This window comes from Burkholderia sp. Ac-20344 (assembly GCF_017104975.1).
Classification (GTDB): domain Bacteria; phylum Pseudomonadota; class Gammaproteobacteria; order Burkholderiales; family Burkholderiaceae; genus Burkholderia.
The window spans coordinates 1-56,536 of the sequence record NZ_JAAGPP010000024.1; the positions used below are offsets into that span (position 1 = coordinate 1).

Consider the following 56,536-nt stretch of genomic DNA (forward strand, 5'->3'; position numbering starts at 1 on the left):
CGCCCGTGACGCTGGCGGCCAGCACGCGTGCCGCGCCGGCCCATGGCCGCGCGGCCGTACGGCCCGGCGGCGCGCATCGCGAACCGCGAACCGCAACGCTGGCCGGCACGGGAAAGCGCATGGGCCTCGCGCCGAAGTCACCGTCGTACCGATCCGATCCGGCACGCATGCAGACGGCAGGCATCACGCACGCGGAACTGGAAAGTGCGCGTGCGCTGGCGAAGGCGCGCTCGTGCGCGGTGATCGACGAATGGAACTGTGTGGAGCAAAACGCGAGCCGGGCGCTCGCGATCGACCCGAAGAACAGCGAATCGCGTGCGTTGCTTGGGCAAGCGATCCGCAATCGCCTGTAGGCCGGCCCCGCATGGCCGGGCCTCGCCGCCCGGCCGCGCGACGAGCGGCGGCGTGCATCGTCGGGCATGCAACCGATGTGATCGTTACCGAGTGAGGACTCACCGTGGACAACAATCGCAAACAACAATGCACCACCGTCGCTCCGTCCAACCGGCGGATCCTCCTGCATGCACCGCTGGTGTTGCTGCTCGTCGCGTCCGGCCCCTGCTTCGCCGCCGAAGGCGAGTCGGAATCCGGCGGCGCCAGCGCAATCGCCGGGACCCACGGCGCGCCGGATGCGCCGCCGCGCGACATGCGGCCAATGGTCGTATCGATCCAGATTGCCCAAGCTGAAAGCGCCCCGCCCCCTCACGCGCCGACGCCGATCGCGCAGGCGTCGGATGCGTCGATGCAGGTCGCTCAGGCGTCGAACCCTCAGCAGCCGACCACGATCGTGGTGGAACCGGAGGCGCCGCAATCGGGCAACCCGGTGCCGGGTGCACGATCGCCTGATACGCCGGCACCGGTCGCGCAGGCGCCGGATGCGCCGATGCTGCTTGCGCAGGCCACGAACGTCCAACCGCCCGATGCGCCGGCACGGCCGGCCTCGACGATGTCCGACACGGCTGCATCCCCTTCGCCCGCGCCGGTCGTGCCGACTTCGGACACCCCGCCGGGGGGCGGGCAAGCCCCCCCCACCGCGCCGCCGAATGCGCCGACGCAGACCGCGCAGGCATCCGGCACCCCGATGCCGAACTCGCCTGCGCCCGTTACCCAGATGCCTGGCGCGCAAGCACCTTCGTCCCCGGCGCCGAACGCGCAGACGCCCGGCGCCCAGCTACCCGGCGAACCGACACAACGATCGCCTGGCCCCGACGTCGAAACGCCGAATGCCCAGGCACCGAACCTCCGGACCGCCGACGTCGAGACCGTGCGCAACGACGTGTTCGGCCTCGCGGCGAGCGGTGGCGCGATCAAGGCGCTCGAAGAAGCGAAAGCGCGGCCCGATGCGTTCTCCGCCGTCGACATCGCGCAACTCGAAGAACTGTCGATTCGCCAGCAGGTGCGCGGCGGACGCGACAAGTCGCGTTCGATGACGAGCACCGACCGCTTCGACGGGATCGACAGCGCGCTGCACGCGGCGGACGATCTCGACAAGCGGATGCCGGCCACGCCCGAATACACGCCGGTCAGAACGGCGCTCGCAGGCGACCGCACGGTCGCCTATGCGGCGCGCGGCGACATGAAGACGGCCGTCGCGACGTTCGAGACCATTCCGTCCAATGCGGAGATCTCGATCGATGCGCTGTCGGCCGTCGGCGACGCCTACCTGTACCTGAGCGAACCGGGCAAGGCCAACGCCGTATACCAGCGCGCGCTGAAGCAGGCGACCGCGTCGCCGACGGACCGCGCGACCCGTGGCTTCCAGTACGGTACACGCACGCGCCCGATCGAACTGCGTGAAGGGCTGTTCTGGTCGTACGTCGACCAGGCACGCGCGGCGGACGCGAAGCAGGTGCTCGATGACATGGGCAACTCGCTGCCGCCGGTCAAAGAGGTGCGAAACGTCGGCCCCGAGGAAAGCGACTATCTGCGCTACTACCGGCTGCGCGCGCAATACCTGATCTTCACGGGCCACGTCGACGAAGGGATCGCCGCGCTCGAAGAGCTCGAGAAGCAGGTGCCGTTCAACGCGGAAATCCGTGCCGCGCACGCCGACGCGGTGTCCGGCCAGTCGCATCCCCGCCAGGCGATCGCGATGTATCGCGCATCGCTGACCGACCACCCGGACAGCGTCGAGATGCTCGCGAGCCTCGGCCGCGCGTCGCTCACGGCAGACGACTACGCGAGCGCGAAGACCGTCGACCAGACCCTCGACAACACATTCCCGGACAGCGGTGCCGTGCGCACCTTCAAGCGCGACTACAAAGCGTACCGCAGCCCCGTGTTCACGACCGACCTGAGCTTCGAGCACGGCAACAGCGCACTGGCCGACAACAGCTTCACGTCGGACAGCTATATCTATTCGCAACCGTTCGGCGACAACTGGCGCGTCTTCTCGCATACGTTCTTCGGCCATGCGCAAACCGACGGCGGCAACGTCAGCCGCACGCGCACGGGCGTCGGCGGCGACTACCGGCACGGGCCGCTCACCGTGCAGGGCGAGGTCACGCGTTCCCTCGGCGGGGACGGCCGTACCGGCGGCCGCGGGTCGATCGCGTACGCGCTGAACGACTACTGGACGGTCAGCGGCGCGCTCGACACCAACGACAACTCGCTGCCGTGGAAGGCCTATGCCGCGCACATCTGGGGCCGTTCGGCGAACGTCTCGGTCGTGTATCGCCAGAACGACCGCCGCGAGGTGAAGCTGAGCTACGGCGTGAGCCGCTACAGCGACTCGAACCTGCACCAGGAGATCGCGGCGACCGCCACGCAGCGCGTGTATACGACCGCCAACCAGCTCGTCAACGTATCGCTGGATCTCGGCACCGACAGCAACACGCGCCGGGACGCGCCCTACTTCAGCCCGGGCCGCGACTACGCGGCCGCGGCGACCGTCATGCACCAGCTGACGCTGTGGAAGAAGGGCGACATGGGGCTGCGGCAGCGCGTATCGGTGTCAGGCGGCGTGTACAACGAGCGCGGCTTCGGCACCAGCCCGCTGTGGAGTGCGCGCCTCGAGCATGCGTGGACGTTCAAGCACGACATCACGCTGACCTATGGCGTCGAGGTCAGCAGCCATGCATACGACGGCCAGCGCGAGCGCTCCGAAACCGGCTTCATGTCGGTCAACCTGCCGTTCTAGCAAGGAGATCGCGAATGCAAACCAGACGGACCTTCATGTGCGGATGCCTCGGCACGTTTGCCGCCTGTTCGCTGTTCCCTGGCGTGACGAACGCCAAAATGATCGATCTGCTGCCGCCGTCCGACCCGGCCGACGGCAAGACGTTTCGCGTGATCTGCATGCACGACGTGCGCGACAACCTGATGGCGTCGTTTTCCTCGAAATCGGCGATGGTCGACCCGTTCGCGGTCGATACCGGCACGCTGACCGCGATCTTCTCGTGGCTGCAGACCAACAACTACCACACCGTCACGGTCAGGCAGATCGAGGAGTCGCGGCACGGCGGCAAGCCGCTGCCGCCGCGCGCGGTGCTCCTCACGTTCGACGACGGCTACCGCAGCCACTACACGAAAGTGCTGCCGCTGCTCGAGCGCTTCAAGTATCCGGCCGTGATGGGCATCGTGACCGCCTGGATCGATGCGCCGCCGGATGCGCCGATCCGCATCAGCGACAAGATCCAGGTGCCGCGCGACTACTTCATGTCGTGGGACGAGGTGAAAAAGGTCGGCCAGTCGCAGCTCGTCGAGCTCGGCTGCCACACGCACAACCTCCATCACGGCGCAGTCGCGAATCCGCAAGGCAACGAATTGCCGGCGACCACGTCGCACCTCTACCTTCAGGACGAGAAGCGCTATGAAACCGACGCCGAATTCGAAGCGCGCGTGCACAACGACCTGCAGACATGCGTGCGGCAGATCCGCGAACATACGGGCATCGTCGCACGCTCGATGGTGTGGCCATACGGTGCGGAAAACCAGCCCGTGCGCACGATATCGACGTCGCTCGGCATGGACGTCCAGTTCAGCCTCGACGCCGGCCCGAATACGCCGGACGTGCCGCTGGACCGGCTGCGGCGGATCCTGATGATGTACGACGTCGACATCGGCGGGTTCGAGCGCTCGATGCGCGAGCCGGCGTCGAACCGCGGCGACGTCGACGTGCCCGAGCGCATCGTGCAGGTCGATCTGGACCAGGTCTACGATCCGGATCCCGCGCGGCAGGAGGCGAATCTCGGCAAGCTGATCGAGCGCATCTACCGGATGCAGCCGAAATCGGTGTACCTGCAGGCGTACGCGGATCCGAAAGGCACGGGTGTGGCCGAATCCGTGTATTTCCCGAACCGGCACCTGCCGATGCGCGCCGACCTGTTCTCGCGCGCCGCGTGGCAGCTCAACACGCGCTCCAACGTGCAGGTGTACGCATGGATGCCGGTGCTCGCGTTCCGGCCGCCGGCCGACAAGCAGCGCGGGCTCGAGACCGTGAGTGCCTACGGCGGCGCGCCGGCCCGCGAGAACGGCACGCGCACGTTCCGGCTGAGCCCGTTCGATCCGGCTGCGCGGCTGATGATCCAGCAGATCTACGAGGATCTCAGCAAGCACGCGTCGTTCAGCGGCATCCTGTTCAGCGACGATGCGGTGCTCGACGACTACGAGGATGCGAGCCAGCATGCGCTGCGCACCTATTCGCAGTGGGGGCTGCCGGCCGACGTCGGCAAGATCCGCGAGAACCCCGACATGATGAAACGCTGGACCCGGCAGAAGTCGCGCTACCTGATCGACCTGACCCGCCAGCTCGAACAGATCGTGCTGGCCCACCAGAACGTGGGCGATGTGCTGACCGCGCGCAACATCTTCGCGTTGCCGGTGCTCAAGCCCGAATCGGAAGCGTGGTACGCACAGAACTACGACGATTTCCTCGCCACTTACGACTACGTCGCGCTGATGGCGATGCCGTACATGGAGCAGGCGAAGGATCCCGAAGGCTGGATGGACCAGCTCGTGCGGGCCGTCCGTGCGAAGCAGCGCGGGCTGCAGCGCACCGTGTTCGAACTGCAGTCGTACGACTGGCACGCCCGCAAGGACGTGCCCGCCAGCACGCTGCTCGCGCAGATGCGGCGGCTGCGCAGCGAGGGCGCGGTGAACTTCGGCTACTACCCGGACAACTTCCTGAACGGCCTGCCGGAACTCGACGCGATGCGCGACGTGATGTCGCTGAAGTCGCGCCTCGACCCGACCTCGATCAACGCACTGATGCAGATGCATAAAACACAGGGGGCGAAGACGCCATGACTAACCACGGCATCATCCAGCGGCTGCAGGATTTCGTCTTCTACTACCCGTTCTTCATGTCGTACCTGTGGATGATCGGCGGCGTCGTGCACTACGTCCTGCTCGAGGAAGGCCGCGAATTGTCCACGCGGACGATCGCGTCGAGCGGCATCCCGAAGATCTCGATCGTCGTGCCCTGCTTCAACGAAGCGTCGAACGCGCGCAGCGTGATCGGCCACCTGAACGGGATGCAGTATCCGAACTACGACATCATCGCAGTCAACGACGGCAGCCAGGATCGCACCGGCGAGATCCTCAACGCGCTGGCCGCCGAGATCCCGCGGCTGCTCGTGATCCATCACGCGCGCAACGAAGGCAAGGCGGTCGGGCTCACGACCGCGGCGGCCGTGTCGAACGCGGAATACCTGCTGTGCATCGACGGCGATTCGCTGCTCGCGCACGACGCGATCGGCTGGATGCTCGAGCACTTCCTGACCGACCCGGGCGTCGGCGCGGTGACCGGCAACCCGCGCATCCGCAACCGCACGTCGCTGCTCGGCCGCATGCAGGTCGGCGAATTCTCGTCGATCGTCGGGCTGATCAAGCGCACGCAGCAGGTGTATGGCCGCATCTTCACGGTGTCGGGCGTCGTCACGATGTTTCGCAAGACCGCGCTCGCCGACGTCGGCTACTGGAGCTCGGACATGCTCACCGAGGACATCGACATCAGCTGGAAGCTGCAGTGCCGCGACTGGCGCGTCGTGTACGAGCCGCACGCGCTGAGCTGGATCCTGATGCCCGAGACGCTGAAGGGCCTGTACCGGCAGCGGCTGCGCTGGGCAAAGGGCGGCATCCAGGTGCTGATGAAGTACGCGGGCACGCTCGCGCGGCCGACGCAGATGATGATGTGGCCGCTGTTCGCCGAGTACCTGATCGGCATCGCGTGGGCGTACTCGATGTCGTTCATCCTGCTGCTCGCGCTGATCGACATCGTGTACCCGCTGCCGCAAAGCTGGCACGTATCGGTCGTGCCGCACTGGCACGGCATGTTGCTGGTCGCCACCTGCATCCTGCAACTGATCATCGGCAGCATGATCGATCGTCGCTACGACGAAAAACTCCTGATGTATTTCCTGGACACCGTCTGGTATCCCGTCGCCTTCTGGGTGATCAGCATGATCACCACCGTCATCGCCCTGCCCGCCATCGCGCTGCGGGGCCGCGGCAAGCGGGCCGTATGGGTCAGCCCCGACCGAGGCATTCAACATGAAGAACGCGCCGATTATTGATCTCTCCCTGCGCGCACCGCGCGAAATGATCGCCGAACGCGGCCGTATCGCGGGGCTCGCGCTGGTCGCCTGGTTCCGCCTCGTGCGGCCCGCGCTGGTGGGCGCCGTGTGGGCGTCGATCTGCATCTACACGTACCGCTACCTGCTGCCGTTCAACCCGGCCGAGATGCCGATCGAACAGATGGTGTTCTACGCGACCAGCATCGCGATCATCGCGGGCACCATCGTCACGTGGCTGATCGCCGGACGCGTCGTGCATCCGCTGGCCTACCGGCTGCGCGCGTCGAAGATGCTGCGGCGCTCGGCCAGCGCGAAGGTGCGCTCGGTGCCGCCGACCGTGCTGGCCAGCGCCCGCCGGCGCGGCGCGCGGCGCACGACGCGCATTCTCGTCGCGTCGCACGACGCGAACGGCTCGATTTCCGGCATCGAATGGATTGCCCACGCGGGGCCGCAGCCCCGCGAGTAGGTCGGCGGAGCCGCGCCGCCGCGCACGGGGCTGCATCGGTGCCGCGCGGCGCCGCTCCTGACGCCGCGCTGCCGCGCTTGGCCGGCAGGCCGGCAACCTTTTGTGGACGAGGTGAATCATGTGCGGAATCGTCGGAGCAAGCGGCCTGAACAATCAGGTGCCGCAACTGGTCAACGCGCTGAGCCGGCTCGAATATCGCGGCTACGATTCGTGCGGCATCGCCGTGCAGGATGCCGGCCGCCTGCGCAGCGAACGTACGCTGCGGCGCGTGACCGACCTGCAGGCCCGCGTGCTGACGCTGGGCCTCGAAGCGCAGACCTGCATTGCGCATACGCGCTGGGCGACTCACGGCGCACCGTCGGAAATGAACGCACATCCGATCATGTCCGGCGATACGATCGCGGTCGTGCATAACGGCATCATCGAGAACCACGACGCGCTGCGCGCGGAGCTGCGGGAGCGCGGCTACACGTTTCGCGGCCAGACCGACACCGAGGTGATCGCGCACCTGATCCACAGCCTCTATCGCGACGACCTGTTCGACGCAGTGGTGCGTGCCGTCAAGCGGCTGCACGGCGCGTACGCGATCGCGGTGCTGAGCGCGCGCGAGCCGCAGCGCCTCGTCGCCGCGCGCGCGGGCTCGCCGCTCGTGATCGGCATTGGTGCCGAACAGAACTACCTCGCGTCGGACTGCGCGGCGCTCGGCGACCTGACCGACCGCTTCGTCTACCTGGAAGACGGCGACGTCGCGCTGATCACGCCGGACCGCATCGCCGTGGTCGACTCGGGCGGGCACGACGCCCAGCGCCCGCTGTGCCAGGTGAAGGCGCGCGACGGCGACGCCGCGCTCGGCCCGTACCAGCATTTCATGCAGAAGGAGATCTTCGAGCAGCCGAAGGCGATCGACAGCACGCTCGACGGCATCGACACGATCTCGCCGGCGCTGTTCGACGCGACCGACAGCACGCGCGCGCTGCTGTCGAGAGTCAGGAGCGTGCTGCTGCTCGGTTGCGGCACCAGTTATTACGCGGGGCTGACCGCGAAATACTGGCTCGAGGCCATCGCGGGCGTGCCCGCCCAGGTCGAGATCGCCAGCGAATTCCGCTACCGCGATACGGTGGCCGATCCGCGCACGCTCGTCGTCGGCATTTCGCAATCGGGTGAAACGGCCGATACGATCGGTGCGATCGAGCGGGCGCGCGACGTGGGTCAGGAACTGTCGATGGCGATCTGCAACGTGGCGACCAGCACGATCGCGCGCAACGCGCCGCTGCGCTTCCTGACGCGGGCCGGCATCGAGCTCGGCGTCGCGTCGACCAAGGCGTTCACGACGCAGCTCGTTGCGCTGTTCGTGCTGACGCTGACGCTCGCGCAGCTGCGCGGCCGGCTCGATGCGAAGCAGGCCGCGCTGCACCTGAAGCAGCTGCGCGCGCTCCCCGAGCGCATCGGCCATGCGCTCGCGCTCGAGACGCAGATCATGGGCTGGGCCGCGAAGTTCGCGCGCACCGAGAACGCGCTGTTCCTCGGGCGCGGCATTCATTTCCCGATCGCGATGGAAGGCGCGCTGAAGCTCAAGGAGGTGTCGTACATCCACGCGGAAGGCTATGCGGCCGGCGAACTGAAGCACGGCCCGCTCGCGCTCGTCACGAGCGCGATGCCGGTCGTCACGATCGCGCCGGACGACCGCCTGTTCCAGAAGCTGAAATCCAACATGGCCGAAGTGCGCGCGCGCGGCGGACGGCTCTACGTGCTGGCCGGCGATCAGCTCGCGATCGACGCCGACCGCGACACGCACCTGATCCGCGTACGCGAATCGGGCGACCTGCTGTCGCCGATCGTCAACGTGATCCCGCTGCAGCTGCTCGCGTATCACGTCGGCTGCGCGCGCGGCGCCGACGTCGACAAGCCGCGCAACCTCGCGAAATCGGTGACCGTCGAATGACGGGGCGAACGCGCCCGGCGCAGGCGGTCGCGCAGTGCGTCGCGGCCGCGCTGTACGGCGCATGCGGCATCGTCACGGTGCCGCCACCGGCCTTCGCCGCCACGCCGTCCGTGCATACGGTCGCCGTGCAGGACGCCCCGTCACCCCACCCGGCCACCGATCCGCGCAGCTTCATGCACGGCATCGGCGTGGCCGACGCCGGCAACGGCAAGCGCTGGGTGTTCTTCAGCAGCTCGGGCATCGTGCCGCGCGGCGCGCTGCGCAACGGCAACTGGCCGCACGACGTGTACGTCGGCGAATGGCTGCCCGGCAAGCCGCACCTGCTGCACGTCCATCCGTTCATCAGCCGCCCCGAGGCGCAGGAGCCCGTGTCGATCGCGCAGAACGCGCGCGGCGACATCTTCGTCACGTTCGAGGACGGCTGGAACGCGCCGCAGGAAGTCAGCCAGCGCTACGGCGTCTATCGCCGCGACCTGAAGCCGATCAAGCCGTACCCGAACGACGTCGAATCGGGCGGCCACTCGGGGCATGTCGCCACGGCGGCCGACCGCTTCGTCGTGTTCTATTCCGCCGACTGGATCGACGGCGGCGGCGTCGACAACCTCGGCACCGGCAACGGCGTCTACGTGAAGACCTACGACGCGGCCGGGCGCGTGCTGAACCAGGTCGCGGTCGCGCCGCACCGCCGCGAGTGGTGGCCCGTCGTCGCGGGCTCGCCGCATGCCGCGCTGCTCGTGTGGCAGAAATTCATCGAAGGCAGCACGGACGCGACGCTCGAATACGCGATGTTCGACCCGGTCACCGCGAAGCTCGACAGGCTGGGAACGCTGAACGACGCGATCCGGTACTACGTGTACTCGTCGGCTTATGTGCCGGAGATCGACCGCTTCATCGTCGTCACGACGACGGCGGACGATCGCGGCGTCGCGATGCTGATCGCGCCGGACGGCCGCCGCACGGCGACGCTCGACTGCCTGCCGCCATCGGTGCGCGAATCCGGCATCGGCGTGTCCGGCACGCATGCGTACGTGCCGATCCGCGACGGGCGGCTGCTGACGCTGGCGCTCGGGCCAGCGGACCTCGCGGTCAGCGGCGTGCAGCGTGTGTCGATTCCGTGGGGCACGACGGGTATCGCCGGCTTCGCGGCGCGCGGCACCGCGATGCATTTCGTGTCGCTGACGCCGTCGGGCGCACGCGAAGCCGATTTCGAACCGGAGCGTCAGACGCCGTTGCCGAAGAGCGAAGTGCGTTGTTCGAGTCATTGACGGCGGTCCTGGAGCGGGATGGCCGTCAACGCGCTGGGCCCGTGTGAGTGCGCCCCGGCCCGTTCGCCCCGCCGTGCGCAGACTGCGCCGCGCGACGCCGCATCCGTCCTGCACCCCGATCGCCAGGCACGCAGTGGCCACTCTGCCCCATCATGGCCGCCCCCTTCCCGCGCCGCAGTCGCCAGCGCCGCGCGTACCGGATAGACTGTCGCCCGATTCCTCCCATCGGCTGCGGCCCGCGCCTCCTGCCGCCGCCGGAACCGCCCCTTCCCGGAGAACGAATGCTGACGCGCCGGTGGTTTTCGCTTTTGCTGTTGACGGTTTGCCTGATCGGACAACGCGCGTCGGCCCAGTCCGCGCTTGAACTCGAGACCGACGGCACGGCCCGCGCCCTCACGCGGCAAACGCTGCTCGCACGCCCTGATGCCGCCGACATCCACGTGCCGCGCGACATCGCGTACGGCCGGCGGATGACGTTCCGCGCGGTGCCGTTCGCCGCGCTGCTCGGCGACACGCCGCTGCCGGCCGACGGCGTGCTCGAAACCCGCGCGGCCGACGGCTTCGCCGCGCAACTTCCGCTGGATCTCGTGCGCCGCCGCACGCCGGCCGGCGCCGTCCCGTGGCTCGCGATCGAGGATCCGGCGCATCCATGGCCGAAGCTGCCCGGCAAGCAGGTCAGCGCCGGGCCGTTCTACCTGGTCTGGCTCGGGCCGGACGCGTCGTCGGTGCGCGGCGAGCAGTGGCCGTACCAGATCGTGCGCGTCACGATCGAATCGTCGCCGCTCGCGCGCTGGCCGTCGCTCGCCGTCGATGCCGCGCTGCCCGCGGACGCCCCGGCGCGCGCGGGCCAGCACCTGTTCGTCACGCAATGCCTCGCTTGCCACCGCCTCGACGGTGCGGGCAGCAGCCATGCCGGCCCCGACCTGAACGCCCCGATGAATCCGGTCGACTACTTCCAGCCCGCCGCGCTGCGCCGCTATATCCGCAACCCGGCATCGGTGCGCGACTGGCCCGGCCGCAGCATGCCGGCGTTTCCGCCCGACCAGCTGAGCGACCGAGAACTCGACCAGATCGTCGCGTATCTCGCGTATAGGGCGCAGCGCAAGGCCGGCCAGTAACGCGCGGCTGAATCGAATCACTCAAGGACCGTTGATGACGACAGGCGACACGCTGTTCACCATCGCAACGATCGAGGCCGCGCAGACGCACCCGCTCCGGGCGATGATCCTGCTGAACGGCGATCAGAATGCATGCGAACTGGCCGGCGACCATGCGCCGACGACACTGCACGTTGGCGTACGCAACGCATCGGGCATCGTCGCCGTTGCGTCGCTGTGCGAGGAATCGCGCGAAGACGATCGTGCGCGGCCGGCGTGGCGGCTGCGCGGGATGGCCGTCCATCCGGCCGTACGCGGCATGGGCTTCGGGCGCGTGCTGGTGCAGGTCTGCGTGCGGCACGCGGAAGCACGCGGGGCCACGCTCGTGTGGTGCACGGCACGCGAAACCGCGTACCGGTTCTATGAAAAGCTCGGCTTCGCAGCCGATGTTGCGACGGTGGCGATACCGGGGCGCACCGATACGACGTTTCATGTGATGCGGCGATACCTCGATCGGCATTCGCCCTCCGCCTGAAACAGATCGCGCGCTGACGTTACCGGAACGAAACCGGCGCGGCCCGGCGAACGCCTATCCGCCGGACCGCCGCCGTCACACTCAGGCTCAGGCTTCCTGCGCACTCTGCAGCACCGCGCGCAACAGCACGTCGGCACCCGCCGCCGCCCACTCGGGCGTAATCGCTTCGGCCTCGTTGTGGCTCAGCCCGTCGACGCACGGCACGAAGATCATCCCCGTCGGCGCGACGCGCGCGACATAGCACGCGTCATGTCCCGCGCCGGACACGATATCCATGTGCGACAGCCCGAGCGCCCGGGCCGCGTCACGCACCGTGTCGATGCAGCGCGGCGCGAACGGGATCGGCGCATACTTGAAGATCTGCTCGATCTGCGCGCCGAGGCCCGTCTCGTCGGCCACGCGAGCAAGTTCCGCGCGCAGCGCCGCGTCCAGCTCGTCGAGCACCGCGTCGTCGGGGTGCCGAAACTCGACCGTGAAGAAGCAGCCGCCCGGCACCGTGTTGCGCGAGTTCGGCCGCGCCTCGATCATCCCGACCGTCGCACGCGCGTACGGCGCGTAACGGCGGCCGAGCACTTCGACGAACGAGATCATCCGCGCGGCGCCGACCAGCGCATCGCGGCGGAATTCCATCGGCGTCGTGCCCGCGTGCGCGTCGATACCGGTGAGCGTCACCTCGTACCAGCGCTGCCCTTGCCCGGCCGTCACGACGCCGATCGTCTTGCCGGCCCGTTCGAGAATCGCGCCCTGTTCGATATGCAGCTCGTACGCCGCATGCACCGGATAGCCGCCGACGGGCTCGGCGCCCGCGTAGCCGATCCGCGCCAGTTCCTCGCCGATCGTCCTGCCCGCGCCGTCAGTGCGCGACAGCCCGTATTCGAGCGTATAGACGCCCGAGAACACGCCGGCCGACACCATCGCCGGCGCGAAACGCGAGCCCTCCTCGTTGGTCCAGATCACGACGTCGATCGGGCGCTCGGTCTCGATGCCCGCATCGTTCAGTGCGCGCACGACCTCGAGCCCGCCGAGCACGCCGTAGATGCCGTCGTAGCGCCCGCCCGTCGGCTGCGAATCGGCGTGCGAGCCGGTCATGACCGGCGCGGCGCCGGGATTGCGGCCCGCACGGCGCGCGAACACGTTGCCCATCCGGTCCACGCGCACCGTGCAGCCGGCGTCTTGCGCCCATTGCACGAACAGGTCGCGCGACTCGCGATCGAGATCGGTCAGTGCAAGACGGCAGACGCCGCCCTTCGGTGTCGCGCCGATGTGCGCCATCCGGTCGAGCGACGCCCACAGGCGGTCACCGTCAACGCGCGGCGCGCTCAAGCTTTCCGCGCTTGCGTTGTCGTCACGCATCGCCGTTCTCCGGCGCGGCTTGCAGCGCGTAGCGGAAATCGCAGCGCTTGCCGCCCTGCATGATCGTGCTCGTACGCGTGAGCGCGATATCCGGCGCATAGCCCTGGATGAAATAGCTGTCGCGCGCGCAGCTCAGCAGGTGCCCGATCTCGCCGAGCCCCATTGCGTGATACATCTCCGCGTAGCTGCAGCGATGCACGTCGTAGTCGTAGTGCGCGTCGTCCGCGCGCCGCACCTCGACGTCGAGCGCATCGTCCTTCTCCCACAGCACCTGCAGCGCGATGAACGACTTCACGCTCGTGCCGTCAGGCTCCTGCGCGGCGAACGTACGGCCGGCGTCGACGGCCGCGCCGCGCACGGCTTCCGCGATCACGGCCTGCGCGCGCTCGGTGCCGAACTCGCGCTTCATGATCTCGTAGATCGGCTTGAGGATTTCCGCTTCGATGCGGCGCCGCGCGAGGATCCCGAGGCGCGTGTCCTCGGGTGGGGTGGCGGATGTCTGGGTCGCTTCGGTCATGGGGATCGTCTTGGTCGTTTTATCGCTGTGTGTTTACTGGGTCGCGGTGCGCGAGCCGCCGAGCACGTCGACGACGGTCCACTTGCCGCCGCGCACCTGGTAGATCGTGAAGGCCGGATCCTTCAGGTTGCCTTCGCCGTCGAACGCGATCCGCCCCGTCACGCCGGGCCGGTCGATCGCGCGCATCGCCGCGACCAGCTTCGCCGGCTGCGTCGTGCCGGCCTTCTGCGCGGCCGCGATCAGCGTGGCGGCCGCGTCGTACGCGAACGGCGCATGCAGTTCGATCGGGGCGCGGAAGCGTGCCTGGTATTGCGTGTCGAACGCCTTGCCGCCCGGCATCCGGTCGAGCGGCAGGCCCGGTTCGAGCGCCGTCACGCCGTCGCCGTCCTTGCCCGCGAGCGACAGGAAGGTCTGGCTCACGAAGCCGCCCGCACCGAGCAGCGGCGCGTTCACGCCGAGCTGGCGCATCCGGCGCGCGATCGGCGCAGCCTGCGCATCGAGGCCGCCGAAGAACACGAGATCCGCACGCTTGCCCTTGATCGCGGTCAGCACGCCGCTGAAGTCGGTCGTCTTGTCGTTCACGTACTGGCGATCGACGATCGCGCCGCCGTTCGCCTGCACGCCCTTGATGAACTGGTCGGCCAGCCCCGAGCCGAACGACGTGCGATCGTCGATCACCGCGATACGCTTCGCCTTCAGCGTCTTCACCGCATACGCGCCGGTGAAATTGCCGCCCGCATCGTCGTGACCCATGATGCGGAAGGCCGTCGCATAGCCTTGCTGCGTGTATTGATGGCCGGTGGACGCCGGCGCGATCTGCGGGATGCCCGCATCGCGGTAGACGCGCGACGCCGGCACGCTGCAGCCCGTGTTCCAGTGGCCGACCACGCCGATCACGTGCTGGTCGACGAGCTGCTGCGCGACCGCGACGGCCGTGCGCGGATCGGACTGGTCGTCGGCCGCGACGAGCTTGTAGACGACCGGCTTGCCGCCGATGGCCGGATGCTTCGCGTTTGCGTCGTCGATGGCGAGTTGCGCGCCGTTCTGCAAGTCCTTGCCGATCCGCGCGGACGGGCCGGTGAGCGGCGCGGCGAGACCGATCAGGATCGTCTGCGGAGCGGATTGCGCGAACGCGGGAACGGAGGCGACCAGGGCGGCCGCCGAGAAGGCGAGGCTGGCGGGAAGGAATGCGATTTTCATGTGCGAGGACCGGTGAATCGAATCAAAACATGAAAAATATTAAATATTCAGCACCCAAACCCCAAATATCCAATTGTTGGATGCTTATTCCGTTCCCGACACATTAACCTATCTCACTGTAAATACAGGATATTTTTATGTTGTCGCTTACCCTGACTTTTCGATAAAATTCGACACATGAAAAATATCGAACAATTGCCGTACGATCCGCCGCTGCGCGCGGTGCGTGCGTTCGAAGCTTTCGCGCGCCTCGGGTCGGTCACCGCGGCCGCGGGCGAGCTCGACATCACGCCGTCGGCAGTCAGCCATCAGCTGCAGCTGCTCGAAGCGTTCATCCAGACGCCGCTGACGGTGCGCGAGGGCCGGCTGCTCGCGCTCACCGACGAAGGCCGCGACTACTACCGCTCGATCAGCGCCGCGTTCTCGGTGCTGCGCAGCGCAACGCGCTTCGTGCGCGACCGGTCGTCGCTGCGGCAGATCACCGTCAGCCTGATTCCGCTGCTCGGCATCGGCTGGTTCATTCCGCGGCTGCACGCGTTCCTGGCCGACAACACGGACGTCGACGTGACGGTGCTGTACGCGCATCACCGCAACTACCGCAGCGACGCGTCGGACCTGTCGATCCGCTTCGGCACCGGCGACTGGCCCGGCTACCGCTGCGAGCGGCTGCTGCCGGGCGCGATGGTGCCGATGTGCAGCCCGTCGTTCCTGAAGCGCCACGGGCCGTTCCGCACGCCGGCCGATCTCGCACGCGCGCCGCTCGTGCACGACGAGGATCGCAGCACGTGGGTCAACTGGCTGCAGGGCGCCGGCGTGCGGCATGTGTCGCATGCGGTGGGGCCGATGTTCGAGGATGGCCAGCTCACGCTGAGCGCCGCACGCGCGGATCTCGGCGCGGCCTTGCTGCGCGCGCCGCTGGTCGAACGCGAGCTGGCGAATGGGGAGCTCGTGCAGCTGTTCGATCACGCGCTCGACGACGGGCGCGATTACTACCTGTGCACGCGCGAGGACGCGGACATGCCGGACGGGGCACGGCGGCTCGCGGCGTGGTTGAGGAAGATGGCGGGGATCTGAGCGGAGCCCTTCCCGCCTTGTCGGGCAACGGTTTGCGCGAGCGTGCCCCACGCCGCGCCCAGCCCGGGTGTTGCGTGCTGTCGATCGAATATATATGATATGCACATCATATATCGGAGGTTGCCATGGGCCGGATTCTGGTTGATCTATCGAACGGCCAGCTCGACGAGCTGGCCGCCATCGTCGAGACTGAGCATCGTCCCCGCGCCGCCATCATCCGCGACGCGATCGATGCCTACATCGCCCTGCACAAGCGTCCGCTCGCGGACGACGTCTTCGGTCTCTGGAAAGATCGCACGGTCGATGGGCTCGCCTATCAGGAAGAACTGCGCTCGGAATGGTAAAAGCGCTCTTCGACACCAACATCCTGATTGATTATCTGGGTGGCGTGGAATCCGCCCGCACGGAACTCGGCCGCTATGACTATCGCGCGATCAGCACGATCTCGTGGATGGAGGTTCTGGTCGGCGCGTCCGCGCATAATGAAGCCGCGATACGCGCATGGCTCTCGTCATTCGATGTCATTGCGCTCGACAGCACGGTCGCGAACCGTGCCGTGACGATTCGCAAGGAACGCCGCATTCGCCTGCCCGACGCGATCGTCTGGGCATCCGCGCAAGTGAACGGGCTGCTGCTCGTGTCGCGAAACACGAAGGATTTTCCCGCCACTGAACCGGGCGTTCGCGTGCCTTATCAGATCTAAGCCGATGGGCGCGGCGGCGTGCCCTCTCACCGTCGCGACCTCATACGAGCGCACTCGACGATTCATCCTGCGCCAGGAAGACACCGGCCATTCGCCGGCACATCACCCGCCCCCACGCTTGCTCGCCTCGAACGGGCACCCGCCCAACGCGTCAAAACCGCCTCCCCGCCCACCCCACCCAATCAAGGGCCGGATTCAGATAGAAATTCTCGATGCCCCGGATTGAAACAAGCAATTTCACAAAGTCAGGGTGAACCCGGATACTGGCAACACTCCACTCACCACTGACGAAAAGGAATTCACCAGATGCCGATCATCAACACCCAAATCAAGCCGTTCAAGGCAACCGCTTACCACAACGGCGATTTCGTGTCCGTCTCGGAAGAGAACCTCAAGGGCAAGTGGTCCGTCGTCGTGTTCTACCCGGCCGACTTCACGTTCGTCTGCCCGACCGAGCTGGGCGACCTCGCCGACCGCTACGCGGAATTCCAGAAGCTGGGTGTCGAAATCTACGGCGTGTCGACCGACACGCACTTCACGCACAAGGCATGGCACGACACGTCGGACACGATCGGCAAGATCAAGTACCCGATGATCGGCGACCCGACGCTCACGCTGTCGCGCAACTTCGACGTGCTGATCGAGGAAGAAGGGATGGCGCTGCGCGGCACGTTCGTGATCAACCCGGAAGGCGAGATCAAGCTGTGCGAAATCCACGACAACGGCATCGGCCGCGACGCAGGCGAACTGCTCCGCAAGGTGCAGGCTGCGCAATACATCGCGGCACACCCGGGTGAAGTGTGCCCGGCCAAGTGGACGCCGGGTGCGGAAACGCTGACCCCGTCGCTCGACCTGATCGGCAAGATCTGACGATCGCTCCGCGCGCCTCGCACGAGGCGCGCGAGACACACGAATACGGGCCGCCGCGGCATGCGGCCCGCGCCCTCCTCCGGCACGACGTGCCCGACCAGAATCATTAATACGGAATCCGAAACGCCATGCTCGACGCCAATCTCAAGAACCAACTCAAAGCGTACCTCGAAAAGATCACGCGCCCGATCGAACTCGTCGCCTCGCTCGACGACAGCGCGAAATCGCAGGAACTGCTGGCGCTGCTGAACGAGATTGCGTCGCTGACGGATCGCGTGACCGTGACCGAACGCCGCGACGACGCCGAACGCAAGCCGTCGTTCTCGATCGGCGAGCCCGGCAAGCCGGCCGGCATCCGCTTCGCCGGCATCCCGATGGGCCATGAATTCACGTCGCTCGTGCTCGCGCTGCTGCAGACGGGCGGCCACCCGATCAAGCTCGACGACGACATGATCGAACAGATCCGTGCGCTCGACGGCGACTACGCGTTCGAGACGTATTTCTCGCTGTCGTGCCAGAACTGCCCGGAAGTCGTGCAGGCGCTGAACGTGATGTCGCTGATCAACCCGCGCATCCGTCACGTCGCGATCGACGGCGCGCTGTTCCAGAGCGAAGTCGAGTCGCGCCAGATCATGGCCGTGCCGACGATGTTCCTGAACGGCGCTTCGTTCGGCCAGGGCCGCAGCAGCGTGAAGGAAATCCTCGCGAAACTCGATACGGGCGCCAGCGCACGTGCCGCGAAGTCGCTCGAGAACAAGCCGGTGTTCGATACGCTGATCGTCGGCGGCGGCCCGGCGGGCGCGGCTGCGGCGATCTACTCGGCGCGCAAGGGCATTGCGACGGGCGTCGTCGCCGAGCGGTTCGGCGGCCAGGTCCTCGACACGATGGCGATCGAGAACTTCGTGTCGGTGCAGGAAACCGAAGGGCCGAAGTTCGCGACCGCGCTCGAACAGCACGTGAAGCAGTACGACGTCGACATCATGGACGTGCAGCGCGCCGATGCGCTGATTCCGGGCGACGTGCACCAGATCCGTCTCGCGAACGGCGCGGTGCTGAAGGCGAAGACGATCGTCCTCGCAACCGGCGCGCGCTGGCGCGAAATCAACGTGCCGGGCGAGCGCGAATACCGCAACCGCGGTGTCGCGTACTGCCCGCACTGCGACGGCCCGCTGTTCAAGGGCAAGCGCGTCGCGGTGGTCGGCGGCGGCAACTCGGGCGTCGAGGCCGCGATCGACCTCGCCGGCATCGTGAAGGAAGTCACGCTGATCGAATACGGCGCACAACTGCGCGCGGACGAAGTGCTGCAGCGCAAGCTGCGCAGCCTGCCGAACGTCACGATCGTCACGCAGGCGCAGACGACCGAGCTGACCGGCGACGGCAGCAAGCTGAACGGGCTCGTCTACAAGGATCTGCGCTCGGGCGACACGCAGCGCATCGATCTCGAAGGCGTGTTCGTGCAGATCGGCCTCGTGCCGAACACCGAATGGCTGAAAGGCACGGTCGAACTGTCGAAGCACGGCGAGATCGTCGTCGATGCGCGCGGCGCGACGTCGGTACCGGGCGTGTTCGCAGCCGGCGACGTGACGACGGTGCCGTTCAAGCAGATCGTGATCGCCGTGGGTGAAGGCGCGAAGGCATCGCTCGGCGCGTTCGACCACCTGATCCGGCAGGACGTTGCACCGGTTGCCGCCGCGCAGCCGCAGGCCGAAGAAGCGGTCGCCGCGTAACGCGCGTCAGCCTGTCGGCACCACGGTTTGTCTCTCTTGGCCCCGCATGCTTTGGTCGGCGTGCGGGGCCCTTTTTATTCCGGAAGCGATCGCGGTTACTTGGTCGTGCTCGGGCCGCCGTTCGCGGGCGCCGGTGACGGCGACTTCAAACTGCTCGACTCCCTGACCAGTTGCTCGGTCATCGCGGCGGCAACCGGATTCGCGCCCGACGACGACCCACCCTGCCGGTTCGAACCGCTGCTCGCCGATACCGACGACATCGGCGGCGGCGGCAACGACGGGTCGAGCTTCGCCGATTCCCTGACGAGTGCCGCCGTCTCCGGCGTTTCGGATTTCGTTGCCGCAGGCGCCGCAGTCGCGTGGCGTTCGAGGCCGTCGCGCTTGCGCGGTGCGCGTTGCGTGACTTGCGCCGGCGCGGCAGGCTGGGCCGGTTTCGCGGCCGGCGGTGCAGCTGGCGGGGTCGAATCCTGCGCATCGACGGTCACGACGTTGACCTTCGGCGGCGGCGCGCTCGGCTGCGCTTTCTCGCTGACGACGGGAACGGCGGGGACGGGTGCAGGTGCGGGTGCGGCGCTGACCCGCGCGGGTGCCGGGGCGGGTGTGGGTGCTGCCGGTGCGGGTGGCGGCGGTGGAACGGCTGCCTGCTTCGATGCCGTATCGGCATGGACTGCCGGGGCCGGCGGTGCGATGGCGCCCTGCACCGCGTGATCGTTGTTCGCGGGCGCCGCGGCAACGGGCGCGGCCGAATCGCCGATGCCCGCATCTTCGATCGCACGGTGGTCCGCGCGCAGGAGCATCACGTAGGCAGTGCCGGCCGCGGCTACCAGGAGCCCACCGGCGATCATCAAGGTCTTGCGGGTACTCGTCATGCTTGCTCACCGATCATGTCGACGTGAACAAGCCATCATACGCGGCCATCGGCCGTCGATCCCGCATGAATACATTTGGTTGCATTGTGCGGGGAACAGGGCCGCAACGCGTTCGTCAGACGTATCGCCGCGCCCTGCTCGGGCGCGATCAACGCGTGGCCATCACTCCGGAAACGGCAATTCGGTCTGCCCGTCCGCGCGCATGCCGAACGTGTTCAGCGCCATTGCGACGAGCGCGTAATAGCCGAGCAAGGCAACGAGATTCACGACGGTTTCGTGGCCGAAGCGCGCTTCGGCCCGCGCGAACGTCGCGTCGCTCACGCGCCGCGTGTCGTACAGTTCGCTCGCGAACGCATGGATCAGCGCATCGTCGTCCGATTCGAATGCCGGTGCAACGCCGCGCCGGATCGCGTCGGCCGTCGCGGCCGGCACACCGGCGTCGAGTGCGATCGGATGGTGGATGTGCCACTCGGCCTGCGAGCGCCAGCGCGCGGCCGTCACGAGAATCGCGAGTTCCGACAGGCGCAGCGGCAGGCCCGTGCGATAGCGGCAGAACGCGCCGAGCTTCTGCGCGTGCTGCGCCAGCTCGGGGCTCGCGATCCAGCCGAGAAACGGCCCGTTCAGGTTGCCGCGCGGGCCGCTGAGGATGTCGGCCAGCACGGCCTTCTGCTCATCGGTGGCCGATGCGGGATCGAACGGAGGCAATCTGTTAGTCATGGCGATGTCCGGACGAGGTTCGACGAATGGGGTCACGCGCCGGCCGACGCGAGCGCCGCGCCGATCGCGCCCGACAACCGCTCGACGATCGTATCGATCTGCTGCGCGGTGCAAATGAAAGGCGGCGCGACCAGGATGTGATCGCCGTGAACGCCGTCGATCGTCCCGCCCATCGGATACACCATCAGGCCGCGCTGCATCGCTGCGCGCTTGACGGCCGCGTGCAGCTTCAGCGCGGGATCGAACGTCGCCTTGCTGTCGCGATCGCGCACGAGCTCGACGCCGACGAACAATCCGCGGCCACGCACGTCGCCGACATGCGGATGCGCGCCATAGTGCTCGCGCAACGACGCGCGCAACTGCTCGCCGCGCGCCTTCACGTTGTCGAGCAGCTTCTCTTCGGCGATCACGCGCTGCACTTCGAGCGCGGCCGCGCATGCCGTTGCATGGCCGAGGTACGTGTGGCCGTGCTGGAAGAAACCCGAGCCGTCGACGATCGTCCGGTAGATGCGGTCGCTCACCAGCGTCGCGCCGATCGGCTGGTAGCCCGCGCCGAGCCCCTTCGCGATCGTCAGCAGGTCGGGCGCGACGCCGTCTTCGTCACACGCGTACAGGTAGCCCGTACGGCCCATCCCCGACATGATCTCGTCGAGGATCAGCAGCACGCCGTACTTGTCGCACACGGCGCGAATCTTCTTCAGGTACGTGCGTACCGGCGGCACTGCGCCGGCCGTTGCGCCCACCACCGTCTCCGCGACGAACGCCGCAACGCTCTCCGCGCCGAGTTCGACGATCTTCTGCTCGAGCTCGTCCGCCAGCCGCTGCGCATACGCTTCGTCGGTCTCGCCCGCCTGCTGGTCGCGGTACGCGAAGCACGGGCTCACGTGGTGCGCCTCGATCAGCAGCGGCAGGAACGGCTCGCGCCGCCACGCATTGCCGCCGATCGCGAGCGCGCCGAGCGTGTTGCCGTGATAACTCTGGCGCCGCGCGATGAAATGGCGGCGCTGCGGCTCACCCTTCTCGACGAAATACTGGCGCGCGAGCTTCAGCGCGGCCTCGACCGCCTCGGAGCCGCCCGACACGAAATACACGTGTTCGAGGCCGGCCGGCGCGGCGTCGACGAGCCGGTCGGCCAGCTCCTCGGCCACGTCGGTCGTGAAGAACGACGTATGGGCATACGCCAGTTGCTGCGCCTGCCGCTTGATCGCGTCGATCACGCGCTGGTTGCTGTGGCCGAGACACGAAACGGCCGCGCCGCCGCAGGCGTCGATATAGCGTTTGCCGGTCGAGTCGATGATCTCGATACCGTCGCCTGCGACGGCGACGGGCAAGGCGGCGCGTGGAGCGCGATGGAAAACGGTCGTCATGCGTTGCCTCATGAATCAGGATGCGTCGTGCACGCGTCCGGACGGCACGATGCGCGTCGCGAAACGCGGCGTGCCTTGTTGGTAAAGGGTAAAGTCGATCGATGCCGCGCCGATCGCGAACACGGCCGTGGCCAGCGTGTTCTCGTCGTCGGGGTCGGCCGGATCGTCGCGGTAGATCGGCAGCCCTTCCGGCGCGCGATCGCCGAGCACGCGCAGCAGCGCGGCTTCGTCGACCGCATCGATGCCGGGCGTCAGCGCGTCGACGCGGCGCTGGCGGTCGGCCGACGATTGCGTGACGATCTGCGCTTCCGCGTCGCAGCCGGGATGCACGAGATGGTTCGCATGCCCCGCGAGCCGCGCGACGTCGATCGCCGAACAGCGCGCGACGCTCGCCTCGATGCTCAGCAGCCGCGCGTCGCCGGTCGCACCGAGCGTGTGATGAAAGCCGCTCGCGCGCGCATGACTGCGCAGCACGTCGGCCGCCGCGTCGAGCGACGTCGCATCGAGCACGGCGCGCGCGAGGATCATCCGCGGCACGCCCGCTGCCGGCGTGCGGATCCGCAGGTTGTTGATCGCCTGCGCGATGCCCGCGCGGTTCGCGGCGAAGGTATGGCCCGGCAGCGAACCCGGGTAGTAGAAGCTGATGAAGCCCGGCTTGCCCGCCGGCTGCACGTCGACGAGCAGGCAGCGCTCGCGCAGGAACGGATCGCCGTCCTCGTTGTGCGCGATCCAGCGCGTGCCGTTGGCATCGCGCGCGGCAAGCGTCGTGCAGCCGTCCGGCGCGTTGTGGATCAGCTCGCCGCGGCAGTTCCACAGAAAGATGTCCTCGGCCGGCCAGCCGATGCCCGCCGCGATCCCGTCCAGTTCCGCGACGAGATCGGGATACGCGGCCAGCGCCGCCTGCCGCAGTGCCGCGACGAACGGATGGCTTCGCCAGCGGCACACGGCCTGCCACGCGCTGCTCTGCTGCATGTATGCGTCGAACACGGGGCGGGCGAGCTCGCCGAGGCGCACGCCGATGTCGAACGGCGCGCCGGCGATGACGGGGGAAAGGGAAAGCGGCATGTCGGATGGTTCGGTTTCGTTCAGGACACGTGTTTCAGGAATTCCTTCAGGCGCGGGGTCGGCGGCCGGTCGATCAGGTCGACCGGATGACCGTCCTCGGCAATCCCTCCCTGATCCATGAACAGCAGCCGCGTGCCGACCCGTTTCGCAAAGCCGATCTCGTGCGTGACGACGATCATCGTCATCCCTTCGGTCGCGAGATCCTGCATCACTCTCAGCACTTCGTGGCGCAATTCCGGATCGAGCGCCGAGGTCGGCTCGTCGAACAGCATCAGCCGCGGCCGGATCGCGAGCGCACGCGCGATCGCGACGCGCTGCTGCTGGCCGCCCGACAGCTCCGACGGGTAATGATTCGCACGCGATTCGAGGCCGACCTTGTCGAGCAGCGCCATCGCCTGGTCGCGTGCGTCGGCGCGCGATGCGCCGCGCACCTGGATCGGCCCGAACATCACGTTCTCGAGCGCGGTCATTTGCGGAAACAGGTTGAACTGCTGGAACACCATGCCGGCTTCGAGCCGGATGTTGCGGATCGTCGTCGCGTTGCCGCGCACGCTCTGGCCGTCGACGAGCAGCTCGCCGCCGGTGATTTTCTCGAGCGCATTGATACAGCGCAGCATCGTCGACTTGCCCGAGCCGGACGGGCCGATCACGACGACCACCTCGCCCGCATCGATCTTCAGGTCGATATGCTTGAGCACCGGCACGTGGCCGAAGCTCTTCGACACGTTCTGGAATTCGATCATGCTCATAAGATTCGCATCCTCTTCTCGACGAGCCGCAGCGTCAACGTCATCGCGCCGGTCAGCAACAGGTAGATGACGGCCACTGCCGTCCAGATTTCAACCGCCTGGAAATTGCCCGCGATGATTTCCTGCCCCTTGCGCGTCAGTTCGCCGACGCCGATCACGATGAACAGCGACGTGTCCTTCAGGCTCACGATGCACTGGTTGCCGAGCGGCGGAATCAGGCGCCGGAACGCCAGCGGCCCGACCACCTTCAGCAGCACGCGCGGCATCGACAAGCCCATCGCGAGCCCCGCTTCCGTCAGCCCCTTCGGGATCGACAGCAGCGCGCCGCGCACCACTTCCGCGAGATACGCGCCGGAATTCACCGTGATCGCGATGATCGCGGCCGTCAGGCCGTCGATGCGGATATGCGCGAGCAGCGGCAGCGCGAAATACAGGAACATCACCTGCACGACGATCGGCGTGCCGCGGATCAATTCAATATAAACCTGTGCAAGCACGTTCATCGCCTTCGGTCCGTATGCGCGGAACATGCCCGCGATCATCCCGACGATGAAGCCGCCCACCAGCCCGAAAAATGCGATGAACACCGTCAACCGGACCCCGTCCATCAGGTCCGGCAACGCCGCCCAGATCGCCGACCAATCGAAATTCACTTGTCGCTCCCCGTTCGATTCAAGACCGGCGCGGCCACCCGGCCGCGCGCTGTTGCGGCGTCACGCTCACATCTTCGGCGGCTCGGCACCGAACCACTTCTTGTAGATCTGCGCGTAGCGGCCATCGGCCCGGATCTTCACGAGCGATGCGTTGACCTTCGGCACGAGCGGGCTGCCCTTCGGGAAGCCGATCCCGTACTTGTCGCCGCTGACCGGCTGGCCCGCAACCTTCACTTTGCCCTTGCCTTCGTTGTTCACGAAGAACAGCACGTTCGGCGTGTCGTGCATCGCCGCGTCAACCCGGCCGGCTTCGAGCGCCAGGTAGGCCTGGTCGATGTTCGGGAACTGGCGGATCTCCTTCGGCTTCAGGTGCGCCTTGATCCAGTCGATCGTCGCGGTGCCTGTTTTCGCGGCGATCACCTTGCCGTTCAGGTCGTCGATCGACTGGATCGTCGTGTTGCCGGTCTGCACCATCGCCGCGAGGCCGCTGTCGTAGTACGGCGCGGAAAAGTCGATCGCCTTCTTGCGCTCTTCCTTGATCGTCATCCCCGACAGCGCGACGTCGATGTTCTGCGTCTGCAGCGCCGGGATCAGGCCCGCGAAATCCATCGGCTGGATCGTATATTTCCAGCCCTGGTCCTTCGCGATCTCCGCCCACAGGTCGAGATCGAAGCCGACGTACTTGTCGCCCTGCTTGAACTCGAACGGCATGAACGACGTGTCGGTGCCGACGACGAGCGTCCTGGTATCCGCGTGCGCGAGGCTTGCGCCGAGCGCGGCAACGACCGCGACGGCTTTCAGGAAGGAACGGCGACTCATGGCTTCTCTCCGCATGATTGAGCGATGTGACCGGCCAGCCGGCCGGCAGGAACGACGACATCAAGCCGCACCGCAACATGCGATGTCGAATTAGACCGTAGTGCAACATGTGTTGTCAATCGCGATACTACGACAACAAAAATGTGCGCAACGGGTAAATGCATCGAGATAAACCCGGGCGCGCGGGGCGGACAGATCGGAGGAAAGGGAATGCGCCCGGGGCGAAGCGCTCGAGCCGGATCGCGCCGCGCCGGCCGATGGCAGCGGCTGGGGAGCGGCTGGCGGTGACGGGTCTGGACGGGCAGGCTTGCCGTCCCGGGCATCACGCGCGAGAGGAGGATGACGGCACGGCCGTTCGGACAATCGCCGCCGCCCACGCGTTTGTCAGCGTGGATCGTCGGCGATTCGACGCGGCGCCGTGCCGGGGCGGCTGCCGCCGCGGCTCAACGCATGTTGCGGGATGCGCGCGCAACCGCCGGCCGGCCGCGCGCCGATGCAGCGTCGCCTACGCCGCCACCCCGCTCGCCTGATGCGACACGAGCCGCGCATACGCGCCCTGCCGCGCCATCAGGTCCGCATGCCGCCCGGCCTCGATCACGCTGCCGTGCTCCATCACGAGGATCAGGTCGGCATTGCGCACGGTCGACAACCGGTGCGCGATGATGATCGACGTGCGTTGCGTCATCAGGTCTTCCAGCGCCGCGCGGATCTGCTGCTCGCTGATCGTGTCCAGATGGGAGGTCGCTTCGTCGAGGATCAGCACGGGGGCATCCTTCAGGAACGCGCGCGCAATCGCGACGCGCTGGCGCTGGCCGCCCGACAGCTGCACGCCGCGCTCGCCGACGCGCGTCGCGAGCCCGTCCGGCAGCCGCGCGACGAATTCGCCGAGCGCCGCATGGTCGATCGCGCGCTGCACGTCCGCGTCGGACGCGTCGTTCGCGGCGAGCCGGATATTCGCTTCGAGCGTGTCGTTGAACAGGTAGGTATCCTGCGCAACCAGCGCGATGTGCTGCCGCAGGTCGTCGAGGCGCAGGTCGCACAGGTCGACGCCGCCGAGCGTCACGCGGCCCTGCTGCGGATCCCAGAAGCGCAGCAGCAGGCTCGCGACCGTCGACTTTCCCGCCCCCGACGCACCGACCAGCGCGACCGTGCTGCCCGGCCGCACGTCGAAGCTCACGCGGTCGATCGCGGGCACGCTGCGGCCCGGATACGTGAAGGATGCGGCTTCGAAACGCACCGCCGGATTGGCGGGCATCGCGCGCGTGCCGTCCGTCACCGGCACGGGCTCCTTCTCCAGCGCCCGCAAGCGGCGCGTCGACGCGATCGTGTCGGCGAGCTGGCGCGCGACCTGCCCGATTTCGGCCACCGGCATGAATGCGGCCACCGCAACCAGCACCAGCAGCGGCAACGACTCGCGCGGAAACCAGCCGTGCGCGCACAGCAGCGCGCCGAGCGCCGCGACGACCAGCCCGCCGAGCCCGCTCGCGATTTCCAGTGCGGCGCTCTGTGCCGACAGGTCGTCGAGCAGCTTCGCGCGCTGCTTGCGGTACGCATCGACTTCGGCCACGAACGCTGCGCGCCGGCGCGCGACGGCCTGGAATGCGGTCAGCTCCGCGAGCCCCTGGATCGTTTCGGTCAGGTGCGCGCCGAGCTGGCCGAGCGCTTCGCGCGCGCCGGTGCCGAGCCGGTCGACCTCGCGCCGCGCCAGCACCGGCGCGAGCCCGGCCCACGACAGGAACGGCAGCAGCACGAGCGCGAGCGGCCACGCAACCGACGCGAGCAGCACCAGCACGGCGGCCGGCACGAGCACCGCGACGAATGCGGGCGCCAGCGTGTGCGCATAGAAATACTCGACGGTCTCGACGTCCTGCGTCGCGAGCGACACGAGATCGCCGGAACGGCGGCGCAACAGCCCGGCCGGCGCGAGGCGTTCGAGCGTCGCGAACAGCGCGATGCGCATTTCCGCGAGCAGCCGGTACGCCATGTCGTGCGCGAGCCACGATTCGAGCCAGTGCAGCACGGCCGCCACCGGCGCGATCACGAGCAGCGCGGTGACGAGCGCCGGGCTCACATGGCCGCCCGGCACCGCGCCAACCACCAGCGCGCCGATCACGCCGACGCCGATGAACGCGAGCACGCGGCCGATCCCGAACAGCACCGTCAGCACGACCTTGCCCGTCCACGGACGCACGAAGCGCAGCAGCGTCTGCAGGGTTTCCGGCCAGCCGATCGTCGCGGCATCGTCGTTCAGCGGCCGCACCTGCGGGCCCGACGACGCGCGCGCGGTCGCGCCGGCCGTCGTCGCCGCGCCGACCGATTCGGCGACCGCTTCCAGTTGCGGCCCCATCAGCCGGCGATACGGGCCGTCGCGCGCGATCAGCGCCGCGTGCGTGCCTTCGTCGACCACCTGCCCCTGGTCGAGCACCAGGATGCGATCGGCGCCGATCACGCTGGACAGCCGGTGCGCGAGCACGAGCGTGGTCCGCCCGCGCGTGAGCCGGTCGAGCGCCTGCTGGATTAGCGCTTCGTTCTCCGCGTCGACCGACGACAGCGCCTCGTCGAGCAGCAGGATCGGCGCATCGCGCAGCAGCGCGCGGGCAATCGCGAGGCGCTGGCGCTGGCCGCCCGACAGCATGAGCCCGCGTTCGCCGATGCGCGTCGCGTAGCCGTCGGGCAGCGCCGAAATGAAATCGTGCGCGTTGGCGGCGCGCGCGGCGGCGATCATGTCCGCGTCGCTCGCGTCGGGACGGCCGAGCCGCAGGTTGTCGGCCACGCTGCCGTCGAACAGCGTCGCATCCTGCGCGACGACCGCGATCATCTCGCGCACCTGGCCGACATCGAGCGTGCGCACGTCGTGGCCGCCGATGCGGATCGCGCCGCCCTGCGCATCGTGCTGGCGCAGCAGCAGACGCACGACGGTCGACTTGCCCACGCCGCTCGGCCCGACGATCGCCACCGTCTCGCCTTCGCGAACCGAGAAGCTCAGCGCCGCATGCGCGTCCGCGCGACGCCCAGGATACGCGAAGCTGACGGCGTCGAACGCGATCTCCGGCCGCAGGCCCGTGACGCGCGGTGCGTCGGTGGCCGGCGCGTGGCTATCCGCGTCGAGCAGCGCGTGGATCGCATTCGCCGCCGACTGGCCGATCATCCCCTGGTGCAGCACGGAACGCAGGTCGCGCAGCGGCCGGAAGATCTCGCTGCCGGCCATCAGCACGATCAGCAGCGCCTCGAGGCTCATGTCGCCGTGCCGCACGCGCCACGCGCCGGCCGCGATCGCGGCGGCCGCGCCCAGGCCGGTGCCGAGATCGGTGAAGAGCCGCGTCAGCAGGCCGAGCGCGAGCACCCAGAACGTGCTGTCGGACAGCGCGCGCGCCTTCGCGGCCAGCTTCGCGCCGAACGCGGTGCTTTGCCCGAACGCCTTCAGCGTCGGCAAGCCTTGCACCGCGTCGAGAAATTCCTCGCCGAATGCCTTGAACGCTGCGGAGCGCGCAAGTGCCGCGCGCTTGTCGGCACGATGCACGAGTTGCGGCAGCGCGAGCGTGACGAGCGCCGCGACCAGCAGGATCGCGGCCGTCGGCACGTCCCACCACGCGAGCACCGCGAAGATCATGACCGGCGCGCAGGCCGCGATCACGAGCTGCGGCAGGTAGGTGCCGAAAAAGGTCTGCAGCTGCTCGACGCCGTCGACGACGGCCAGCATCACGCCGCCCGTGCGTTCGCCGCTGAACCAGGCGGGGCCGAGCGCGGCGATCCGGTCGAACAGCCGCGCGCGCAGCGTGGCCTGCACGCGCCCGGCCGTATGCTGCGCGAGCACCGTGCGGCGATGGTCGAGCCATGCGCGCAGCAGCACGCAGGCCGCCGTTGCAACGACGGCTTCGCCGATGCTGCGCGGCGGCGCGCCGGAAAAGACCAGCGCCAGCACGCGGCCGAGAAACACGAAGCGCAGGATCCCGACACCCATCGCGAGCAGCCCGAGCGCGACAGCCGCGGCGACCCGCCAGCGCAGTCCCGCCATCATTGCCCATAGTCGTCGGTCGAAATACATGAAGCCCTCCGGTCGTATCTGGTTGCGTTTTTCTTGACCGGATCGAGGCTACCCGCGCAGCCCGCGCGCGGCAAAAGATGATTTTTCAACGGGTGTTGAGTCAACTACAATACCCCGCATGTCGCACCTCCCTCCCCTCAGCGCATTGCGGGCTTTCGAGGCGGCCGTCCGCCTCGGCGGGTTCGCGCGCGCGGCGGTCGAGCTGAACGTGTCGACGAGCGCGGTCAGTCACCAGATCCGCGCGCTCGAGGAATCGCTCGGCGCGCGGCTGCTCGAACGCAGCACGGGGCTCGGCGGCATCAGCCTCACGCCGGCCGGCGAGCGCCTGCTGCCGGCCGTCAGCGATGCGCTGTCGCGCCTGACCGATGCGTGTGCCGAGATTCGCGGCACCGCGCAACGGCTCACGGTATCTGCCAACGCGCCGTTTTCGGCGATGTGGCTCGCACGCCGCCTCGCGGAATTCTCGTCGCTTCATCCCGAAACGCCGCTGCATGCCGTCGTGCTCGACGACGAACCGGATTTCGCGCGCAGCGGCGTCGATCTCGCGATCGTGCACGTGCCCGCGCACCGGCTGCGGGCCGACGACGACATCCTGCTGCAGGAAACGGTGTTCCCGGTCTGCAGCCCCGAACTGCATCCGTATGCCTCCGTGAACGTGTGCCGCTCCCGGCTGCTGCAGGAGATGCACGAGCACAGCCCCGAGATCGACTGGCGCAACTGGTCCACGGAGTTCGGCCTGCCGGGCGACTTCGAGACGAAGATCGTCCGCTACAGCAGTTTCAGCCAGGTAATCGGCGCGGCGGTCGGCGGCGCGGGCATCGCGCTCGGCCGCGCGCCGCTGATCGAGCCCGAGCTGCGCAGCGGGCGCCTCGTGCCACTGAGGCCGGGCCTCGAGCGCGCCGCGTCGTGGCGCTTCGTGCTGCGCCGCAATCCGTCGACGCGACACAGGCTGCTCGATCCGCTCACGGCCTTCCTGCGGCGCGAAGCGCAGGCGGAGTCGAACCCGGCACCGTTCGCCGGCCCGATCGTTGCGCCCGCATCCAACGACCGTCTCGCGCGCAGCGCGGGCGGCGCGGCCGGCAAGTAACGCGCCGGCCTTGCCCGCGCGCCGTGCTCAGGGCGTCGCGAAGAACAGCGCGACCACGCACGCCATCCCGCCAAACCACACGAGCGAACGCAGCGACGCCCAGTTCAGCAGGTACATCAGCGTATAAACGACGCGGATCGCGACGAACGCCATCGCAAGCTGATCGACGCGATGCACGTTCGCGCCGTTGTGCCATGCCACCACCAGCGCGGCGGTGAACAGCGCGAGCGCCTCCCACGCGTTCTGGTGCGCGGCCTGCGCCCGCGCGCGCCAGCCTTCGAGCTTTGCCAGATAGTCGCGCGGCACGCGGTTGTCGTAGCCCTTGCGGGCCTTCGCGAGAAACGTCATCGGGAACGGCAACAGCGCCACGATGAACAGGCACAGCTGGGACGTCGTCATCAAAAGTCTCCTCCTTTATGATTACATTGATCAATGACAAGATCGCCGAGAGCTTAGCATTGCGCCGAGCCGTTCGCGCACCGGTTTTCTAGACGGGAGACTCGGCTGCACGGGCCGCCGCTAGCCGCAGCCAGCCCGGATCGATACCAAAATTTCCACCAAATCATCGACAAATACGTTAATTAAAACTGGTCGAACACCAATAAGATGGCGTTCAACACTGGCCTGGCGCGTTGTCGCGCCAGGCTGCCGAATCCGCGCCGCCGCGCGCGCCGAACGACATCCGACCCGAGACATCGCCATGCCCCGTCCCATCGTCGCCCATATCCGCGCTGACGCCGTCCGTCACAATCTCGACTTCATCCGCCGCACCGCCGCGCAATCGCGCGTGTGGGCCGTAGTCAAGGCGAACGCGTACGGCCACGGCATCGAGCGGATCTACCCGGGCCTCGCGGCCGCCGACGGCATCGGGCTGCTCGATCTCGACGAAGCCGTGCGCGTGCGCGAACTCGGCTGGGACAAGCCCGTGCTGCTGCTCGAAGGGATCTTCGAGCCGGCCGACGTCGAGCTGGCCGATCGTCACCGGCTGACGGTGGCCGTGCACTGCGACGAGCAGCTCGACCTGCTGATCGCGGCAAAGCCGCAGCAGCCGATCGACATCCAGCTCAAGATGAACTCCGGGATGAACCGGCTCGGCTACCGCCCCGCCGCTTTCCGTGCCGCATGGGAACGCGCGGCCAGCGCGCCGTCGATCGGCAAGATCACGCTGATGATGCATTTCGCGAACGCCGACGAAGGCGAAGTCGACTGGCAGCTCGACCAGTTCGATGCGGCCACGGCGGGAATTCCGGGCGAGCGCTCGACGTCGAACTCGGCAGCCGTGCTGTGGCATCCGCGCGCGCACCGCGACTGGGTGCGGCCCGGCACGATCCTGTATGGCGCGTCGCCGACGGGTGCGTCGCGGGATATCGCCGACACGCCGCTGATGGCCGCGATGACGTTGACGAGCCGGATCATCGGCGTGCAGACGCTTTCGCCGGAAGAAACCGTCGGCTACGGCCGCCGCTTCACGGCCGACCGGCCGATGCGGATCGGCGTCGTCGCGTGCGGCTATGCGGACGGCTATCCGCGCCACGCGCCGACCGGCACGCCGATCGCGGTGGACGGCGTGATGACGCGCGTCGTCGGCCGTGTGTCGATGGACATGCTGACCGTCGACCTGACGCCGTGCCCGAACGCGGGTATCGGGTCGAGTGTCGAGCTGTGGGGCGACCAGGTGAAGGTGGACGACGTGGCGGAAGCCAGCGGCACGATCGGCTACGAGCTGATGTGCGCACTCGCGCGCCGCGTGCCGGTCGTGGTCGTGCCGCCCGGCGCGTCGCGCGAACAGCCGGCGTTGCGCACCGGGAGCCACGGGCGCTGACCGGCGTCGATACGGCGATGCACGGTTGCGTCGCCTGACGCGCTGCTTCGGTTACGGGTCGCCTCGGGCGGCCCGTTTGCGTTCCGGTGTACGGGAACGGCGTGGATTACGACCCTTCCGCTCCGATCGGCGGCACGATCCAGCGACGCATTACGAACGCCACGTCGGCTTGCGTTTCTCGAGGAACGCGTCGATCCCTTCGCGCGCATCCTCTTCCATCATGTTGCGCGCCATTACGTCGCCCGCATACGCATAGGCTTCGTCGAGCGGCAACTCGCGCTGGCGATAGAACATCTGCTTGCCGACCCGCACCGCGGCCGGGCTCTTCGCGACGATCTCCGCAACCTTGCGTGCGACGGCCGCGTCGAGCGCATCCTCGGGCACGGCCTCGTTGACGAGCCCCCACGCGGCGGCCGTCGCCGCATCGACGAAGCGCCCGGTCACGAGCATGTCGAACGCGCGTTTCGCCGTGACGTTGCGGCTCAACGCAACGGCCGGCGTCGAACAGAACAGCCCTACATTGATGCCCGATACCGCGAAGCGCGCGGTATCGGCCGCGATCGCCAGATCGCACGCGGCGACGAGCTGGCAACCGGCGGCCGTCGCAATGCCGTGCACGCGCGCGATCACCGGCACCGGCAACGCGCGCATCGCGAGCATCACGCGGCTGCACTGCGCGAACAGCGTGCGGTAGTAATCGAGCTCGGGCTTGCTGCGCATCTGCCGCAGGTCGTGGCCCGCGCAGAACGCCTTGCCTTCGGCGGCCAGCACGACGCAGCGCACGTGCGGATCGGCGGCCAGCGTACCGAACGCATCGTGCAGGCTCGCGAGCATCGCCTCGGATAACGCGTTGAACTGCTGCGGACGGTTCAGCCGCAGCGTGACGACGCCGTCGTGCGCGTCGCGCAACAGGATCGGCTCGGCAGTCTCTTGATCAGGTTCCATGATGTTCCGCTCGACGGGGTTCGGCAGGATGACGGTGAAATGGTCCTCCACATTGCCCGCGACGTCCAGCCGCGTTGCAGCGGCGCTCAATCGCGCGTGCGCCGCTCGCGCAGGCCCGAGCGCAACTCCGCCGCACCGCCCAGGAAAAACACGCTGCCCATCCCGGCCAGGAACAGCGCGTCGCCCCAGATCGCGCCAAACGTGTTCAGCCGCGCGGTCATCGACGGCGCATCGGCCGCATAGCGCACCTCGACCGCCGCGCCGTCCTCGACGCTGACCGCCCCGCCCTGCGGATAGTCGACATGCTCGCCCGCCCGCGTCGTGAACGCGATCTCCGGATGATGCGGGCCGGCGTTCAGCTTGACGACACGGCCCGGCACGACGATCGACGTGCGCAGGAATTCGCGCGTCCACTGCACGTTGACGAGCGCGCCGGTCAGCAGGCACGTGCCCAGCACGACGAAAACGATGCCTTTCGGGATCTGCATGGCGAGGTGCCGCGCGTCGGTGCGGTCGCGGCCGGATGCCTGGTCGATGCCCATCGGAAGGTGCCCCGTTGCTGATTGTCGTGGTTGCCGGGCACAATGCGCTCGGCGTCGTGCAGATTACGGGCATCCCGGCCGGCTGTAAATTGCGCGGCGCGCCGACACACACCGGGCCGCTGCCGTGCGTCGGGTCGACGAAGCCGATCCGGTGCGTCCGACCCGCAGCGGAATGTCAAACGCGCGAACGCGCGTCTGTCGCATCGGCACGCGCCTTCAACGCCGCCCAAGCGGCGCTCGCATAAACGGCCGCGCTGACCGCGGCAACGGCCCAGAGCGCCGACGCCCGCTGCGGCAGCAACATCGTCGCCGCACCGGCGATGGCGACCCCGAGCAGGCTCCCGGCCTGCCGCGCCGCATTGAGAAACCCCGATGCCACGCCGGCCTCGTCCGCCGGCACCTGATCGAGCACCGTCGCGATCATCGGCGCCACGGACAGCGCGGTACCCGTACCGAACGCCGCCATCGCCGCCCACGTCACGAGCCACGGCGCGTGCAGCGCGAGCGCAGCGGCCAGCGCCGGCGCGTCGCCCGCGTGACGCCCGGCCCGCGGGCCGCGCTCAACCCGCGAGCTTCTTCAGCGCATCGAGCACCGCGTCGCCCTTGAACGGCTTCACGATCCAGCCCTTCACGCCGGCGGCCTTGCCGCGCTCCTTCATCGCCGGGCTGCTTTCGGTCGTCAGCATCACGATGTTGACCGTCGAGTTCGCGAGTTCGCCGCGGATCTTCTCGACCATCGTCAGGCCGTCCATGTTCGGCATGTTCACGTCGCTGATCACGAGACGCACGCCGGGCGTCGCCTTGAGCTTCGCGAGCCCGTCCTTGCCGTCGACGGCCGTCGCGACGTCGAGCCCGTGATTGCGCAGGAAGCCCGCGACCTCGTCGCGCACCGTGCCCGAATCGTCGACCACCAGAATCTTTGCCATGTCGTATTCCCCTTCCTTTCCTTGTTGCTGACTTCAATATTCAAAACAGTTCGAGTTCGCCCGATTCGACCATCGGCCCCACGTCCTGCACCGATTCGCGGAAATCCTCCGGCGACCAGCTGAGGCTGAACACGAAGCGCTGGTCGAGGCAGACGGCGCGCCCCGATGCCGGGTCGGTCATCCGGTACTTGAAGCAGAGTTGCGGACAATCGCCGCCGAACGAGATGAACTTCTGCTTGTGATTGACGACGAGCGGCACCTGCACCGGATGGCGCGCCAGCGCCTCGGCGTCGCCGAGATAGCGGTTCTTGAACGCGCCCCACACGAGGTTGGTGAGTTCGCCGAGCACGCTGTTCACGTCGCGGAAATCCGGCGCGCGGCCGGCGTCGCGCGTGCCGCCGAGCATGTCGAGCAGCGGCTGCTCGCTCGTCTGCAGCAGCATGTAGCCGCGGCACCACGCGCTTTCGAGCGCGATCAGGCTGAACACTTCGCCGAAGATGATCTGGTCGCGCACGATGCACGGGGTTTCGTGTTCGATCGTCATGCCCGGGAACAGGCTGTCGATCCGCGCCTCGGTGATCTCCGAGATGCCGCGCACGAGCGCGTTCGGATAATCGCGGCCGAACAGGTATTCGTCGATCGCGCGCTCGAGCGGCGTCATGTCGTCCGCGACGTAGGCCGCGCATGCAACGCGCGCGAGCGCCTCCGGCAGCCCGTCGCGCGATGCGAGCGATTCGCGGCGCAGGATGATCGGCAGCTCGGGGCGCAGCGCATCGATCTGCGTCGCGACGATCGCGCTCTCGGCCGGCGAGCCGCCGTAGTCCTCGGCCAGCAGGATCGCGCCGAGGTCGATGTTCGAGCGCAGCACCTTCAGCAGCCGGTTGTGCCGCACGGTCAGGCCGACCAGGTTGTGCTCGTCGCAGAAACGCTTGATCGCGTCGGCATGCGCGCGGCTGTCGTCGAGCACGAGCACCTTGCTGACGGGTTTGTCTGCGGTCATCTCAAGGGTTCCTAATGGTCTGTCGGGGTCGATCGGGGTCGGTCAGAACAGTTCGAGCTCGCCGCCGGTTTCCATCACGGCCGTTTCCGGCACATGGAAATCGACCGGCGCGTTCGCGCACACGCACAATGTCGCACCGACCCGCACGTCGCCATCGAGCGTCAGGTCGTAGGCGGCCACGTGATCGGGGGCCAGCGCAGGCAGGCAGTCGATGCTCGATCCGCTCAGCAAGCAAGGCGTCGACATCCCCAGGTCGGGAAACGGCACGGTCAGCGCCTGGTTGATCGCGCCGCAGCACAGATTCGCGACTTCCATGAACGCCTCGGGCAGCGGCCGCTGGCTGCTCGTGCCCGCCGTCGCGCCGGCGAAATGGCGGCGCGTCGCATCGTCGTCGCAAAAGCGCAGCGCGAGCAGCAGGCGGAAATGCAGCGCCGAGATCGTCAGCACCGCGACATGCTCGGGCACCTTCGGCTTCGCGCGCGACTTCGCTTGCGCATGATCGTGCCCGTCGTGCGCGGGGCTGGCGGCCGGCCGGATGTCGCACGCGCCGCCGGACGCGAGCCGCGTGCGCGCCGCATCGAAGAAGATCCGCTCGAAGCCGGCTTTCGCCTGCACGCTGATCACGCCGCGCCTCCTTCGATCCGCGCATGCAGCTGCCCGGCCAGCGTCTCGACGGTCGCGAGCGCCGCCGTGATCATCTTGCCGCCCGCCTGGATGTCCTGGAACGTCGCGGCCGTCACGAGATCGTTGCGGTTCAGGCTGTCGCGATAGCTGTTCGACAGTTGCTGCGAGCGCGCGGCCAGCCCGCGCACCTCGCTCGCGACGATCGAGAAGCCGCGCCCGGCCGTGCCGGCGCGCGCGGCCTCGATCGACGCGTTCAGCGACACGATCGACACGTGCGCGACGATCGCCGACAGTTCCTGGTTCTTCGTGCGCATGTCCTGGTTCTGCGTGGTCAGCGAGATCATCTGCTCGTGCCAGCGCTCGAAGGTGCCGGCGAGCCCGCGCAGGCGCGCGGCTTCGTCGGCGATCTTCTGCGCGTGCTGCGCCAGCGCCACGCGATCGGCCGACAGCGCCTGCAGCGCGTCGCGCTGCGTGCCGGCCGCGGACGTCTCGCGCGCCAGCGCCTCCTCGAGCTGCGCCTCGCGCTGCGCCCAGGCGTCGGCTGCCTCCGCATGCGCCGACGCCGCATCGGCAACGCGCGCATCGGCTGCGTCGAGCGCGCCGCGCAACTTCACCGTGTCGCGTTCAAGCGCCGCGACGAGCCGCCTGCGCGTCACGCGAAACACGACCGCCGCCACGATGGCGACGACCGCACCGCCCGCCAGTGCGGCGGCCATCTGGATCATCCACGCCTGCCCGATCACGTCGTCACTCCGCCGCGCCGATATCCGCACTACGCGCACGCTCGTGCACGACGCCCTGGGCAGCACTGTCCACAGCGAAGCGGGCCGGCAGCGACACGATCGTCTCGAACGCGCGATACGGCGCGCCGACGCGATCGTCGGTGAAGCGCAGCGCGATATCGCCGCCGTCGCGCTTCAGGAAGTTGCGCACCGCGTCCATGCCGACGCCGCGCCCCGACACCTCGGTCACGGCGCTCGCGGTCGAGAAGCCCGGCCGGAAGATCAGCTCGGCCACCGCGTCGTCGGACAGCGCCGCGTCGTGGCCGGCATCGATCCAGCCGCGCTCGCGCGCGATGCCGCGAATCCGGTCGAGCGCGAGGCCACGGCCGTCGTCGCTCAGCACGAACCACAGCTCGCCGCCGCCCACGCCGACCGCAATGTCGATCGTGCCGGACGCCGCCTTGCCGGCCGCGCGCCGCGCGTCGGACGATTCGATCCCGTGGTCGATCGAATTGCGCAGCAGGTGCATGAACACGTTCTTCAGCGTCGCGGCGATTTCGCTGCGCACACGGTGGCCATGGCTGTCGATATGCACGACGGGCGCCGGCTTGCCGAGTTCGGCCGCGAGCGACGGCAGCGACTCGATCACGCCGCCGAGCGCCTCGCCAATGCCCTGCGTACCGAGCTGGCTCAGCATGCGGCGCACGGCATCGCGCGCCGCGTGCCAGTCGGCCGCGTTCGCCGGATCGGCGCCGTCGAGCACGCGCAGGCTCTCGCTGATGTGCGCACGCTCGACCATCAGGAAGTCGGCACCGCCCGGCACCGCTTCGCCGCTGCGGCCGAGCGTGACCGCGTTGATCGTTGCGTAGTGCTCGACCGCCTCGCGCACGCGGGCCAGGTCGTCCATCAGCGCATCGCGGTTCCACTCGGGGCCGCCGTCCGCGCGGCGCAGCGAGTCGTACGCCTGCTCCGCTTCGTGGACGATGTTCGTCAGGTGCTGGAGGCTGTACGTGCGCGCGTTGCCCTTGATCGTGTGCATGTTGCGGAACAGCGCCGCGACGATCGAGTGATCGGCGCGCTCGTGCTGGCGGATCATCCGCTCGTTCTCGCTGAGGAAGCCCTTCGCGCTGTGCACGAAGTCGTGGAACTTGTCCTGGCTGATCGACAGGATCTCGCCGATCATCTCGAGGCGGCGCTGCTGCTCGCCGGCCTGCGCGGTCAGCTCGCGAATCTCGGTCACGTCGCGCACGCACAGCATCAGGCGCACGACCGTGTCGGTCTCGTCGGTGATCGCCGACCAGCTCAGGTCGAGCCACTTCTCGCGGCCGTCCGGCATCCGCTTCGCGACTTCGTTCACGAGCAGGTGCGCGTTGAACTCGAAGTTCATGCTGTCTTCGCCGAGGCACGCATGCACGGCCACCTCGACCTGCGAGCGTGCGTCGGAACCGATGTTCGAGTCGTCGAACACGAGCGCCATCAGGTCGCGTCCCGCGATGTCGTCCGTCTCGAAGATGGTTTCGAGGTACGCCGAATACTCCGCATGCACGACACCGCCTTCGACGACGGTCAGGATCCCCTGCTGCATGTTCTGCAGCATCGCCTGGATGTCCGCCGTCTTCTGCTTGAGCTGCGCGGCGTTCTCCTGGATCTTCTCGATCATCCCGTTGAACGCGACGATCGAATGGCCGATTTCGTCCATCCGGCCCACCGGCACGCGGCGCGTGAAATCCTGGCTCGTCGCGATCTCGCTCATCGCCGTCTGCATCCCGATCAGCGGGCGCGTGATCTGCCGATACAGCAGCAGGCCGAGCGCGGTCAGCAGCACGATCACCGTGCCGGCGACGCCCGCGATCGCGGTCGCCGTCGTCGAGAGCATCCCGTTCAGCGCGCTGATCGCGTCGTCCTTCTGGCGGTTCTTCTCGACGCGCAGCGTGCCGACGATGCTTTCGAGTTCGTCGCGGTACTGCGCGACGTTCGCGAACAGGTACGCCTGCGCCATCTCCGGCTTGCCGTCGGCCTTCATCTTCACGGTGTCGTCGATCGCCGCGAAATAGTTCGCGGCGCTGTCCTTCGCCTGCGAGACGAGCCCGACCTGCGCCTGGCCGACCGCCGACTTCGCCTGCACGTCGAGTGCGGCGCGCAGCGCGGCCTGTTTCGCCTTCAGTTCGTCGCGCGCCTGCGCGGCGGTATTCGCATCGGGCGCGTAGACGAGCGTCATCGTCGCGATCTGGATGTTCTTCACATCGGCGACGAGATCCGCCGACGCGAGCGCGCTCGGCACGATTCCCTGGGTAACCTGGCGCACCTCGGACGCGCTCTTGCGCGTCTGGTACACGGCATAGATGCCGATCGCGGACAGCGCGAAGAACGTCAGGACGACTAGCAGCGTAATGCGATGACGGATGGTCATGAGTACAGCTCCCCGCAGCGATCCGGCTTCGATCGCCGTTTGGTCTATTGAAAGAATGTGAGCGCCGAATTATCGGGGATGGTGCATGACGCTCCGATGACCGGAAATCAATCATTCATTGATGAAAATGCAATGAATAATTGCAAAGAAAGAAGCCTAAAGTATTGCCGGGATCTGCCGTTAACCTTCTGCCACAAGGATTCGAACGGCACCCCTGCGCGACCGGCAAATCCGGAATTCGGATATTTGTTTTTTTATTTATTTGATCCGCGAATTAACCGCAATCGGGTTTTCGTAAAACGTTTGCGAATTATCGGCGAACCCGGTCGAATGCGCGATTCTTTATTGCCGGCGAGTGATTCGACGGACGGCGGAAACGATACCGCCCGCCCCGGGGCCGACGAGCGACGCTGCAGCGCATCGCATGCGTCGCCCCGAGGCGGGCGCGTGACCGGCGGCCGGTCAGTGGCTGCTGGCGCGGGTCGCCCCCAGCCCCGTTTCCGAACGCACCTGCTGTGCGGCGAACGCGCCCTTCTCCGTCTTCGCGCGCAGGCTCGTGTCGAGTACCGAGAACAGCCACACGCTCACGAAGCCGATCGTCATCGAGAACAACGCGGGCGACGTGTACGGGAACCACGCCGAACCCTTCGGATAACCGAATGTCGCTTCCCACACCGACGGCGACACGATGGTCAGCCCCACCGACGAGACCAGCCCCAGGAACCCGCCGATAACGGCGCCGCGCGTGGTGCCCCCCTTCCACATCATCGACAGGAACAGCACCGGGAAATTGGCCGACGCCGCCACCGCAAACGCCAGCGACACCATGAACGCGACGTTCTGCTTCTCGAACGCGATGCCCAGCAGCACGGCGATCACGCCGAGCACCAGCGTCGTGATGCGCGACACCTTCAGCTCGTCGGCACTGTTCGCGTTGCCGTTCTTGAAGACGGTGGCGTAGAGGTCGTGCGACACCGCGGACGCGCCGGACAGCGTGAGCCCGGCGACCACCGCCAGAATCGTCGCGAAGGCCACGGCCGAGATGAAGCCGTAGAACACGTCGCCGCCCACCGTCTTGGCCACCAGCACTGCGGCCATGTTGGCCGTACCCGCGCCGCCCTTGATCACGCCCTTGGCCACGTCGGCCAGTTCCGGATTGGTCAGCACCAGCGTGATCGCACCAAAGCCGATGATGAAGATCAGCACGTAGAAGTAGCCGATCCAGGTGGTCGCCCAGAACACCGATTTACGCGCTTCCTTCGCATCCGGCACCGTGAAGAAGCGCATCAGGATGTGCGGCAGGCCGGCGGTGCCGAACATCAGCGCCATGCCGAACGAGATGGCCGAGATCGGATCCTTGATGAACCCGCCCGGCGACATCACCGACAGCCCGATACGCGTCGCGTCGTCCGGCGCCTTGCCGGCATTCGCGGCAATCGCGGTCTTGACCTCCACGGCCCGGGCGAACAGCGCCTCGGGGCTGAAGCCGTACTGCGCGAGCACCATGATCGCCATGAACGTCACGCCCGCGAGCAACATGCACGCCTTGATGATCTGCACCCAGGTGGTGGCGGTCATGCCACCGAACAGCACGTAGACCATCATCAGCGCGCCGACGATGACGACGGCCACCCAGTAGTCGAGACCGAACAGCAGCTTGATGAGCTGCCCCGCGCCGACCATCTGCGCGATCAGGTAGAACGCCACCACCACCAGCGTGCCGACCGCGGCGAAACTGCGGATCGGCCCCTGCTCGAAGCGGTAGCCCGCGACGTCGGCGAAGGTGAACTTGCCGAGGTTGCGCAGCCGCTCGGCCATCAGGAACGTGATGACCGGCCAGCCGACCAGAAAGCCGATCGAATAGATCAGGCCGTCGTAACCCGACGTCATCACCGCGGCGGAAATGCCGAGGAAGGATGCCGCCGACATGTAGTCGCCCGAGATCGCCAGGCCGTTCTGGAACCCGGTAATGCCGCCGCCGGCCGTATAGAAATCCGCCGCGGAACGCGTGCGGGACGCCGCCCATTTGGTGATCCACAGCGTTCCTGCCACGAACAGCGCGAACAGCACGATGGCCGTGGTGTTGGTCGCCTGCCTGGCGGTCTGCCCGACATCGCCGCCGCCCGCGACGGCCACGCCGCACGCGCCCGCGGCCAGCAGCGCGACCAGCATCGTCGAAAGTGTCTTCTTCATTGGGCGACGTCCTGCAGGATGTCCTGCGTCAGTTGATCGTATTCGTTGTTCGCGCGGCGCACGTAGAGGCCGGTGATGACGACGGTGAACACGATCACCGCCATGCCGACCGGTACGCCGACACTCGTCACGCCGGTGCTCACGGGCTTCGCGAGAAACGACTTGTCGAATGCGATCAGTGCGATGTAGCCGTAGTACACGATCAGCATCAGCACGGTCAGGCAGACACCGAGCGTATTGCGCCGTCGCTTGAGCTGCGCATACTTCGGATGCGCTTCGATTTTTTTCACCAACCCATCATGCATCGCCTGTCTCCTGGTTTGCTTTTGAATGAGTGTGGCGATTCTGAACAGCGAAGCTGACTGCGTGCTTACTCGATCTGGCGTGGGCGGTGTCACGGGCACTATGGTTTTCCCTAGCGGCACACTGCGGTGTACCGCTGTCTCACGCGAGACACGGGCTTCGTATTCGCGACCGTGCGCGGGGCGCGTCGCAACGGCGATACCGTTTCCGCGTCGGCACCCTTCGCAGGCGCGTACATGGTCGTGGTCCGGTATAAGGCGGCACGCCCCGGCACTGCGACAGCACCGCTGGCGCACGCGTACAGGCACGCGGCGTCCAATTCACTCCTGCCAGGAAACAATCAATCGCACGCCGGCGGTTCACCTCGCCGGCCGCACGCTCTAGACTGTCGCATCGCTCCTCTTTCCGGACCCACGCAATGACCGACGTCCTGCCGCTGACCACCGATCCCGAGTCGGGCCTCCCGTACCGGCTCCGCCCGGCCACCGGCCGCGCCGTTGCCCGCCTGTTGCTGCTGCATGGCGTCGGCGGCAACGAAACCAACCTGCTGAACCTGGCCGACGTCATCGATCCGCGCATCGAGATCGCGTTCCTGCGCGGTCCGCTCACGTTCGGGCCCAACCAGCACGCATGGTTTCCGGTGCGCTTCGGCCCGAACGGCCCCGAAATCGACGCGGCCCGCGCGGACGCAAGCCGCACCCAGCTGATCACGCTGCTTCGCGCATTCCGTGCCCGGGACGACGCGGGCGCCGCATTGCCGACCGTGATCGCCGGCTTCAGCCAGGGCGGCATCATGAGCGCGAGCGTCGGCCTCACGTCGCCGGACGATGTTGCCGCATTCGCGGTGCTGTGCGGGCGCATCCTGCCCGAAATCGATCCGCTGATCGCGCCGCGCGACGCCCTTCGCCCGCTCCATGCGCTGATCGTGCACGGCCGCTTCGACGACAAGCTGCCCGTCGCGTGGGCCGACACCGCCGACGCGAAACTCACGGCGCTCGGCGTCGCGCACGATACGCGGCTGTACGCGGCCGGCCACGAACTGACCGCGGAGATGGCCGGCGATTTCAGCCGATGGGTCGGCGAACGCGCCGGGTTGAACTGACGGTTACGAGGCGCCGGGGCGCTGGCCGCGAACGACCCGGCGCACCCGGCGCGCCCCGTCTTCAGGCACCCCGCACTGAATCGGCGACCGCGCGCGTGGCCGCGGACGCACGCGCATCCGCCGCCTGCTCTCGCGCGGCACCGCGCTTCGCCAGCTTCCAGCCGACCACCAGTGCGAGCACGACGACCGGAATCGTCGCGATGGTCCACGTGCCGCCCGGATAGTCGAATGCCATCAGCACCAGCACGCTGACGAGGAAGGCCAGCGTGAGCCACGACGTGAACGGCGCGCCGGGCATCCGGAACGACACGGCCTTCAGCTCGCCGCGATCGACCGCGCGGCGGAACAGAATCTGGCACATGACGATGAAACCCCACGTCGTGATGATCCCGAGCGACGCCATGTTCAGCACGATCTCGAACGCCTGGGCCGGCACGATGTAGTTCAGCGGCACGCCGATCGCGTTGATCGCGACCGTGATCAGGATCCCGCCGTACGGCACGCCGCGCGCGTTCATCCGCGACACGAAGCGCGGCGCCGATCCGCCCATCGCGAGCGAACGCAGCACGCGCCCGGTCGAATAGAGGCCGGAGTTCAGGCTCGACAACGCGGCGGTCAGCACCACGACGTTCATCACGGTGCCGACGTACGGCACGCCGAGCTTGCTGAAGAACGTCACGAACGGGCTTTCGTGCGCGCTGTACGCCGTCCACGGCAGCAGCATCGTCAACAGCACGACCGAGCCGACGTAGAACAGCGCAATGCGCCACATCACGCTGTTGATGGCCTTCGGCAAGACCTTGCGCGCATCGGCGGTCTCGCCCGCCGCGACGCCGACGAGCTCGATGCTCGCATACGCGAACACGACGCCCTGCACGATCAGCACGGCCGGCAGGATGCCGTGCGGAAAGATCCCGCCGTGATCCGCGACCAGGTGAAGCCCCGGCATCTGGCCGGCGACCGGATGGCCGCTCGCGAGAAACACGGCGCCGACCGCGAGGAACACCGCGAGCGTCCCCACCTTGACGAGCGAGAACCAGAACTCCATCTCGCCGAACACCTTCACGCCGATCATGTTCATCACCGACACGATCCCGAGCGCACCGAGCGCGAACACCCACTGCGGCACGTCCGTGAACACGGCCCAGTACTTCATGTAGATCGCGACTGCGGTGATGTCGACGATGCCGGTCGTCGCCCAGTTCAGGTAGTACATCCAGCCCGCGACGAACGATGCGCGCTCGCCCATGAACTCCCGCGCGTACGACACGAAGCTGCCGCTGGTCGGCCGGTGCATCACGAGCTCGCCGAGCGCGCGCATGATCAGGAACGCGAACACGCCGCAGACGAGATACACGAGCGCGAGCGCGGGACCCGCGTGCTGCAGGCGCCCGCCCGCACCGAGAAAGAGGCCGGTGCCGATCGCGCCGCCCATCGCGATCATCTGCACGTGCCGCGGCTTCAACTGCTTCGCATAGCCGGCTTCGTGCGACGCGAACATCGCATCGGGGTCGGCATGACGGGAATCCGCGCCGCCGGCCGGATCGGCCGGGCGCTCGCTGCTGTGTTTCATGGTTTGTCTCCGTTGTTTCTTGATGTGTCGCGCCCCGCGCGGGGGCGCTTCTGGAATGACCTCGCGCGGGCCGCCGGCGTTACGCACCGGCACCCCGCAGCCGGCGTCAAAGCACGCGCGGCCGGATCAGCGCTTCGGGCTGCAGCGCCTCGTCGACCTGCGCGTCGGTCATCCACGCGCGCTCCAGCACGACCTCGCGGATCGACTTGCCGGTCGCGTGCGCTTCGGCCGCCACGGCGGTCGCGCGCTTGTAGCCGATGTACGGGTTCAGCGCGGTCGCGAGCGCAACCGAGCGCTCCATCGTTTCGCGCAGCCGTTCGGGATTCGCGGTGATCCCGCTCACGCAACGCTGCGCGAGCGTCGTGCAGGCGGCCGTCAGGTGGCTGAAGCTGCGGAACAGCGCGCTGGCGATCACCGGCTCGAACGCGTTGAGCTGAAGCTGCCCGGCCTCGGCCGCGAAGGTCACGGTCAGGTCGTTGCCGAACACCTCGAACGCGACCTGGTTGACGACTTCCGGGATCACCGGATTCACCTTGCCGGGCATGATCGACGAGCCGGCCTGCACGGGCGGCAGGTTGATCTCGCCGAACCCCGCGCGCGGGCCGCTCGACAGCAGCCGCAGGTCGTTGCAGATCTTCGACAGCTTCACGGCGATCCGCTTGAGCACGCCCGACACCTGCACGAACGCGCCGCAATCCTGCGTCGCTTCGATCAGGTTCGGCGCGGTGCTCAGGTCGAGCCCGGTGATGCGCCGCAGTGCCGCGAGCGCCTTCTCCGCGTATTGCGGATGCGCGGTGATCCCCGTGCCGATCGCGGTCGCGCCGAGGTTGATCTCGCGAATCAGCCAGCCGGCTTCCTGCAGGCGCGCGATGTCTTCCGTCAGCATCACCGCGTAGGTCGAGAATTCCTGGCCGAGCGTCATCGGCACCGCGTCCTGCAACTGCGTGCGGCCGAGCTTCAGCAAGCCGGCGAACGCGTCGGCCCGCTCTGCGAACGCATCGCGCAGGCGCGCCATCGCTTCGAGCAGGTGCTCGACCGCGAAGCAGGTCGCGACCCGGATCGCGGTCGGATAGACGTCGTTGGTGCTCTGCGCGAGATTGACGTGCTCGTTCGGATGCAGGTATTCGTACTGCCCGCGCGCGTGCCCCATGATCTCGAGCGCGCGGTTGCAGATCACCTCGTTCGCATTCATGTTGGTCGACGTGCCGGCCCCGCCCTGGATGATGTCGACGACGAACTGGTCGTGCAGGCGCCCTTCGCGGATCTCGACGCACGCGGCAGCGATCGCATCGCGGTACGGCCGCGGCAGCAGCCCGAGCTCGCAGTTCGCGTCGGCCGCGGCTTCCTTCACGGAGGCGAGCGCCATCACGAGGTACGGCAGCGACGCAATGGTGCGGCCCGAAATGTCGAAATTCTCTTTCGCGCGCAGCGTATGGACGCCGTAATAGGCCTCATTCGGAATACTTCGCTTACCTAAAAGATCCGCTTCGACGCGGAAGCCGTTTTCTGTCATCGTCTCCTCCTGGGTGTCTCGTGCCGCTCGTCGTCCGCCGCTTCCCGACGCAACGGGTTCGCATTCTATGCCTTTGCAAAAACAAGCTCACTTCTGTATTATCGAAAGCAGTTTTGCGTAGGATGCAACAGCGAGAATCGAGTGAAAAAAGGTGCGAGGGAAACCGGCATCGATCACCTGGGCGCGATGCGCGCGTTCGTGAGAGTGGTCGAAACGGGGAGTTTTTCGGCGGTCGCGAAGGAGATGCACGTGTCGACGTCGACCGTCGCGCGCAAGGTCACGGCGATCGAGGAGGCACTCGGCGTCGCGCTGCTGCACCGCTCGACGCACAGTGTGACGCTCACCGAAGCCGGCCATATCTACCTGGAGCGCGCCGTCACGCTGATCGCCGATCTCGACGACACGCTGCGCGTCGTCGCCGAACTGAATGCGCAGCCGAGCGGCCCGCTGAAGCTCACCGCGCCGGTTGCCTTCGGCCGCCGCCATCTCGCGCCGCTGGTCGCGCCGTTTCTCGCACGCTACCCGACGATCCAGCTCGACGTGCGGCTCACCGACAACCACAACGACCTCGTAGCCGGCGGCTTCGATCTCGACATTCACGAAGGCGAGAACTACCTGGACAACCTCGTGGTCCACCGCCTGTCGCGCAACGACAGCGTCCTGTGCGCGACGCCCGGCTATCTCGACCGCTGCGGGCGCCCGTCCACGCCGGACGACCTCAAGCAACACAACTGCCTGCGCTACGTGCACCCCGAAGGCGATCCGCGCTGGGATCTCGTGAACGGCGACGCGCATCACAGCCTGCTGCCGGCCGGCAACCTCGTCACCGACCATTCGGAGCTGCTGCTCGAAGCGACCTGCGCGGGGCTCGGCATCGCGGAGTTCGAGATCTGGCTGGTGCGCGACCTGCTCGCAAGCGGCCGGCTCGAAGCCGTGCTGCCGCACTACCGGCTGCAGAACCGGTTGACGGGCGAATACATCTACATCGCGTATCTGGCGAACCGGCGCAGCTCGGCGAAGCTGCGCGTGCTGAAGGACTTTCTCGCGGAACACCTCGCGCATATCGGCGAGTTGTCGGCGCTGGAGCTGGCGAAGATTCGCGGCGCGAGCGCGTAGCGCCCACGCCCGCCTTCACGCCCGCGCCGCTCGGCAGGCATCCGCACGCCGCTGCGCACGGCCCGGGCCGCGGGCCGGCGGCAGAGCCGCACCATTCAGGCCGGCTGCAATTCGAACGGGAACGTGGCGTGCCCGATCTCGACGCCCTGCGTGTTGAGCATCCGCGGCCGATGGAAGCCGGCCAGTTGCGCGCACTGCGCGGCCGTGCCGATCTGCAGCCGCTCGAGGAGTTCGCTGACGACCATGTAGAGCACGTCGAGATTGCCGTCCTCGATCTTCACCGAGATGCCGAGCGCGCCGTCGGCGCCAAGCTGCCGCGTGCGATCGGACGCACGCACGCCGATCCCGTAACACGCGTCGGCGCCGAGCTTGCCGACCACCTGCCCATCGAACGTGTTCATCAGCACCGTGCAATAGCGCCCGTCGCCGGCAACCAGCTCCGGATACGCGGTCATCGCACGATGAATGCGCGCCAGCGCGCGAACGCGATCGCTGATCGCACCACCGCCCGCCTCCACCGTATCCGCACCGTCGGCCAGCGACGCGTAGAGACGCGCCAGCCGATCCAGCGAAAACGCCGGCGTCGGCAGGTTGCAGCCGTCGATCGCCCAGCCCACTTCGTCGTCGCGCAACCCGCACGCATCGGCCACCACGTGCTTCACGCGCACCTGCATCGGATGGTCGGGCAGATGGTAATCGGCCAACGCGGCGCCGATCGCCCGCGCGCCGGCCAGCATCCCGACATGCTTGCCCGAACAGTTGCTGCAGACGCCGGTCGGCGTGTAGTCGCGCTTGATCCACGACCGGTACACCGCGTCCGACAACGGCGGATGGCCGCCGCAACGCAAGTCCGATTCGTGCGCGGCGATCTTTGCGAGCATCGCGCGCGTGCGTTCGATATGCCGGTCCTCGCTGCTGTGCGACGCGCACATCAGTGCGATGTCCGCGTCGTCGAAGCCGAAGCGTTCGGGCGCGCCCGTCTCGATCACCGACAGCGTCTGGGCCGGCTTGGCCGCCGACCGCGCGAGCGTCATCCGGAACGGATCGCCGAGCCGGGCCAGCAGCCTGCCGCGTGCGTCGACCACCGCCACATGGGCGACGTGGGTGTTCTCGATCGCATCGCCGCGGTATGTGACGACTGCTGCGGGTTGGGTGTCCATCGTGTGTTGTCTCCTTGCTCCGAGCCTGCTTGCCGGGGCCCGTCCATCCGGTACGGCAGTGTATCGAGTCGCTGCCGCCGCGCGCCTGCCGGGCGATGGAAAGCGGTGTTGCACGCGACGCAAAGGCAAATAATACGCATTTACATTGACGTTTTCCGATGTGACGGGCTGCCCGGCCGGCATCGAGAGGACGCACCCGCTCACCGAAACGTCTGCTGCCTCTCGATATGCCCGTCCACGCGCGCCTGAACGCGATGGGTCGCGACGCGAACCAGGCCGATCGCGGGCGGTTCTTCGGGCTGAACATGCGCGACTACCGCTACGGGCAGACCCACACCGCCGAGGTGCGCGTCGAGCAGAACCGTTGCGAGGGTGACCTCGTGACCGACGCGAAGGGCAACAACATTCGCACGGGCGGCCCGTGCCCGGTGTCGTCTCCGTCTTGAGGGCGTGCGATCGTGGCCACGCTTTCGGTTGCCGCAGTGACGGCAGCGCGGGCTAGCGAACGACAACCAGCCCTTCGTATTCGAGGCAGCGGCACAGCGTCGCCCATGCCGGCGTATCGGGCCAGTCGCGCGCACCGGTGTCGATGCGGATCGGCCGCCCGAATTCGCGCGACACGCACGCCAGCAGCGTGTGCGCGATGCCGCTGCGCCGATACGCGGGTTCGACGTACAGCCGCGTGAGCGACGGCAATCGCACCGCACCTCCACCGTCGTCGATGCCGAGTTCGCCGATCGCCTCGTCGTCGCGATACGCGACCGCCGTCGCACGTGCGTCGTCGAACACGATGCGGATCACGCGCTCGCAGCGATCCCTGAACACGACGACGTGCATGGCGTCCCTCTCCTCTGCATCACACTGCAGGCGAACGCGATACGCGCACGCCCTCCTTTGCCCGCGTACCGGGGAGTTATCCGGATCGTCCGGGTGCGACGAGTTGAGTATCGTCTTGCCACGTCGGCGCGCAGTAGTGCCAGACGACACATTTCATTGAGTCCACATCCGCGGCGCGGCGCGCGTATTCTCGCGAAACCGCGCCCCTCGCGGGCCGCGCGCGCACCACGCGCACCGCCTCGCATTTCCCGTACCGATCACAGGAGGAAGCATGCCGAGTCGTACCCCGACCGCCTTATGGGCCCAGCAGTTCCGGCGGTCGTCGGCGTCGAGCCTGCAGGATCAGATCCGGCGGATGCTCGTGGCCGCGATCCTCGACGGCCAGCTCGCACCCGATGCCGCGCTGCCGTCGAGCCGCGAGCTCGCCGACCAGCTCGGCGTCGCGCGCAACACCGTCGTGCTCGCGTACCAGATGCTCGTCGAGGAGGGTTACCTGATCTCGCGCGAACGCAGCGGGCACTTCGTGAACCCGAAGATGCTGGAGGGCCTGCCCGGCTTCGCGGCCACCAAGCCCGATGCGCAGCCCGGCGGCAGCGCCGATACGCCGGGCCGCCCCGCCTGGGAGAAGCGCATCGCGCATCCGCCGTCGAGGCAGCGCAATATCGTGAAGCCCGCGAACTGGCAGCACTACGAATTTCCGTTCATCTACGGGCAATTCGACCAGTCGCTGTTTCCGACCAACGACTGGCGCGAATGCTGCCTGAAGGCGCTGTCGGTGATGGAGATCCGCAACTGGGCGCCCGACCTGATCGAACGCGACGACGAATCGCTGATCCAGCAGATCCGCACGCGTGTGCTGCCGCGGCGCGGCGTGTTCGCGATGCCCGACGAGATCGTCGTCACGAATGGCTGCCAGCAGGCGCTGTACCTGATCGCGGACCTGCTGTGCGGCAAGCACACGACGGTCGGTTTCGAGAACCCCGGCTATCCGGACGCGCGCAACATCTTCGAGAACCGCAACGCACGGCTGCTGCCGCTACCTGTCGACGGCCACGGGATCGCGCCCGATGCGCTCGGCGATACGCTGTCGCGCTGCGACTACGTGTACGTGACGCCGAGCCACCAGTGCCCGACCACCGCGACGATGCCGGTCGAACGCCGCCGCGCGCTGCTCGATTGCGCGCGGCAGCATGACTTCGTGATCATCGAGGACGACTACGAGAGCGAAAACACGTTCTCCGGCACGCCGCATCCGGCGTTGAAGAGCCTCGACACGGCCGACCGCGTGATCTACGTCGGCAGTCTGTCGAAGACGTTCGCGCCGGGGCTGCGGCTCGGCTACGTGGTCGGGCCGCGCGAGCTGATCCGCGAGTTGCGTGCGCTGCGGCGGCTGATGGTGCGCCACCCGGTCGCGTATATCCAGCGCGCGTTCGCGACCTTTCTCGCGCTCGGCCATCACGACGCGTTGCTGCGCCGGCTCGCGCATGCTTACAGCGAGCGCTCGCAGGCGCTGATGGCCGCGCTCGATGCGCATCTGCCGGAAGCGCGGTACGTGCCGGTGACGGGCGGCGCGTCGTGCTGGGTCGAGGGGCCGCCGTGGCTCGATGCGACGCGCCTCGCCGCCGATGCACAGGAATCCGGCATCCTGATCGAGCCGGGCAGCGTGTTCTTCATGAACGATGAAGGCGACGCGCGACGCTGCTTCCGGATGGGGTTTTCCGCGATCCCGCTCGAGCGGATCGAGCCGGGTGTGCAGGCGCTCGCGCAGTGTGTGCGGGCGCAGAAGCCCGATTAATGAGAGAGGCCCGCGACGTCGCGGGCCTTGTCAGGGTGGCATGTAACGTCAATGCCCGGCAGGTGTGGGGCTCAGGGTTGAGCAACAATGGTCCGGGCATCCCGGACCCACATTGACCTCCACGCGCCGTCCGCTTTGATCAATCTCGGGAACCGGCTGGTAGATTCGACCGATAAATGTGCTCCGCCTGCCTTTGATCGTGAACTGATCAAGCGCGTTCATGACGTTTTCAGCTCGTCGGTACGCCAACTGCTGCGCGTTCTTTTCCGTCGATTCTGAGAGCCCTACAAGCCAGACTACATCGAGAATCGGAAAGCGATTGCGTAAATCGCTCGACCATGCTGACAACCGTGCCAGTTCAGTCCTGGGAATCTCACTTGAATCACGTTCAAAGCGAATGTCGATGTATTGGCCGGGAAGGCTTTGTTGCCCTTCGCACGCAAGCGCTGTCTGCGCAAGGATCAACGCGAGCACGACAGCAATCAGGTAGTTAGTCGCCATCTACGACGTACCCCGCGATGCTTTCGGCATTGTTGATCGCCAAATCCGGATGTGATCGCCCCCATACTGAGAGGAACGGCGTGATGTAGTACTTCTCGTCGGTTGCGGCCATGGTGTCCAGGAAATGACTTGCCTCGTGAATGATGATCGATACTTGCGAATCGGCATACGCAGTCCACGGGCGCATCGTACAAAACTCGGCACTGATCGAGAACGTGTGCGTTGCGGTGTCCGGTGCGCAGACATGTGCGGCTTCCTGATCGGTTCCAAGCGGATGTGGTGTACATCCCGTCGCCAGATCGGCAGCGCTGCCGGTACGAACGACGTTGTGTTCGTTGAACGCGCGTACGACATTCAGCACCTTCGCCAACCCGGTAAGAAGCCGCATGCGGGTTGAATCGTCGTCGCGACCGAACCACTTGAATACACGATCTTTCTCGTACTGCGACCACCCTTTCAGGGAGGCAACGCGTGCCTCCAGTCGACTCACGGCAAGCACCTGTGCCTTGGCGAACATTATCCGAAACTCGGAGTTCGTCATGTTCTCGCAGATCGGCCGCATGTCAACGTCCGCGAATCGTTGCGATCCCTCGATGGTGTTTGTCGTTGTCTCGGCCACAGTGATTTGATCTGCCATCTTCTTAATCTCCGATGACAAGCTTCAGCGTTTGCGCTGCTTTTGTGCTGACACGCAAGGTACATCCCTGCGCGTCGCTCACGCCGGATGCAAGCACGTTGCCGGATCGATCCTTGATCCAATATTGAACGTTACTCAATGGTTGCTTCGTCCGCTTGTCCCTGATGACGAACTGGTCGTCATGAATCATCGGCGCGACGCCTTGCGTGAAGGCACTCGACGAGCGTGCGTCGACTCCGGTCGAGCAGGCCCGGATCGTCGTAAAAGATCGTGCAATCGCTGCCCGCAAGGACCATGTTCATTCCGCACGGACAAAGTACCGAATCGCCTTCGAGAACAACACTGCGTCCGTTCCACGTCATGCGCGCAGCGCTTCCAACGATTTTGAACAACCCATCGCAATTGCCGCATGTTGCCTCGTCTCCGCTCAGGGCGACATGCTTCCCTTCGCTAAACATCGTTGCTGTCGTTGCGATGACGAAGCCTCCCGTAGTCGTCGGGTCACCGTTTCTGACTGCTCGTCGCGACATAGTCGATTCCTCGAATGAAGTTGGTAAAAAGCCGATCGCACGTCTGCGCTCGCGACTTGGTCGGCAGCGCTTTACGTCAACTGAATCGGGCAATGGTCATGCAGACCCAACGAAACATTGAGCGAAGAAACCGCGCGCGGGCCAGCAGATACTCAAGCTGCCAGTCGGCCAAGCGACTCATTGAATTTCGGATTATTTCGATTTCATTCGATCAATTTCGAACAACTTCGCCCCTCCCCTTTAATCTAAAAAAATAATTCTTACTTTTCACATAAAAAAACCTCTCCCATTGAAAATCACCTCGGCACCTCCGCATACTTTGATAAGCAGGGAAATAATCAAAAAATGTGACGCAGACCATCCTCTGCCGCCCTGCAAACACCCCCTGGCTCTGGCCCAAGCGAATCCCCCCGACTGGCGCTACCGCCAAAAACGAGCGCTCACTAACGTGTCGATACCGCGTGCCGCATGCGCGCCAGCGCCTTGCGCACCGCCCACCATTCGACAGGAGACACGTTATGGCAGACACGCTCACCGCCCCCGTCACGGCCGCCACGCTCGCGGCGTTTTCCGACGCCTTCAACCGGCACGACGCCAATGCGTTGATGGGCTTCATGACCGAGGACTGCGTATTCGACGCGGCCGGCGGCCCCGACATCCACGGCGCGCGCTTCGTCGGCCGCGACGCGGTACGCGCCGCGTTCGAAGCGGTGTTCAAGACCTTCCCCGACGCGCACTGGGGCCGTGGCCGCCACACCGTCGCGGGCGAGCGCGGCGTCTCCGAATGGGTGTTCACGGGCACGCACGCCGAAGGCTGGCGCATCGAGGCCGAAGGCTGCGACCTGTTCGAATTCCGCGACGGACTGATCGCCGTCAAGCGCGCCTTCCGCAAGGAACGGCCGAAGCAGCCGGCCTGAGCGCGCCTCGTGCGCCACCCGGGCCACCGTGCCCGACGCCCATTTTGAAACGAATCATTTCATTTCATTCCACATTCCCCGGCAGCGGGCGGAATGACTTGACCGGCCTTCCCCAGCCAATAGCATCCGGAACAAGACGTTCCGTTAATTGAACAATCGGAGACAACCCATGAGCGAACAATCCACTTCCCTGCGTGCATCGGCCGGCGGTCCGCAGGACATGACGCCGTCCGAAGCCTTCGTCGAAACCCTCGCGGCCAACGGCGTGACCGACATGTTCGGCATCATGGGCTCCGCGTTCATGGATGCGATGGACATCTTCGCGCCGGCCGGCATCCGCCTGATCCCGGTCGTGCACGAACAGGGCGCGGGCCACATGGCCGACGGCTATGCGCGCGTGTCGGGCCGCCACGGCGTCGTGATCGGCCAGAACGGCCCCGGCATCAGCAACTGCGTGACGGCGATCGCAGCCGCGTACTGGGCACACAGCCCGGTCGTGATCGTCACGCCGGAAGCCGGCACGATGGGGATCGGTCTCGGCGGCTTCCAGGAAGCGAACCAGTTGCCGATGTTCCAGGAATTCACGAAGTACCAGGGCCACGTCACGCACCCGGCGCGGATGGCCGAATTCACCGCGCGCTGCTTCGACCGCGCGCAGGCCGAGATGGGCCCGACGCAGCTGAACATCCCGCGCGACTACTTCTACGGCAAGGTCAAGGTCGAGATTCCGCAACCGCGCCGCCTCGATCGCGGCGCCGGCGGCGAACAGAGCCTGGACGACGCAGCCGCCCTGATCGCGCAGGCGAAATTCCCGGTGATCATCTCGGGCGGCGGCGTCGTGATGGCCGACGCGATCGAGGAATGCAAGGCGCTCGCCGAACGGCTCGGCGCACCGGTCGTCAACAGCTACCTGCACAACGACTCGTTCCCGGCGAACCATCCGCTGTGGTGCGGCCCGCTCGGCTACCAGGGCTCGAAGGCGGCGATGAAACTGCTGTCGCGCGCGGACGTCGTGATCGCGCTCGGCTCGCGCCTCGGGCCGTTCGGCACGCTGCCGCAGCACGGGATGGACTACTGGCCGAAGGACGCGAAGATCATCCAGATCGACGCGGACCACAAGATGCTCGGCCTCGTGAAGAAGATCTCGGTCGGCATCTGCGGCGACGCGAAGGCCGCGGCGATCGCGCTCGCGCAACGCCTCGAAGGCCGCACGCTCGCGTGCGACGGCTCGCGCGGCGATCGCGCCGACCAGATCGCGACCGAGAAGGCCGCGTGGGAAAAGGAACTCGACGACTGGACGCACGAGCGCGACGCGTACAGCCTCGACATGATCGAGGAGCAGAAGCACGAGAAGCGGTTCAGCGGCGGGCAGTACCTGCATCCGCGCCAGGTGCTGCGCGAGCTCGAGAAGGCGATGCCCGAGGACGTGATGGTGTCGACCGACATCGGCAACATCAACTCGGTCGCGAACAGCTACCTGCGCTTCAACAAGCCGCGCAGCTTCTTCGCGGCGATGAGCTGGGGCAACTGCGGCTATGCGTTCCCGACGATCATCGGCGCGAAAGTCGCCGCGCCACACCGCCCGGCCGTGTCGTATGCGGGCGACGGCGCGTGGGGCATGAGCCTGATGGAAACGATGACCTGCGTGCGCCACAACATCCCGGTGACGGCCGTCGTGTTCCACAACCGCCAGTGGGGCGCGGAGAAGAAGAACCAGGTCGACTTCTACAACCGCCGCTTCGTCGCGGGCGAACTCGACAACCAGAGCTTCGCGGCGATCGCGCGTGCGATGGGCGCCGAAGGGATTACGGTCGACCGCCTCGAAGAGGTGGGCCCGGCGCTCAAGCGTGCAATCGACATGCAGATGAACGAAGGCAAGACCACGATCATCGAGATCATGTGCACGCGCGAACTCGGCGATCCGTTCCGTCGCGATGCGCTGTCGAAGCCGGTTCGCATGCTCGACAAGTACAAGGACTACGTGTGATGCCGCGTCGCTGACGCACCCGTTGCCGGTCGCGCGCCCCGCTCGCGCGGCCGGCCCTCCGGCCGGACGCCGTGCCCCGTGCGGGCCGCCGCATCCGGCCGTTTTTCCTTCCTGACCCGAGCGAACGATGAAAGCCCTCGACCGCATTCTCGAATCCGCGCGCCGCCAGCCGATGCGCATCGCGCTGTGCGAAGCCGACGATCCGCGCGTGCTGCAGGCCGCCGAGCGGGCGACGCGCGACGGCATCGCCCGCATCGTGCTCGTCGGCAACCGTGCGGCGATCCACGCGGCGGCCGCGCGCGACGCGATCGATCTCGACGGCATGACGCTCGTCGATCCGGCCACCGCCGCGCAACGCGATGCCTATGCCGACACGCTGCATGCGCTGCGCAACAGCAAAGGCATGACGGCCGATGCCGCGCGCGATGCGGTGCTCGACCCGCTCTGCCACGCGAACCTGATGGTGCGGCTCGGCGATGCGGACGGCTCGGTCGCGGGCGCCGTGCATGCGACGGCCGACGTCGTGCGCGCGGCGATCCAGCTGATCGGCGTCGATCCGGCGTTCCGGATCGTGTCGAGCTTCTTCCTGATGATGCTGTGCGAGCCGTTCCACACGATCAAGGGCGGGCTGATCTTCTCCGACTGCGCGCTCGTCGTCGATCCCGATGCCAGCCAGCTCGCCGAGATCGCGATGGCCGCCGCCGACAGCGCACACGCGCTGCTCGGCGAGGAGCCGCGCGTCGCGA

General features: G+C 67.3%; 52 protein-coding genes and 1 pseudogene (1 of these 53 cut by a window edge). 23 read left to right on the plus strand and 30 right to left on the minus strand.

Features of this window, described 5'->3' with window-relative positions:
- From G3N64_RS10720 to G3N64_RS10760, 9 genes and pseudogenes are all read left to right on the plus strand, one after another.
- Window positions 1–353 (plus strand): annotated as a pseudogene (locus G3N64_RS10720) (hypothetical protein); the annotation flags it as partial.
- A gap of 104 nt (window positions 354–457) precedes the next feature.
- Complete coding sequence (gene pgaA / locus G3N64_RS10725; RefSeq protein WP_205783817.1) at window positions 458–3,139, plus strand: poly-beta-1,6 N-acetyl-D-glucosamine export porin PgaA; 2,682 nt, start codon at window positions 458–460, stop codon at window positions 3,137–3,139.
- 14 nt (window positions 3,140–3,153) lie between these two features.
- Window positions 3,154–5,247, plus strand: coding sequence for a poly-beta-1,6-N-acetyl-D-glucosamine N-deacetylase PgaB (gene pgaB / locus G3N64_RS10730; RefSeq protein WP_205783819.1), 2,094 nt, complete (start codon window positions 3,154–3,156; stop codon window positions 5,245–5,247).
- A complete protein-coding gene (gene pgaC, locus G3N64_RS10735; RefSeq protein WP_205783821.1) occupies window positions 5,244–6,515 on the plus strand; it encodes a poly-beta-1,6-N-acetyl-D-glucosamine synthase in 1,272 nt (423 codons plus the stop codon). Before pgaB ends, pgaC begins: the two co-directional genes overlap by 4 nt.
- The gene (locus G3N64_RS10740) at window positions 6,493–6,981 is read left to right on the plus strand and encodes a Biofilm PGA synthesis auxiliary protein PgaD (RefSeq protein ID WP_205783823.1); all 489 of its coding nucleotides are present in this window, start codon (window positions 6,493–6,495) and stop codon (window positions 6,979–6,981) included. The genes pgaC and G3N64_RS10740 overlap by 23 nt, the downstream gene beginning before the upstream one ends.
- A 118-nt stretch (window positions 6,982–7,099) precedes the next feature.
- The gene (gene glmS / locus G3N64_RS10745; protein ID WP_205783830.1) at window positions 7,100–8,923 is read left to right on the plus strand and encodes a glutamine--fructose-6-phosphate transaminase (isomerizing); all 1,824 of its coding nucleotides are present in this window, start codon (window positions 7,100–7,102) and stop codon (window positions 8,921–8,923) included.
- Window positions 8,920–10,188 carry a hypothetical protein gene (locus G3N64_RS10750; protein ID WP_205783832.1) on the plus strand — a complete coding sequence of 423 codons (1,269 nt, stop codon included), beginning with the start codon at window positions 8,920–8,922 and terminating at the stop codon, window positions 10,186–10,188. Before glmS ends, G3N64_RS10750 begins: the two co-directional genes overlap by 4 nt.
- Before the next feature lie 281 nt (window positions 10,189–10,469).
- Entirely contained in the window at window positions 10,470–11,306 is an 837-nt protein-coding gene (locus tag G3N64_RS10755) for a cytochrome c (protein ID WP_205783834.1), read from the plus strand.
- 34 nt (window positions 11,307–11,340) lie between these two features.
- Complete coding sequence (locus tag G3N64_RS10760; protein WP_205783836.1) at window positions 11,341–11,820, plus strand: GNAT family N-acetyltransferase; 480 nt, start codon at window positions 11,341–11,343, stop codon at window positions 11,818–11,820.
- A gap of 87 nt (window positions 11,821–11,907) precedes the next feature.
- Here G3N64_RS10760 and G3N64_RS10765 read toward each other — a convergent pair whose 3' ends face one another.
- Genes G3N64_RS10765 through G3N64_RS10775 form a run of 3 tightly spaced genes read right to left on the minus strand, consistent with a single transcriptional unit; the run spans window position 11,908 to window position 14,890 of the window.
- Complete coding sequence (locus tag G3N64_RS10765) at window positions 11,908–13,173, minus strand: Zn-dependent hydrolase (RefSeq protein ID WP_205783837.1); 1,266 nt, start codon at window positions 13,171–13,173, stop codon at window positions 11,908–11,910.
- Entirely contained in the window at window positions 13,166–13,690 is a 525-nt protein-coding gene (locus G3N64_RS10770; RefSeq protein WP_205783838.1) for an L-2-amino-thiazoline-4-carboxylic acid hydrolase, read from the minus strand. Before G3N64_RS10770 ends, G3N64_RS10765 begins: the two co-directional genes overlap by 8 nt.
- Before the next feature lie 33 nt (window positions 13,691–13,723).
- Entirely contained in the window at window positions 13,724–14,890 is a 1,167-nt protein-coding gene (locus G3N64_RS10775) for a branched-chain amino acid ABC transporter substrate-binding protein (protein WP_205783839.1), read from the minus strand.
- 177 nt (window positions 14,891–15,067) lie between these two features.
- On the opposite strand from G3N64_RS10775, the gene G3N64_RS10780 reads away from it, so the two are divergent.
- From G3N64_RS10780 to ahpF, 5 genes are all read left to right on the plus strand, one after another.
- Window positions 15,068–15,964, plus strand: coding sequence for a LysR substrate-binding domain-containing protein (locus G3N64_RS10780; RefSeq protein WP_205783840.1), 897 nt, complete (start codon window positions 15,068–15,070; stop codon window positions 15,962–15,964).
- Between the two features lie 125 nt (window positions 15,965–16,089).
- Window positions 16,090–16,308 (plus strand): CopG family transcriptional regulator, encoded by a 219-nt coding sequence (locus G3N64_RS10785; RefSeq protein WP_175001548.1) that lies wholly within the window; start codon window positions 16,090–16,092, stop codon window positions 16,306–16,308.
- Window positions 16,302–16,667: a type II toxin-antitoxin system VapC family toxin gene (locus G3N64_RS10790; RefSeq protein ID WP_205783841.1), complete on the plus strand. Its 366-nt coding sequence runs from the start codon at window positions 16,302–16,304 to the stop codon at window positions 16,665–16,667. Before G3N64_RS10785 ends, G3N64_RS10790 begins: the two co-directional genes overlap by 7 nt.
- 306 nt (window positions 16,668–16,973) lie before the next feature.
- On the plus strand, window positions 16,974–17,537 hold the full coding sequence (gene ahpC / locus G3N64_RS10795; protein ID WP_152863664.1) for an alkyl hydroperoxide reductase subunit C: 564 nt from the start codon (window positions 16,974–16,976) through the stop codon (window positions 17,535–17,537).
- Window positions 17,538–17,665: 128 nt separating this feature from the next.
- On the plus strand, window positions 17,666–19,264 hold the full coding sequence (gene ahpF / locus G3N64_RS10800; RefSeq protein ID WP_205783842.1) for an alkyl hydroperoxide reductase subunit F: 1,599 nt from the start codon (window positions 17,666–17,668) through the stop codon (window positions 19,262–19,264).
- A 95-nt stretch (window positions 19,265–19,359) separates the two neighbouring features.
- Here the strand turns inward: ahpF and G3N64_RS10805 are convergent, their stop codons facing one another.
- From G3N64_RS10805 to G3N64_RS10840, 8 genes are all read right to left on the minus strand, one after another.
- Window positions 19,360–20,133: an extensin gene (locus tag G3N64_RS10805; RefSeq protein WP_205783849.1), complete on the minus strand. Its 774-nt coding sequence runs from the start codon at window positions 20,131–20,133 to the stop codon at window positions 19,360–19,362.
- Window positions 20,134–20,295: 162 nt separating this feature from the next.
- Entirely contained in the window at window positions 20,296–20,850 is a 555-nt protein-coding gene (locus G3N64_RS10810; protein ID WP_205783851.1) for a carboxymuconolactone decarboxylase family protein, read from the minus strand.
- Window positions 20,851–20,882: 32 nt separating this feature from the next.
- Window positions 20,883–22,217, minus strand: a complete 1,335-nt coding sequence (locus tag G3N64_RS10815; RefSeq protein WP_205783853.1) for an aspartate aminotransferase family protein — start codon at window positions 22,215–22,217, stop codon at window positions 20,883–20,885.
- 15 nt (window positions 22,218–22,232) lie between these two features.
- A complete protein-coding gene (locus G3N64_RS10820; RefSeq protein WP_205783855.1) occupies window positions 22,233–23,282 on the minus strand; it encodes a C45 family peptidase in 1,050 nt (349 codons plus the stop codon).
- 20 nt (window positions 23,283–23,302) lie between these two features.
- Window positions 23,303–24,031 (minus strand): glutamine ABC transporter ATP-binding protein GlnQ, encoded by a 729-nt coding sequence (glnQ, locus tag G3N64_RS10825; RefSeq protein WP_205783857.1) that lies wholly within the window; start codon window positions 24,029–24,031, stop codon window positions 23,303–23,305.
- Window positions 24,028–24,684 (minus strand): glutamine ABC transporter permease GlnP, encoded by a 657-nt coding sequence (glnP, locus tag G3N64_RS10830; RefSeq protein ID WP_011355557.1) that lies wholly within the window; start codon window positions 24,682–24,684, stop codon window positions 24,028–24,030. Before glnP ends, glnQ begins: the two co-directional genes overlap by 4 nt.
- Before the next feature lie 66 nt (window positions 24,685–24,750).
- A complete protein-coding gene (glnH, locus tag G3N64_RS10835; RefSeq protein ID WP_205783863.1) occupies window positions 24,751–25,503 on the minus strand; it encodes a glutamine ABC transporter substrate-binding protein GlnH in 753 nt (250 codons plus the stop codon).
- 505 nt (window positions 25,504–26,008) lie between these two features.
- Window positions 26,009–29,548, minus strand: coding sequence for an ABC transporter ATP-binding protein (locus G3N64_RS10840; protein ID WP_205783864.1), 3,540 nt, complete (start codon window positions 29,546–29,548; stop codon window positions 26,009–26,011).
- Window positions 29,549–29,666: 118 nt separating this feature from the next.
- Between G3N64_RS10840 and G3N64_RS10845 the strand changes: the two genes are divergently transcribed.
- Complete coding sequence (locus G3N64_RS10845) at window positions 29,667–30,635, plus strand: LysR family transcriptional regulator (RefSeq protein WP_205783866.1); 969 nt, start codon at window positions 29,667–29,669, stop codon at window positions 30,633–30,635.
- A 27-nt stretch (window positions 30,636–30,662) separates the two neighbouring features.
- On the opposite strand, the gene G3N64_RS10850 is transcribed toward G3N64_RS10845, so the two are convergent.
- Window positions 30,663–31,034: an MAPEG family protein gene (locus G3N64_RS10850; protein ID WP_205783872.1), complete on the minus strand. Its 372-nt coding sequence runs from the start codon at window positions 31,032–31,034 to the stop codon at window positions 30,663–30,665.
- Between the two features lie 301 nt (window positions 31,035–31,335).
- On the opposite strand from G3N64_RS10850, the gene alr reads away from it, so the two are divergent.
- A complete protein-coding gene (gene alr / locus G3N64_RS10855) occupies window positions 31,336–32,457 on the plus strand; it encodes an alanine racemase (RefSeq protein WP_205783878.1) in 1,122 nt (373 codons plus the stop codon).
- Window positions 32,458–32,607: 150 nt separating this feature from the next.
- Here alr and G3N64_RS10860 read toward each other — a convergent pair whose 3' ends face one another.
- The 10 genes from G3N64_RS10860 to G3N64_RS10905 form a co-directional block, all read right to left on the minus strand.
- Entirely contained in the window at window positions 32,608–33,402 is a 795-nt protein-coding gene (locus tag G3N64_RS10860; protein WP_205783886.1) for an enoyl-CoA hydratase, read from the minus strand.
- A gap of 86 nt (window positions 33,403–33,488) precedes the next feature.
- On the minus strand, window positions 33,489–33,944 hold the full coding sequence (locus G3N64_RS10865; protein WP_205783888.1) for a DUF3592 domain-containing protein: 456 nt from the start codon (window positions 33,942–33,944) through the stop codon (window positions 33,489–33,491).
- 175 nt (window positions 33,945–34,119) lie between these two features.
- Entirely contained in the window at window positions 34,120–34,410 is a 291-nt protein-coding gene (locus tag G3N64_RS10870; protein WP_241020883.1) for a hypothetical protein, read from the minus strand.
- A gap of 94 nt (window positions 34,411–34,504) precedes the next feature.
- Entirely contained in the window at window positions 34,505–34,870 is a 366-nt protein-coding gene (locus tag G3N64_RS10875; protein ID WP_205783900.1) for a response regulator, read from the minus strand.
- 40 nt (window positions 34,871–34,910) lie between these two features.
- The gene (locus tag G3N64_RS10880; RefSeq protein ID WP_205783901.1) at window positions 34,911–35,870 is read right to left on the minus strand and encodes a chemotaxis protein CheX; all 960 of its coding nucleotides are present in this window, start codon (window positions 35,868–35,870) and stop codon (window positions 34,911–34,913) included.
- Window positions 35,871–35,912: 42 nt separating this feature from the next.
- Window positions 35,913–36,494 carry a hypothetical protein gene (locus G3N64_RS10885; protein ID WP_205783903.1) on the minus strand — a complete coding sequence of 194 codons (582 nt, stop codon included), beginning with the start codon at window positions 36,492–36,494 and terminating at the stop codon, window positions 35,913–35,915.
- Entirely contained in the window at window positions 36,491–37,219 is a 729-nt protein-coding gene (locus tag G3N64_RS10890; protein WP_205783994.1) for a methyl-accepting chemotaxis protein, read from the minus strand. The genes G3N64_RS10885 and G3N64_RS10890 overlap by 4 nt, the downstream gene beginning before the upstream one ends.
- Window positions 37,220–37,241: 22 nt before the next feature.
- Window positions 37,242–39,626 carry an MCP four helix bundle domain-containing protein gene (locus tag G3N64_RS10895; protein ID WP_205783912.1) on the minus strand — a complete coding sequence of 795 codons (2,385 nt, stop codon included), beginning with the start codon at window positions 39,624–39,626 and terminating at the stop codon, window positions 37,242–37,244.
- A 462-nt stretch (window positions 39,627–40,088) separates the two neighbouring features.
- Window positions 40,089–41,819 carry a cation acetate symporter gene (locus G3N64_RS10900; RefSeq protein ID WP_205783914.1) on the minus strand — a complete coding sequence of 577 codons (1,731 nt, stop codon included), beginning with the start codon at window positions 41,817–41,819 and terminating at the stop codon, window positions 40,089–40,091.
- A complete protein-coding gene (locus G3N64_RS10905; protein WP_205783916.1) occupies window positions 41,816–42,124 on the minus strand; it encodes a DUF485 domain-containing protein in 309 nt (102 codons plus the stop codon). The genes G3N64_RS10900 and G3N64_RS10905 overlap by 4 nt, the downstream gene beginning before the upstream one ends.
- 416 nt (window positions 42,125–42,540) lie before the next feature.
- Here G3N64_RS10905 and G3N64_RS10910 point away from each other — a divergent pair, with 416 nt between their 5' ends.
- The gene (locus tag G3N64_RS10910) at window positions 42,541–43,224 is read left to right on the plus strand and encodes a phospholipase (protein ID WP_205783918.1); all 684 of its coding nucleotides are present in this window, start codon (window positions 42,541–42,543) and stop codon (window positions 43,222–43,224) included.
- Between the two features lie 61 nt (window positions 43,225–43,285).
- On the opposite strand, the gene G3N64_RS10915 is transcribed toward G3N64_RS10910, so the two are convergent.
- On the minus strand, window positions 43,286–44,797 hold the full coding sequence (locus G3N64_RS10915) for an amino acid permease (RefSeq protein ID WP_205783920.1): 1,512 nt from the start codon (window positions 44,795–44,797) through the stop codon (window positions 43,286–43,288).
- Window positions 44,798–44,903: 106 nt separating this feature from the next.
- Entirely contained in the window at window positions 44,904–46,310 is a 1,407-nt protein-coding gene (locus tag G3N64_RS10920) for an aspartate ammonia-lyase (RefSeq protein ID WP_205783922.1), read from the minus strand.
- A gap of 141 nt (window positions 46,311–46,451) precedes the next feature.
- On the opposite strand from G3N64_RS10920, the gene G3N64_RS10925 reads away from it, so the two are divergent.
- Complete coding sequence (locus G3N64_RS10925; RefSeq protein ID WP_205783924.1) at window positions 46,452–47,426, plus strand: LysR family transcriptional regulator; 975 nt, start codon at window positions 46,452–46,454, stop codon at window positions 47,424–47,426.
- Window positions 47,427–47,521: 95 nt separating this feature from the next.
- Here G3N64_RS10925 and G3N64_RS10930 read toward each other — a convergent pair whose 3' ends face one another.
- The gene (locus G3N64_RS10930; RefSeq protein ID WP_205783926.1) at window positions 47,522–48,586 is read right to left on the minus strand and encodes an asparaginase; all 1,065 of its coding nucleotides are present in this window, start codon (window positions 48,584–48,586) and stop codon (window positions 47,522–47,524) included.
- Window positions 48,587–48,813: 227 nt separating this feature from the next.
- On the opposite strand from G3N64_RS10930, the gene G3N64_RS10935 reads away from it, so the two are divergent.
- Window positions 48,814–49,032 carry a hypothetical protein gene (locus tag G3N64_RS10935; protein ID WP_205783995.1) on the plus strand — a complete coding sequence of 73 codons (219 nt, stop codon included), beginning with the start codon at window positions 48,814–48,816 and terminating at the stop codon, window positions 49,030–49,032.
- A 52-nt stretch (window positions 49,033–49,084) separates the two neighbouring features.
- Here the strand turns inward: G3N64_RS10935 and G3N64_RS10940 are convergent, their stop codons facing one another.
- Window positions 49,085–49,423, minus strand: coding sequence for a GNAT family N-acetyltransferase (locus G3N64_RS10940; protein ID WP_205783928.1), 339 nt, complete (start codon window positions 49,421–49,423; stop codon window positions 49,085–49,087).
- 271 nt (window positions 49,424–49,694) lie between these two features.
- Here G3N64_RS10940 and G3N64_RS10945 point away from each other — a divergent pair, with 271 nt between their 5' ends.
- Window positions 49,695–51,218 carry a PLP-dependent aminotransferase family protein gene (locus G3N64_RS10945; RefSeq protein WP_205783930.1) on the plus strand — a complete coding sequence of 508 codons (1,524 nt, stop codon included), beginning with the start codon at window positions 49,695–49,697 and terminating at the stop codon, window positions 51,216–51,218.
- Window positions 51,219–51,266: 48 nt separating this feature from the next.
- Here G3N64_RS10945 and G3N64_RS10950 read toward each other — a convergent pair whose 3' ends face one another.
- Genes G3N64_RS10950 through G3N64_RS10965 form a run of 4 tightly spaced genes read right to left on the minus strand, consistent with a single transcriptional unit; the run spans window position 51,267 to window position 52,886 of the window.
- A complete protein-coding gene (locus tag G3N64_RS10950) occupies window positions 51,267–51,719 on the minus strand; it encodes a hypothetical protein (protein WP_205783932.1) in 453 nt (150 codons plus the stop codon).
- A complete protein-coding gene (locus G3N64_RS10955; protein WP_205783934.1) occupies window positions 51,709–52,356 on the minus strand; it encodes a M35 family metallo-endopeptidase in 648 nt (215 codons plus the stop codon). Before G3N64_RS10955 ends, G3N64_RS10950 begins: the two co-directional genes overlap by 11 nt.
- A gap of 4 nt (window positions 52,357–52,360) precedes the next feature.
- Window positions 52,361–52,546 (minus strand): hypothetical protein, encoded by a 186-nt coding sequence (locus tag G3N64_RS10960; protein ID WP_205783936.1) that lies wholly within the window; start codon window positions 52,544–52,546, stop codon window positions 52,361–52,363.
- Window positions 52,536–52,886: a PAAR domain-containing protein gene (locus G3N64_RS10965; RefSeq protein ID WP_205783938.1), complete on the minus strand. Its 351-nt coding sequence runs from the start codon at window positions 52,884–52,886 to the stop codon at window positions 52,536–52,538. The genes G3N64_RS10960 and G3N64_RS10965 overlap by 11 nt, the downstream gene beginning before the upstream one ends.
- A gap of 518 nt (window positions 52,887–53,404) precedes the next feature.
- Between G3N64_RS10965 and G3N64_RS10970 the strand changes: the two genes are divergently transcribed.
- The 3 genes from G3N64_RS10970 to pta all read left to right on the plus strand — a co-directional run.
- The gene (locus G3N64_RS10970; RefSeq protein ID WP_205783940.1) at window positions 53,405–53,803 is read left to right on the plus strand and encodes a nuclear transport factor 2 family protein; all 399 of its coding nucleotides are present in this window, start codon (window positions 53,405–53,407) and stop codon (window positions 53,801–53,803) included.
- A gap of 169 nt (window positions 53,804–53,972) precedes the next feature.
- Window positions 53,973–55,790: a sulfoacetaldehyde acetyltransferase gene (gene xsc, locus G3N64_RS10975; protein ID WP_205783942.1), complete on the plus strand. Its 1,818-nt coding sequence runs from the start codon at window positions 53,973–53,975 to the stop codon at window positions 55,788–55,790.
- 127 nt (window positions 55,791–55,917) lie between these two features.
- Window positions 55,918–56,536, plus strand: the 5' portion of a protein-coding gene (gene pta / locus G3N64_RS10980) for a phosphate acetyltransferase (protein ID WP_205783944.1). 416 nt of this gene lie beyond the right edge of the window; only the first 619 of its 1,035 coding nucleotides appear in the window; its start codon is at window positions 55,918–55,920; its stop codon lies beyond the right edge, outside the window.

What these genes read in the sequence shown, in the direction of transcription:
- G3N64_RS10895 (WP_205783912.1), bottom strand. Translation starts at nt 39,626, where the DNA reads ATGACCATCCGTCATCGCATTACGCTGCTAGTCGTCCTGACGTTCTTC.
- G3N64_RS10805 (WP_205783849.1), bottom strand. Translation starts at nt 20,133, where the DNA reads ATGACGAGTACCCGCAAGACCTTGATGATCGCCGGTGGGCTCCTGGTA.
- G3N64_RS10780 (WP_205783840.1), top strand. Translation starts at nt 15,068, where the DNA reads ATGAAAAATATCGAACAATTGCCGTACGATCCGCCGCTGCGCGCGGTG.
- G3N64_RS10935 (WP_205783995.1), top strand. Translation starts at nt 48,814, where the DNA reads ATGCCCGTCCACGCGCGCCTGAACGCGATGGGTCGCGACGCGAACCAG.
- G3N64_RS10840 (WP_205783864.1), bottom strand. Translation starts at nt 29,548, where the DNA reads ATGTATTTCGACCGACGACTATGGGCAATGATGGCGGGACTGCGCTGG.
- glmS (WP_205783830.1), top strand. Translation starts at nt 7,100, where the DNA reads ATGTGCGGAATCGTCGGAGCAAGCGGCCTGAACAATCAGGTGCCGCAA.
- G3N64_RS10955 (WP_205783934.1), bottom strand. Translation starts at nt 52,356, where the DNA reads ATGGCAGATCAAATCACTGTGGCCGAGACAACGACAAACACCATCGAG.
- alr (WP_205783878.1), top strand. Translation starts at nt 31,336, where the DNA reads ATGCCCCGTCCCATCGTCGCCCATATCCGCGCTGACGCCGTCCGTCAC.
- G3N64_RS10870 (WP_241020883.1), bottom strand. Translation starts at nt 34,410, where the DNA reads ATGGCGGCGTTCGGTACGGGTACCGCGCTGTCCGTGGCGCCGATGATC.
- xsc (WP_205783942.1), top strand. Translation starts at nt 53,973, where the DNA reads ATGAGCGAACAATCCACTTCCCTGCGTGCATCGGCCGGCGGTCCGCAG.
- G3N64_RS10815 (WP_205783853.1), bottom strand. Translation starts at nt 22,217, where the DNA reads ATGACGACCGTTTTCCATCGCGCTCCACGCGCCGCCTTGCCCGTCGCC.
- G3N64_RS10750 (WP_205783832.1), top strand. Translation starts at nt 8,920, where the DNA reads ATGACGGGGCGAACGCGCCCGGCGCAGGCGGTCGCGCAGTGCGTCGCG.
- ahpF (WP_205783842.1), top strand. Translation starts at nt 17,666, where the DNA reads ATGCTCGACGCCAATCTCAAGAACCAACTCAAAGCGTACCTCGAAAAG.
- G3N64_RS10970 (WP_205783940.1), top strand. Translation starts at nt 53,405, where the DNA reads ATGGCAGACACGCTCACCGCCCCCGTCACGGCCGCCACGCTCGCGGCG.
- G3N64_RS10930 (WP_205783926.1), bottom strand. Translation starts at nt 48,586, where the DNA reads ATGGACACCCAACCCGCAGCAGTCGTCACATACCGCGGCGATGCGATC.
- pgaB (WP_205783819.1), top strand. Translation starts at nt 3,154, where the DNA reads ATGCAAACCAGACGGACCTTCATGTGCGGATGCCTCGGCACGTTTGCC.
- G3N64_RS10820 (WP_205783855.1), bottom strand. Translation starts at nt 23,282, where the DNA reads ATGCCGCTTTCCCTTTCCCCCGTCATCGCCGGCGCGCCGTTCGACATC.
- G3N64_RS10950 (WP_205783932.1), bottom strand. Translation starts at nt 51,719, where the DNA reads ATGGCGACTAACTACCTGATTGCTGTCGTGCTCGCGTTGATCCTTGCG.
- G3N64_RS10915 (WP_205783920.1), bottom strand. Translation starts at nt 44,797, where the DNA reads ATGAAACACAGCAGCGAGCGCCCGGCCGATCCGGCCGGCGGCGCGGAT.
- G3N64_RS10860 (WP_205783886.1), bottom strand. Translation starts at nt 33,402, where the DNA reads ATGGAACCTGATCAAGAGACTGCCGAGCCGATCCTGTTGCGCGACGCG.
- G3N64_RS10785 (WP_175001548.1), top strand. Translation starts at nt 16,090, where the DNA reads ATGGGCCGGATTCTGGTTGATCTATCGAACGGCCAGCTCGACGAGCTG.
- G3N64_RS10790 (WP_205783841.1), top strand. Translation starts at nt 16,302, where the DNA reads ATGGTAAAAGCGCTCTTCGACACCAACATCCTGATTGATTATCTGGGT.
- G3N64_RS10890 (WP_205783994.1), bottom strand. Translation starts at nt 37,219, where the DNA reads ATGATCCAGATGGCCGCCGCACTGGCGGGCGGTGCGGTCGTCGCCATC.
- G3N64_RS10945 (WP_205783930.1), top strand. Translation starts at nt 49,695, where the DNA reads ATGCCGAGTCGTACCCCGACCGCCTTATGGGCCCAGCAGTTCCGGCGG.
- pgaC (WP_205783821.1), top strand. Translation starts at nt 5,244, where the DNA reads ATGACTAACCACGGCATCATCCAGCGGCTGCAGGATTTCGTCTTCTAC.
- G3N64_RS10940 (WP_205783928.1), bottom strand. Translation starts at nt 49,423, where the DNA reads ATGCACGTCGTCGTGTTCAGGGATCGCTGCGAGCGCGTGATCCGCATC.
- G3N64_RS10775 (WP_205783839.1), bottom strand. Translation starts at nt 14,890, where the DNA reads ATGAAAATCGCATTCCTTCCCGCCAGCCTCGCCTTCTCGGCGGCCGCC.
- G3N64_RS10920 (WP_205783922.1), bottom strand. Translation starts at nt 46,310, where the DNA reads ATGACAGAAAACGGCTTCCGCGTCGAAGCGGATCTTTTAGGTAAGCGA.
- G3N64_RS10845 (WP_205783866.1), top strand. Translation starts at nt 29,667, where the DNA reads ATGTCGCACCTCCCTCCCCTCAGCGCATTGCGGGCTTTCGAGGCGGCC.
- G3N64_RS10760 (WP_205783836.1), top strand. Translation starts at nt 11,341, where the DNA reads ATGACGACAGGCGACACGCTGTTCACCATCGCAACGATCGAGGCCGCG.
- glnQ (WP_205783857.1), bottom strand. Translation starts at nt 24,031, where the DNA reads ATGAGCATGATCGAATTCCAGAACGTGTCGAAGAGCTTCGGCCACGTG.
- G3N64_RS10755 (WP_205783834.1), top strand. Translation starts at nt 10,470, where the DNA reads ATGCTGACGCGCCGGTGGTTTTCGCTTTTGCTGTTGACGGTTTGCCTG.
- G3N64_RS10865 (WP_205783888.1), bottom strand. Translation starts at nt 33,944, where the DNA reads ATGGGCATCGACCAGGCATCCGGCCGCGACCGCACCGACGCGCGGCAC.
- G3N64_RS10850 (WP_205783872.1), bottom strand. Translation starts at nt 31,034, where the DNA reads ATGACGACGTCCCAGCTGTGCCTGTTCATCGTGGCGCTGTTGCCGTTC.
- G3N64_RS10965 (WP_205783938.1), bottom strand. Translation starts at nt 52,886, where the DNA reads ATGTCGCGACGAGCAGTCAGAAACGGTGACCCGACGACTACGGGAGGC.
- G3N64_RS10875 (WP_205783900.1), bottom strand. Translation starts at nt 34,870, where the DNA reads ATGGCAAAGATTCTGGTGGTCGACGATTCGGGCACGGTGCGCGACGAG.
- G3N64_RS10740 (WP_205783823.1), top strand. Translation starts at nt 6,493, where the DNA reads ATGAAGAACGCGCCGATTATTGATCTCTCCCTGCGCGCACCGCGCGAA.
- glnH (WP_205783863.1), bottom strand. Translation starts at nt 25,503, where the DNA reads ATGAGTCGCCGTTCCTTCCTGAAAGCCGTCGCGGTCGTTGCCGCGCTC.
- G3N64_RS10910 (WP_205783918.1), top strand. Translation starts at nt 42,541, where the DNA reads ATGACCGACGTCCTGCCGCTGACCACCGATCCCGAGTCGGGCCTCCCG.
- ahpC (WP_152863664.1), top strand. Translation starts at nt 16,974, where the DNA reads ATGCCGATCATCAACACCCAAATCAAGCCGTTCAAGGCAACCGCTTAC.
- G3N64_RS10880 (WP_205783901.1), bottom strand. Translation starts at nt 35,870, where the DNA reads ATGACCGCAGACAAACCCGTCAGCAAGGTGCTCGTGCTCGACGACAGC.
- G3N64_RS10900 (WP_205783914.1), bottom strand. Translation starts at nt 41,819, where the DNA reads ATGAAGAAGACACTTTCGACGATGCTGGTCGCGCTGCTGGCCGCGGGC.
- G3N64_RS10960 (WP_205783936.1), bottom strand. Translation starts at nt 52,546, where the DNA reads ATGATTCATGACGACCAGTTCGTCATCAGGGACAAGCGGACGAAGCAA.
- G3N64_RS10770 (WP_205783838.1), bottom strand. Translation starts at nt 13,690, where the DNA reads ATGACCGAAGCGACCCAGACATCCGCCACCCCACCCGAGGACACGCGC.
- G3N64_RS10810 (WP_205783851.1), bottom strand. Translation starts at nt 20,850, where the DNA reads ATGACTAACAGATTGCCTCCGTTCGATCCCGCATCGGCCACCGATGAG.
- G3N64_RS10905 (WP_205783916.1), bottom strand. Translation starts at nt 42,124, where the DNA reads ATGCATGATGGGTTGGTGAAAAAAATCGAAGCGCATCCGAAGTATGCG.
- G3N64_RS10765 (WP_205783837.1), bottom strand. Translation starts at nt 13,173, where the DNA reads ATGCGTGACGACAACGCAAGCGCGGAAAGCTTGAGCGCGCCGCGCGTT.